This is a genomic window from Streptomyces sp. NPDC092045, from assembly GCF_044756005.1.
Classification (GTDB): Bacteria; Actinomycetota; Actinomycetes; order Streptomycetales; family Streptomycetaceae; genus Streptomyces.
Genome location: NZ_JBIVSC010000029.1, coordinates 1 through 55,920, shown reverse-complemented (window position 1 = coordinate 55,920; position 55,920 = coordinate 1). Strand labels below are relative to the sequence as shown.

Below are 55,920 nucleotides of genomic sequence, written 5' to 3'. Positions count from 1 at the left end.
AGATATGCGCCGACCTCCACCTCGGCCTGCTCCAACTCGCCTGCAGCATCATCTGCTTGCGACGCCTTCGAACCTCATTCTGAAACGATCAGTAAGTACTGGGGGAAAGTACCAACCCCACCCCACCTGCTCTCGGGGATCACACCTGGGGGGGCGCCGATCGGCGCGTCACCCGTACGAGCTAACTTGCCCAACTTCGTTGGATATCGGGGAGGTTGTCTGGCATATGCTCGCGGCTACCGAACTGAAAAAGGTCGGCCCCTGCCAGGAACTCTCACCCTCCCGGCAGGGGCCTGGCCACGAGGAAGACTAGAGGACCTTCCCCGATGGATACCCAGCACCTTAACGCGGGCTGCCCCCGCGCGGGCGTGATCCACGCCAACACCCCCCAGACGAGGCACTACACCGTCGTCGGCAACCACCTCGCGCAGCACGAACACCTCTCGCTGACCGCGATCGGACTCGCCGTCCACATCCAGTCGCTGCCCGCCGGTTCCCCGGTCGGCATCAAGGAACTCGCCGCCTGCTTCCCGGAGGGCGAGATCCGCATCGCGGCGGCCCTCCGCGAGCTGGAGGCCCACGGCTACCTCGCCCGTACGCGCGTCCGTCGGTCCGACGGCCGGATCACGACCCGTACGGTCTCGTACAACCAGCCGCCGGGGGAGACGCCCCGGGACCCCGACCCCGACCCCGACCCGGACCCCGGCCCCGGCCCCGAGAAGGAGCCGGTGCCCGCACCGGAGCCCGGGCCGGTGCGCCGGGAGGCCCCGGACCTCCCCGAGGGCCCCGCCGCCGAACTGCTCCTCGACCTGCGGCGCCACGACCCGCGCATGCTGCTGTCGGTACGGGACGTACGGCACCTGGTGCCGGGCGTCGAGGCGTGGTTCGCGCGGGGCGCCGCCCCGGACGCCGTCCGCCGGACCCTGCTGGCCACGCTGCCGGACGACCTCGCCCATCCGGCGGGCCTGCTGTCCTACCGGTTGGCCCGCCTGCTCCCGCCGTCGCTGCCCACGGGGCCGGCCGTCCGGAGGGCGGACCCGATCCAGCTCTGCGACACGTGCGAGGAGGTCGCCTTCCGGGCCCCGGAACCGGGCCCGTGCCCGCACTGCCGCGCGGCGGCCGGGAGAACGGCGGCCTGAGCCCCGGGACCCGCGCGGGGGCGGAGGCGACGGCCCCGGTGCCGGACCCGTTCACTTCCGTACCGGGACCTCCGTGCGCGGCCGACGACGGCGTAGCCCTGGAGGGAGGGGTGGCCGTGCGTGGTGAGGGGCCGTCCGGGGACCGAGGTGATCTTCGGCTCGCCGATGCTCGCGAGCGGCTGGGTCCAGATGCCGAGGCGTGCCAGGTCGAGGTCGTGCACCTGGAATTTCATCACGCCGTCCGTGTCGCGGTAGCGGACGGCGAGCCGCCCGTGGACCGGGTCGACGCCGGCGGTGTTGATCGTGGAGCCGGGGACCGGCGTGTACTCGGCGAGCGTGGGCGAGGTGGTGTCGAGCACCTGGCCGTTGACGAAGGGGAAACGGGCCAGGCGGGTGCCGCGGCTGGACGCCTTGCCCGCGACGTCGACCACCTCGACGCCGTCGGCACGCAGCCGATGACCGACCCGGAGGGCGCGGGCGCGGGCTTCCCGGCGGGACACCGCCCGGGCGTCGGCCAGCGCGCCCAACCCGCCGGGTACACAGGGGTCTTCCTCTGCGAGAGGGGTCCGTACCAGCAGCCCAGCGTCCTCGTCCCCACCGCCGCCGCGGACGCCACCCTGTACGGGGGCTTCGCCTACGTACCGGCCGGCGTCGACCTCGCCGCGGCGGTGAAGGCGGCCCGCAGCGCGGGCTCCGGCCCGGCCGACGGGCGGCACGGCAACGCCACCGCCCCCTTCGCCGGCCGCGTCCGCATCGGCGGAGGATGGAACACCTCCAACCAGCTCTTCCAGGCGCCTTCCCGGAGGCGGGGGCCGCCTTCGTGCCGGAGTGCGGAACCGGCCCGGGGGCGGGGCCCCGGCTCCGCCCCCGGGCGGCGGGGCCGGGGAAGAACCGGCGCGTCGTCGGTCACGGCCGTCTTCGGCGCGTTCGCCGGGGGCGTGCGGGGCGTTCCGCACCCGCGTTGATCTTGGTGCGTCCCCCCGTGGGGCCTCAGGCGCGGGCGGCCCGGCGGGCCGTGCGGATCAGGCGGACCGCCGCCGTGACGGGGAGGGCGACCCCGGCCACGAGGAGGGCGAGCAGCTCGAACACGCCGATGCGTCCCGCCCCGCCGAGCACGAAGGTGAGGAGGAGCGCGAGGGGGGTGAGGGAGACGAGGGCGGTCGCGAGGACCTTGGTGCCCCGCTCCCACACGTCCGACGTCCACAGCATGACGAGGCCCGCGATCAGGACGGCCAGGCCGAGGAGGGGGTGGGCGTACCCGGCGACGCCGGTGGCGCCGAGCACGACGGCCGTGTGGGTCGTACGGCTCTTGGGCGCGTCCCCGGACCGGGGCGCGGCGGGAGCCTCGGGCTCCTCCGCGCGGGCGGCGGCGACGATCGCGGCGGGGCTGCCGAGGCGGTCGAGGGCGGAGCGGACGGTCTCCGGGTCCGGCTCGTCGCCGACGGCGACGTCCAGGTGTTCGCGCAGGTCCGCGAGGAGCTCCTCGCGGCGCCCGGCCGGCAGGAAGGAGGCCTCCCGCGCGACCGTGTCCAGGTAGTCGGTCACGAGGGGGTGCGCGGTGCGGGTCATGCGGAACCTCCGGGAGGTGCGGTCAGGAAGTGGTCGACGCCGTCGCGGAAGCGCGGCCAGTCCTCGGTGAACTCGGCGAGCGCGGCCCGGCCGGACGCGGTGAGCGTGTAGTAGCGGCGGGCGGGCCCGGTGGCCGACTCGCGCAGTTCGGTGTCGACGAGACCGTCGCGGCGGAGCCGGGACAGCAGGGGGTAGATCGTGCCCTGGCTGGTGGTCATGACGCTGACGGCGGCGAGCTCGTCGAGGATCTCGACGCCGTAGCGGGGGCCGCCCCGGAGGAGCGCCAGGACGCAGTACTCCAGGACGCCCTTGCGCAGCTGCACGGCCACCTTGCCGGCCGCATCCGATCTTGCTTCGCCAGGAACCATGTAATGCAAGATACTCGGTGGAGGGAGGGAGATCAACGGTCCGCGGGCGGAACGGACGCCCCGCCCCGCCCCGCCCCCTCCCGCCCCGCTCCGCCCCCGTCCCCGTCCCCTCCCGCCCCCTCCCGCCCCGCCCCCTCGCGGGCTTGGGCGCCGGGCCGCCGGGTAGCCGCCGGGGGAGATCTTCCGGGAGGCTGTGTTGGGAACGCACGGAGACGACGTCCTTTTCTCCGGCTGTCTGACGGTGCTCGCCGTCGCGATCGGCGCCCGGCAGGCGCGCAGGGAGGCGAAGGGCCCTCCGTCCGCCGGTCCGGGAGGCGGGCGGGCGGTCTTCGGTCTCGTGGCCCTCCTCGCCCTCGTGCCGTTCCTGCTCGTCACGCTCTCGCACGGATACGGGACGGAGAACCGGATCTCGGCGGTCCCGTTCCGGGAGATCCTCGACGCCTCGGCCCACGCCGACGTGGACCTCTCGGACGTCGCGGCCGTCAACCTGATCGGCAACGTCCTCCTGCTCGTCCCGTTCGGCGCGGCCGCCGCGTTCGTCTGGCCGGACCGCCGGCGCGTGCTCAAGACCGCCCTGACCGCGGCGGCGCTCTCCCTCACCGTCGAGGTGGCGCAGTACGCCCTCTCCCTGGGCCGGGTCACCTCCGTCGACGACGTCCTCCTCAACACCGCCGGCGCCGCCCTGGGCGCCTTCCTGGTCCGGCGCTGGACCCGGACGCGGCGGACGCGGCGGCTCACCCCGCCGGCGCCCTCCGCGTCCGGGGCCGGCGGAAGGGCCGGGCGGGGGAAGGGGACGGAGCGGGAGGAACGGATCGGCGCCGGGAGGCGTTCCGGAGCCTGAACCCGGCCCGCACCAGCAGCGCGACCGCCGCCATCGCCGCCGCCGCGAGCCCCGCCCGCAGGCCCGGCGGCCGGAAGGAGCAGGCCAGTTCGGTGCGGCCGTCCCCGAGGGGGACCGCCAGGAGACCGCCGTACGCGGTCGGCGCCGCGCCCTCGCAGTGCCAGCCCGCGATGCGGGGGGCCGCCACGACCGCCGTGCCGCCGCCCGGCGGGAGGACGGCCCGTATGCCGGACGGGGTGACCTCCACCGAGGTCGCCGCGCGGGCGCGCAGGGCCGTGACCGCCGCGCGGAGGCGGTCGTGGTCCAGGCAGCCGAGCTTGCCGGGGCCCGGCAGGGACGGCCGCAGGCCGGGGGTCCGCTGGAGGCCGAGGGACACCATCGCCGCCTGCCGCTTCGGGCGTCCGCCCAGCAGCCGGACCTCGCGGTCGCCCAGGCGGGCCGGGCCCGTGGCGTCCGGGGCCCAGAGGAAGACCTCCGTGCCGACCCGGCACGCGCCCGCGTGCGGAGCCTCGTACACCCGGGAGCCGAGCAGGAGTTCCTGGTTCCGGAAGGGCGAGCGGCCGTAGACCGGGGGCGGGCCCGGCGGCCGGACCGTCACCAGGGGCAGGCGCGTGTCCGTGCGGACCACCGCGCCGTCCCGCCAGCGCGCGCCCACCGCGAACAGCGCGTCCGTCACCGGGTTGTCCGGGCCGAGCAGGTTCCGGCCCCGCGAGGTCCAGCCGCCGCCGAGCGCGCCGAGGGTGGAGGTGAGGACCGCCGGGGTGTGGCTGCTGTAGTACGCGGCGCCCTGGCCGCCCAGGAGCAGCGGGTCGTTGCCCGCGATCCGGGGCAGGCCCGGGTCCGTGCGGTGGGCGGGCCAGCCGTCCGCCGCCGCCAGGGCCGCCGCCCGCCGCTCCTGCTCCGGGCCCAGCGGCGGGTAGTCGTCGAGCCGCACGAGCCGCTCCCGGTCCGCGTACGCCGTCGTCGCCGCCGACTGGCCGAGCAGGGTGCCCGTCACGAGGAGCGCGGCCAGCACGCCGCACCGGCCCCGGCGGGGGAGGAGCAGGGCGCCCGCCACGGCCGCGAGGCCCGCGCCCGCGAGGACGAGCGCCCAGGAGGTGAGGACCGGGCTCGGCAGCGCCGCGAGGGCCAGGGTCAGGACGACCGCCGAGCCGCCGGCCACCGCCCGGCGGTCCGGCCGCCCGTGCGCCAGGGTCGTCCAGGCGGTCAGGACCAGGACCCCGGAGAGGACGAACGTCTGCCGGTACGGGCTGCCGTTCGGCGTCGCGAAGGCGTGCCAGAGCAGGTGCGTCGGGCCCCACTGCATCGACACCACCACCACCGCGCACAGGCCCGGCCACAGCCACCGCTCCCGCCCCGGCGCGCCCCGCAGGAACGGCAGCGCCCCCGCGAGCAGCAGGACCGCCGTGCAGACGAAGGCCGCCGGGGTCGCGAAGCCGTACGTCACCGGGAGCAGCCGGGCGAGGAAGTCCGTCCCGGCCACCGGGGCGAACTCCCGCACCAGGCCCGGGTGGGCCTGCCGGGAGCCGAGGAGCACGGGCAGGAGGACGGGGGCCGCGAGACCCACCCCGGTCCCGGTCGTCACCGCCGCCCGCGCCAGGACCCGCACCGGCGTCCGCACCGCCGTCGACTCCGGCGTCCGCCCCCGGGAGGAGTCCGTCGCCGCGAGCCGGACCAGCAGGACCAGGGCGGCGCCGAGCGTCGCCATGTACGCCGTGTAGAAGTTCGCGACCCAGCAGACCGCCACCACCAGCGGGCCCAGGAGCGGCCGGCGCCCCTCCCGCACCCACTCGCCCACCAGGCAGAGCAGCGGGAAGGCGACCAGGCCGTCCAGCCACATCGGGTTGTACGTGGCCTCCGCGAGCGACCAGCCGCACAGCGCGTACGAGGCGCCGAGCACCGCCGCCCACCACCACGCCCCCGGGCCCAGCCGTCGCAGCAGGAACACCATCGCCGCCGCCGCGACCGCCGTCTTCAGGACCGTGATCGCGTACACCGCGTACTCGACGTCCGCGCGCGGGAAGAGCGCCACCAGCGGGGCGAACGGGCTCGACAGGTACGTGCCGTAGTCGGGCAGGAAGGACGTCCCCCAGCCCGCCCGCCAGTCGAGCAGGAGCCCGCCGTCCGCCCGGCCCCGCAGCAGGTCCCACAGGTGCGCGTGGAACGGCACGAACTGGTTGGCGAGGTCGTTGACGGCCCGGTGGCGCGGCCCGAAGGGGAAGACCCGGGCGACGGCGTCCCCGCCGCAGACGGCGACGGCGGAGAGGAGGGCGGCCAGCAGGCAGGCACGTGTGGTCTTCGGCATGACGGGTCGAATATGCCAGCGAAACCGGGCGGAACCGCGGGACGGAGGGGCCGTTCACGCGATGGTCGCCCGGAGGTCATCCGGCGCCCCCGCGGGGGCCCGGGCGGCGGGAGCGACGGGTGGAACGGGCCGACACCCGGGTGACGGGTGAGTCGTTGGGGGAAACAGTCGCTCCGAAGTGGTGGCTCCGGCCCCGGCGACTCCCTACCATCGATCACCGCAAGGTCGTTCACCTGACGCACGACCAGCCCGGGAGGCTCCTTTGCACCGCCGCACGCAGCCCCGCACGCCCCGCACCCCCCGCACGCCCCGCCGCACCGCGCTCGCCGTCTCCGCCGCGCTCCTCGTCGCGGCCCCGCTGCTCACCGCCTGCGGCGGCGACGCCCACCCGGGAGCCGCTGCCGTCGTCGGCGGCGAACGCATCGACGTCGCCAGCCTCCAGGCACAGGTGAAGGACGTCCGGACCGCGCAGGCGGCCTCCCCGGAGTCCGCGCAGCTCGTCGCGGCCACCGGCGACCTGAGCCGCCGCAAGCTCAACAGCATGATCTTCGACCGGGTCGTCGAGAAGGTCGCCCGCGACAACGGCGTCACCGCCAGCCGCGCCGAGCTCCAGCAGACCCGCACCGCCTTCGTCCGCCAGAGCGGCGGCGAGGACCGGCTCGCCGCCGCCCTCCTCCAGGAGCAGGGCGTCGCCCCCGGCCAGATCGACGGGGTCGTCCGCCGCAACGTCCTCCTCAACAAGATCGCCGCGAAGGTGGGCGCCGACGACGGCCCCGAGGGCCAGAAGAAGCTGACGGACGTCTTCACCGCGGCCTCCAAGGGCATGGACATCGACGTGAACCCGCGCTTCGGCGCCTGGGACGACGCCCAGATCCGGCTGGCCTCCACCACCCCGGCCTGGCTGCGGCGGATCAGCCAGGATCCGAACGCCGCTCCGGCCGGTGCCTGAGGCCGGGTAGGTTCGGGGGGTGACTTCCGAAAGCCCCGGCCGCGTCGTCCTGCTCACCGCCAGCCACCGCGTGGCCCCCGGACTCCTGTCCTGGCCCGCGTGGCAGGCGCTGCGCTCCGCGGACCGGGTGCTCTGCCCCGACGAGCACCACCCCCAGCTGCCCTACCTGCGGGAGGCGGGCGTCGCCGTCGAGCACGCCCTGCCCAGCGCCGAGGAGCTGGTCGGGGCCTGCGCCGGGGGCCGCACGGTCCTGCTCCTCGCCTCCGGCGAGGGCGACCGGCGCCTCACCGACGGCCTCGCCCGGCTCGCCGGCTCCGGCCGCGTCGCCATGCCGGAGCTCGAACTGCTGCCGGGCTCGTACGACCTGCCCGGCGCCCGCCTCCTCGACCTCGTCCAGGTCATGGACCGGGTCCGGCGCGAGTGCCCCTGGACCTCGGCGCAGACCCACGAGGGGCTCGTGAAGTACGCCATCGAGGAGGCGTACGAGCTGGTGGAGGCGATCGAGGACGAGGACCGGACCGCGCTCCGGGAGGAGCTGGGCGACGTCCTGCTCCAGGTCGTCTTCCACGCCCGGATCGCCGAGGAGGACCCGGAGGAGCCGTTCTCCGTGGACGACGTGGCCGGGACCCTGGTCGAGAAGCTGATCCACCGTCACCCGCACGTCTTCGGGGACGCGACCGCCGAGACGCCCGAGGACGTCCACGCGCACTGGCAGCGGACCAAGGCGGTCGAGAAGCGGCGGGAGTCCGTCACCGACGGCGTGCCGCTCGGACAGCCCGGCCTCGCGCTCGCCGCGAAGCTGGCGGGCCGGGCGCGCTCGGCCGGCCTCGACGTGCCCGTCCCGGCGGACGGGGGCGTCGGCCACGAGCTGCTCGCCCTCGCGGCCCGCGCGGAGGCGGAGGGCGTCGACCCGGAGACGGCGCTGCGGGCCGCGGCCCGGACGTACCGGGACGCGATCCGGGCGGCGGAGGGGCTGTGAGGCCGTAGCGCCGTACGAGGGGAGGGCCGGCCCGGCCGGGGCGCGCGGGCCGTCCCGTACGGGCCGCCGGGGCGCACGGGGGCGCGCTGTACGGTCGGGGGGTGAGTGACAGCACCGCCCCGGACCCCGAGCCGCACCCCGCACCGACCTCCTGCCCGGCCTCCGGGGCGGCCCCGGCCCCAGGCACGGCCCCCGCCCCCGACACGGCCCCCGGCCCCGACGCGGCCCCGGATCCAGGCGCGGCCCCGGATCCAGGCGCGGCGCCCACTCCCGGCGCGGCCCCGGCTCCCGATACGGCCCCGGCTCCCGACACGGCCCCCGAACTCGACGCGGGCCTGGCCCCGGGCACGGTCCCGGATCCCGGCACGGCCCCCGCTCCAGGCACGGTCCCGGCCCCGGGCACGGCCCCGGTCTCCGATACGGCCGCCGACCTCGACGCGGCCCCCGGCAAGGGCTCCGCCCCCGGCACGGTCCCGGATCCCGGCACGGCCCCCGCTCCAGGCACGGTCCCGGCCCCGGGCACGGCCCCGGTCTCCGACACGGCCGCCGACCTCGACGCGGCCCCCGGCAAGGGCTCCGCCCCCGCGCCCGAGCTCTTCACCTGGGAGTTCGCCACCGATCCGTACCCCGCCTACGCCTGGCTGCGGGAGCACGCGCCCGTGCACCGGACGACGCTGCCCAGCGGGGTCGAGGCCTGGCTCGTGACGCGGTACGCGGACGCCCGGCAGGCCCTCGCGGACCAGCGGCTGTCCAAGAACCCGGCGCACCACGACGAGTCCCCGCACGCCAAGGGCAAGACGGGCATTCCGGGCGAGCGCAAGGCCGAGCTGATGACCCACCTGCTCAACATCGACCCGCCCGACCACACCCGGCTGCGGCGGCTCGTGTCGAAGGCCTTCACGCCGCGCCGGGTCGCCGAGTTCGCCCCGCGCATCCAGGAGTTGACCGACCGCCTCATCGACGGCTTCGTGGAGGAGGGGAGCGCGGACCTCATCCACGAGTTCGCCTTCCCGCTCCCCATCTACGCCATCTGCGACCTGCTCGGCGTGCCCGAGGAGGACCAGGACGACTTCCGCGACTGGGCCGGGATGATGATCCGGCACGGCGGAGGCCCGCGCGGCGGCGTCGCCCGGTCGGTGAAGAAGATGCGCGGCTACCTCGCCGAGCTGATCCGCCGCAAGCGCGAGGAGCCGGGGGACGACCTGATCTCGGGGCTCATCAAGGCCTCCGACCACGGCGAGCACCTCACCGAGAACGAGGCCGCCGCCATGGCCTTCATCCTCCTGTTCGCGGGCTTCGAGACCACGGTCAACCTGATCGGGAACGGCCTGTACGCGCTGCTCCGCGATCCCGGACAGAGGGGACTCCTCCAGTCCTCCCTCGCCGCCGGCGAGACCGGCCTCCTGGAGACCGGGATCGAGGAGCTGCTGCGGTACGACGGGCCCGTGGAGATGGCCACCTGGCGGTACGCCACGCGGGCGCTGACCATCGACGGACAGGAGATCCCGGCGGGCGACCCGGTCCTCGTGGTGCTGGCCGCCGCCGACCGGGACCCGGAGCGGTTCGACGGGCCCGACACCCTCGACCTCGCCCGGCGCGACAACCAGCACCTCGGGTACGGCCACGGCATCCACTACTGCCTCGGCGCGCCCCTCGCCCGCCTCGAAGGACAGGCGGCGCTCGCCACCCTGCTGACCCGTCTGCCGGACCTGCGGCTCGCCGCCGATCCGGCCGAACTGCGGTGGCGCGGAGGGCTCATCATGCGCGGTTTGCGCACGCTTCCGGTGGAGTTCTCCCCGTCCGTACCCCTCTCGCACACTGACGGAGCGTCAGAAATGTGATCTTCATGTGATCGGGAGGCCATCGACTTGTGACGGGCGTTCGAATGCCGCTACGTTTCGCCGCAGTCTCAGCCGTCACGCGAAAGGCGTACCTATGCGTTCCGGGAACGGACGACACCGTCGCCCCCGTCAGGCCCCCGCCATCGTCGTCGCCGCGGGCGTGACCGGATCCGCCATGGCGCTGCCCCTGCTCGCCACCGGATCCGCGTCCGCCGCCGACGCCGCCACGTGGGACCGCGTCGCCGAGTGCGAGTCCGGCGGCCAGTGGACCGCCAACTTCGGGAACGGGATGTACGGCGGCCTCCAGTTCACCCAGGGGGACTGGGAGCGCCACGGCGGTCTGGCGTACGCGCCCAGTGCCGACCTGGCCAGCCGCGCCCAGCAGATCGCCGTGGCCGAGAAGGCCCTCGCCAAGGGCAGCGACGCCTGGGGGACCTGCGCGCCGATCGCCGGCCTCACCAACGACGGGAGGCCCACCGGGGTCGACCCGGGTCCGGCCACCGCCCCGGCGCCCTCCGTGGCTCCCGTCCCCGAGTCGAACTGGAACTCGGGCTCGCCGGACGTCTCCGGGACCGCGCCGTCCACCGCGACGCCGAAGCCCCCGGCCGCGCCGTCCGCCCCCGCCACGTCCACGGCGCCGGCCGCGCCGACGGCTCCCGCCGCCCCGGCGGACCCGGCCGCGCCGTCCGCCCCCGCCACGCCGTCCGCGCCGACCGGGTCGACGGATCCGGCGGACCCGACGCTCCCGGCCGGCCCGACGCTCCCGGTGGACCCGACGGCCCCCGTCGCCCCCGACGGGTCCGCGACGCCCGGTACGCCCGTGACGCCCGGCGTTCCGGGGGACGAGGGCACGTCGGCCGCGCCCGGCACGGGCAAGCACCGGGGCGAGGCCGCTCCGGAGGAAACCGGCAAGCCGGACAGCTCCACCGAATCCGGTAGACACGCCTCGGGCAAGGACAAGTCCCTCGAAGAGTCCGAATCGCTCCCCGCTGCTGACGAAGCGAAGAATGCGGACACAACGGACAGTCAGGGCTCTTCGGGTGAATACGTCGTGCGTCCGGGTGACAGCCTTTCGGGTATCGCCCAGGCGAACGAACTGCCCGGAGGCTGGACCGCCCTCTACGACGCCAACAAGCGGACCGTGGGCATCGATCCGGACCTCATCCTCCCTGGTCAGAACCTCGATCTGACGGCGCGTCCGGACTCGGCGGAGGGGTAGTTCGCGGGCTTATGTCCGGTTCTGGACGAGTGAGACATGGGTCTCTTTGTCCCAACTGGCGTGCCGCGCCCGCAAACTCCGCTTCCGTCACCTCCTACCTGCGCAAACAGTCCCCTCCGAAGGGCAAGAAGAGGCGAAATTCGTCATATGAGCCTCTTTGAACTTCGGAGGGTTCTGTGTCTACGGTCATCACCGCTCGCCACCGCGGGCCCCGTCGACCGAAACGCCGAATCCTGCCGTCGGCCGACGGGAAAGTCGTCGCGCAAGCGCCGTAGGCAGGAGCGGGGGACCCAAGGTAAGTGCCGGCCCCGGCCGTCGAGAGACGGCCGACGACCGGCTTGGGGTGAAGCCGCGTGCTAGGACACGCGGCCGGGCAACTCTTCGGCCCGAACCCGACAGCTCACCTCGTAGGCGTCGGTGAGGAGAATTCCCATGCTGTTTTCCGTCAAGGGCAAACACCGCCGTCCCTCCAGGGCCACCCAGCTCGCCGCGCTCGTCGGCGTCACCGGCGTCGCCGTCGCCGCCCCGCTGATGACCGCGGGCACCGCCTCGGCCGCCACCTCCTCCGAGTGGGACCGCGTCGCCCAGTGCGAGTCCGGCGGCAACTGGTCCATCAACACCGGCAACGGCTACTACGGCGGCCTCCAGTTCTCGGCCTCCACCTGGGCCGCGTACGGCGGCACCGCCTACGCCTCGACCGCCGACCGGGCGTCGAAGTCCCAGCAGATCGCCATCGCCGAGAAGGTCCTCGCGGGCCAGGGCAAGGGTGCCTGGCCGAGCTGCGGCGTGGGCCTCTCCGGCGCCTCCTACGACGGCGGCTCCGCCGAGAGCGCGCAGGAGCAGCCGAAGCCGCAGAAGAAGCAGAAGAAGCAGCGCGCGGCCGAGCAGCCGACCACCCGCAGCGAGCAGCGCCAGGCCCCGAAGAAGGAGCGCCAGGCCGCTCCGAAGGCCGGGTCCGGGAAGACCGTCACCACCCCGACCGGCGAGACGGTCAAGAAGGGCGACGGCGAGTACAAGGTCGTGACCGGCGACACCCTCAGCAAGATCGCCGAGGCGCAGGGCGTCGAGGGCGGCTGGGCCGAGCTCTTCGAGCTCAACAAGGACGTCGTCGAGAACGCCGACCTGATCTACCCGGGCCAGCAGCTCCACCTGAAGTGAGCCCGGCGGGTCGCGTGAGTCCGGCGGCTCACGCGCCCCCGACGGCCCTCCCGCGGTGACTCACCCCGGTCCGGCGCGCCCGTCCCCCGTGCGCGCCGGACCGGGGTTCCGTCTTCCACCGGGGCCTCCCGGGACCCACCTGATGGTTACCGTCCAGTAGATACGGGGCCTTTCGCCCCGCTGTGCGTGCCCTTGGGTCCTTTTTCGTCCCAGGGGGCGGGCGCCCGGCCGGTCGGAGCCTCCGGGACGGTTAGGCTCTTGTCGCAAGGCCGAGCGACCCCGCACCGACCTTGCGTCACATCCAGCGTCACATCCCAGAAGGAGATGCTCGTGCCGTCCATCGACGTCGTCGTAGCCCGGGAAATCCTGGACTCCCGAGGCAACCCCACGGTCGAGGTCGAGGTCGGCCTCGACGACGGCAGCACCGGCCGTGCTGCCGTTCCGTCCGGCGCCTCCACCGGCGCGTTCGAGGCCCTCGAACTCCGCGACGGCGACCCCAACCGCTACCAGGGCAAGGGCGTCGAGAAGGCGGTCCTCGCCGTCATCGAGCAGATCGGCCCGGAGCTCGTCGGCTACGACGCCACCGAGCAGCGCCTGATCGACCAGGCCATGTTCGACCTGGACGCCACCCCGGACAAGTCCTCGCTCGGCGCCAACGCCATCCTCGGCGTCTCCCTCGCCGTCGCGCACGCCGCCTCCGAGGCCAGCGACCTCCCGCTCTTCCGCTACCTGGGCGGCCCGAACGCGCACCTGCTGCCCGTTCCGATGATGAACATCGTGAACGGCGGGTCGCACGCCGACTCCAACGTGGACATCCAGGAGTTCATGATCGCCCCGATCGGCGCGGAGTCCTTCTCCGAGGCGCTGCGCTGGGGCACCGAGGTCTACCACACCCTCAAGTCCGTCCTGAAGTCCAAGGGCCTCTCCACCGGGCTCGGCGACGAGGGCGGCTTCGCCCCGAACCTCGGCTCCAACCGCGAGGCGCTCGACCTCATCGTGGAGGCCATCAAGCAGGCCGGGTACGTGCCCGGCAAAGACATCGCGCTCGCGCTCGACGCCGCCGCCTCCGAGTTCTACAAGGACGGCACGTACGAGTTCGAGGGCAAGTCCCGCTCGGCCGCCGAGATGACCGAGTACTACGAGGAGCTCGTCGCCGCGTACCCGCTGGTCTCCCTGGAGGACCCGCTGTTCGAGGACGACTGGGCCGGCTGGAACATCATCACCGAGAAGCTCGGCGACAAGGTCCAGCTCGTCGGCGACGACCTGTTCGTCACCAACCCGGAGCGCCTGGTCCGCGGCATCGAGGAGAAGTCCGCGAACGCCCTGCTGGTCAAGGTCAACCAGATCGGCTCGCTGACCGAGGCCCTCGACGCCGTCGAGCTCGCCCAGCGCAGCGGCTTCAAGTGCATGATGTCCCACCGCTCCGGCGAGACCGAGGACGTCACCATCGCCGACCTGGCCGTCGCCACCAACTGCGGCCAGATCAAGACCGGCGCCCCGGCCCGCTCCGAGCGCGTCGCCAAGTACAACCAGCTGCTGCGCATCGAGGAGATCCTCGACGACGCCGCGGTGTACGCCGGCCGCAGCGCCTTCCCGCGCTTCAAGGGCTGACACCCGCTGCGCCCTTCCACAGGGCGGCTTCCGTACGTCCCCGTACCCGGTCCCGTACCGTGTGCGGGGACGTCCGCGTGAACAGGGGAGGCGACACGACATGGCCGTGAAGGACCGGGACCGGTTCTCGACCGCGACCCGGCTCAGGCTGCTCGGCGAGCAGACCGCCGCCCGTGTCTACCGCTCCCAGACCCGCCGCCAGGCCCGCCGCTCCCGGCTCACCGGCCGCGCGGCCTTCCTGGCGCTCGTCGTCTGCTCCCTGGTGGTGGCCCTCGCCTATCCCATGCGGAGCTACGTCTCCCAGCAGGGCGAGATCGCCGAGCAGGAGCGCCGGGCCGCCGAGGCCGCCCGGCGGGTGCAGGAGCTGAGGGACGAGAAGGCCCGCCTCCAGGACCCGGCCTACGTCCGCCGCCTCGCCCGCGAGCACCTGCACTACGTGCTTCCCGGCGAGACCGGCTTCACCGTGAACGACCCCGGCGCGGAGCAGCGGCCCCGCGCCGACCAGGGAGCGGCGGACCGCCCCTGGTACGACAACCTCTGGGACGGCGTGGACAACGCCGACCGCCGCTGACCCCCGTACGACCGACGACCTAGGCAACCAAGGCAGACATGCAAACGCCCCCTCCGCAGACCGAACGCACCGAGCCCACCGAGGCGGACGTCGCCGCCTTCGAGCTCCAGCTCGGCCGGCCGCCCCGCGGCCTGCGCGCCATCGCGCACCGCTGCCCCTGCGGGCAGCCGGACGTCGTCGAGACCGCGCCCCGGCTCCCCGACGGCACCCCCTTCCCCACCACGTACTACCTGACCTGCCCCCGGGCGGCCTCGGCCATCGGCACCCTGGAGGCCAACGGGGTCATGAAGGAGATGCAGGCCCGGCTCGCCACCGACCCGGAGCTCGCCGACGCCTACCGGGCCGCGCACGAGGACTACCTCGCCCGCCGCGACGCCATCGAGGTCCTGGAGGGCTTCCCGAGCGCCGGCGGCATGCCGGACCGGGTCAAGTGCCTGCACGTCCTCGTCGGCCACTCGCTGGTCGCGGGCCCGGGCGTGAACCCGTTCGGCGACGAGGCGCTCGCGATGCTGCCGGAGTGGTGGGCCAAGGGCCCGTGCGTCACGCCGTGCGGCGACGAGGAGAAGGAGACCGCCGAATGACCAGGGTCGCCGGAATCGACTGCGGCACGAACTCCATCCGCCTGCTCGTCGCCGACGTGCACCCGGAGACGGGCGAGCTGGTCGAGCTGGACCGGCGGATGACGATCGTCCGGCTCGGCCAGGGCGTCGACCGGACCGGCCGGCTCGCCCCGGAGGCCCTGGAGCGCACCTTCGCCGCCTGCCGCGCGTACGCCGCAGTGATCGAGGAACTGGGCGCCGAGCGGATCCGCTTCGTCGCCACCTCCGCCTCCCGCGACGCCGAGAACCGCGACGACTTCGTGAACGGGGTCGTGGAGATCCTCGGCGTCGAGCCCGAGGTCATCACCGGCGACCAGGAGGCCGCGTTCTCCTTCGCCGGCGCCACCGGCGAGCTGCCCGGCACCGAGACGTACCTCGTCGTGGACATCGGCGGCGGCTCCACCGAGTTCGTCACCGGCAGCGACCACGTCCGGGCCGCCCGCTCGGTCGACATCGGCTGCGTCCGGCTCACCGAGCGGCACGTCCGCCACGACCCGCCGACCGCCGAGGAGGCCGAGGCGATCCGCGCCGACGTCCGCGCCGCGCTCGACCTGGCCGCCGAGGCCGTGCCGATCGACACGGCCGACGTCCTCGTCGGACTCGCCGGCTCGGTGACCACCGTCGCCGCCATCGCCCTCGGCCTGCCGGAGTACGACTCCGAGAAGGTCCACCACTCCCGGATCTCCGCCGAGCAGGTCGCCGAGGTCACCGACCGGCTCCTCGCCTCCACCCACGACGAGCGGGCCGCGATCCCCGTGATCCACCCCGGGCGGGTCGACGTGATCGTCGCCGGGGCGCTCGTCCTGCGCGAGATCGTCGAGCGCGTCGGCGCCCGCGAGGTGGTCGTCAGCGAGCACGACATCCTCGACGGGATCGCCCTGTCCGTCGCGTAGACCTCGATGGGAAGGCTCTATCCGTCGCATAGAGGGGTGCTATCGAGCCTTCCCACGGGGTTCCGCCGGGAAAGTTCGTGAAGTTCTTCACAAGGAAAAGGGCCCTGAGGGAGTCCGAAGGGGGTCGTTGGGCCCTCCGAGGGGTGCCTCGGGGCCCTTTCGCAGGTGCGGAGGCCGATCCGCCCGGTGTTTCCATCGCGTGAACGGGGCCTCCGGTTCAGGGTTAACGGAGGCTCTCCGGACCAGTTCACGAGGGGTGAACAACGTTCGCCACTGCACCCCGGTTCCTTTGCAGGAACATGACGTGGATCACGTGGGCGGCGGAGTGTAGCAGAGGTGTCCGCCAACCTTGTGAAGGGGCGCACGAACACACCCCCCGGACGGGGTGGATACTCGATGGCATGAGCACCACGGAGCGTCCCAGGATCCTCGTAGTAGGCGGCGGGTACGTAGGCCTGTACGCAGCTCGGCGCATCCTCAAGAAGATGCGCTACGCGGAGGCGACCGTCACGGTCGTCGACCCGCGGTCGTACATGACCTACCAGCCCTTCCTCCCCGAAGCCGCCGCCGGCAGCATCTCCCCGCGCCACGTCGTCGTCCCGCTGCGACGCGTCGTCCGCGGAGCCGAGGTGCTCACCGGCCGGGTCACCACCATCGACCAGGACCGCAAGGTCGCCACGATCGCCCCGCTCGTCGGCGAGGCGTACGAGCTGCCCTTCGACTACCTGGTCATCGCGATGGGCGCCGTCTCCCGCACCTTCCCGATCCCCGGCCTCGCCGAGCAGGGCATCGGCATGAAGGGCATCGAGGAGGCCATCGGCCTGCGCAACCACGTCCTCGAGCAGCTCGACAAGGCCGACTCGACCACCGACGAGGAGGTCCGCCGCAAGGCGCTGACCTTCGTCTTCGTGGGCGGCGGCTTCGCCGGCGCGGAGACCATCGGCGAGGTCGAGGACCTGGCCCGCGACGCCGCGAAGTACTACCAGAACGTGTCGCGCGAGGACATGCGCTTCGTCCTGGTCGACGCGGCCGACAAGATCCTTCCCGAGGTCGGCCCCAAGCTCGGCCAGTACGGCAAGGAGCACCTGGAGAGCCGCGGGATCGAGATCTACCTCGAAACCTCCATGGACTCCTGCGTCGACGGCCACGTCGTGCTGAAGAACGGCCTGGAGGTCGACTCCAACACGATCGTGTGGACCGCCGGCGTCAAGCCGAACCCGGCGCTCTCCCGCTTCGGTCTGCCGCTCGGCCCCCGCGGCCACGTGGACTGCAACGAGAAGCTCCAGATCAACGGTCTCGACTACGCGTGGGCCGCGGGCGACAACGCCCAGGTCCCGGACATGGTCGGCCGTCGCGCGGGCAACCCGAACGCCTGGTGCCCGCCGAACGCCCAGCACGCCCTGCGCCAGGCCAAGGTCCTCGGCGACAACGTGGTGGCCGGCATGCGCGGCTTCCCGCAGAAGGAGTACAGCCACGCCAACAAGGGCGCGGTGGCCGGACTCGGTCTGCACAAGGGCGTCGCCATGATCGTCATGGGCAAGGTGAAGATCAAGCTCAAGGGCCGTCTCGCCTGGTACATGCACCGCGGCTACCACGGCATGGCGATGCCGACCTGGAACCGCAAGATCCGCGTCTTCGCCGACTGGACCCTGGCGATGTTCCTCAAGCGCGAGGTCGTCTCCCTCGGCGCCATCGAGTCGCCGCGCGAGGAGTTCTACGAGGCCGCCAAGCCCGCCCCCGCCCCGGCCGCCCCGGTGCAGGAGAAGGCCAAGGCCTCCTGACCCTCCGGCAGGAGAGCAGTACCGCAGCAGACCCGAAAGGGCCGTCCGCCATCCGTGGTGCGGACGGCCCTTCGCGTGTTTTGCCGACTCGTTGCGCCGCGGGGGGAGTGCGGCGCCCACCGACGGTGTTCCCTTGGTGACGGACATTTCTGGGGCACTGATCACGGAGGTGGGCACCATGGCCGACGCCGCGTCGCGGCTGACGACTCTCGCGGAAGAACTCCTCGGAGGACCGCTCCCGGTCCGGCTGCGGGCCTGGGACGGCAGTGAGGCCGGTCCCGCCGGCGCCCCCGTGCTGGTCCTCCGCGACCGCCGCGCCCTGCGCCGGATGATCTGGAAGCCCGGCGAACTGGGCGTGGTCCGCGCGTGGGTGGCCGGGGAGCTCGACGTCGAGGGGGACCTGTACGAGGTCCTGGACCGGGTCTCCGGACTCCTCTGGGAGCGCGACGGCGACTCCCCGGGCCTGCTCGCCGCCGCCCGCGACCCCCGGCTGCGCGCCGCCGCCCGCGCCCTGCTCCGGCTCGCCGGACCCCTGCCGCCGCCCGCGCCGCCGGCCGAGGAGATCCGGGGCCGCAGCGGCAGCCGGCACACCAGACGCCGCGACCGGCAGGCGATCGGCCACCACTACGACGTCGGCAACGACTTCTACGAACTGGTCCTCGGACCCTCGATGGTCTACTCGTGCGCGTACTGGCCCGCCGGGAGCCCGGCCGCCACCCTGGAGGAGGCCCAGCGCGCCAAGCTCGACCTCGTCGCCCGCAAGCTGGCCCTGAAGGAGGGCGACCGGCTCCTCGACGTGGGCTGCGGCTGGGGCTCCATGGCCCTGCACGCCGCCCGCGAGTACGGCGCCCGGGTCGTCGGCATCACCCTCTCCCGCGAACAGGCGACCTACGCCCGCAAGCGGGTCGCCGAGGAGGGCCTGGCGGACCGGATCGAGATCCGCGTCCAGGACTACCGGGACGTCACCGACGGCCCGTACGACGCGATCTCCTCGATCGGCATGGCCGAGCACGTCGGCGCCGTGAAGTACCGGGAGTACGCCGACATCCTGTACGGGCTCCTCGGGCCCGGCGGGCGGCTCCTCAACCACCAGATCTCCCGGCGCCCCGAGCCCGACGAGGCCGCCTACGCGATCGACCCCTTCATCGACGCGTACGTCTTCCCCGACGGCGAACTCGCCCCGGTGGGACGCACCCTGACGATCCTGGAGGACGCCGGGTTCGAGGTCCGGGACGTGGAGGCCCTCCGCGAGCACTACGCCCTGACCCTGCGCCGCTGGGTGGCCAACCTGGAGGCCGACCGGGACCGGGCCGCCCGGCTCGTCTCCCCGGGCCGGGCCCGCGTCTGGCGGCTCTACATGGCCGCCTCCGCCGTCTCCTTCGAACGCAACCGGATCGGCGTGAACCAGTTCCTCGCGGTGAAGACCTCCGCGTCGGGGGCGAGCGGGCTGCCGCTGCGGACGCGGGCGTGGACCGAGGGGACGCGGGGCTGACGTCCGCACGGGAGAGGGCCGGCCTCCCGGACGGGGAGGCCGGCCCTTCGCCGGTGGTGCGGGCGGCTACTCGGCCTTGATGGCGGCGAGCATGTTCAGGCGGGCCGCGCTGCGGGCCGGCCACAGCGAGGCGAGGACGCCGACCAGGCCGGCCAGGAGCAGGAAGACGCCGATCCGCTCCCAGGGCAGGACCAGGGCGTAGCCCGGCAGGCTGCTCTTGAAGGTCTCGCCGATCGCCCAGCCGAGGAACGCGCCGAGGCCGATGCCGACGATCGCGCCGAACACCGAGATGACCACGGCCTCCAGACGGACCATCCGCTTCACCCGGCGCCGGTCGAGACCGATCGCGCGGAGCATGCCGATCTCCTGCTGGCGCTCGAAGACGGACATCGCGAGGGTGTTGACGACGCCGAGGACGGCGATGACCAGGGCCATGCCGAGCAGGCCGTAGACGATGTTCAGGAGCATGTTGATCGGACCGCCGAAGGCGTCGCGGATGTCCTTGTGGTTCATCACGGTGATGCCGGGGTTGTCGCCCATGGCCTTCGACAGCGCCCCGGCGTTGGCGTCGGAGGCGCCACCGTCCATCGTGACGAAGATCTGCGGGGTGTAGGCCTGCGGGTCGTGGGCCTCGATCACCTCGTGGTCGATCAGGACGGGGGAGACGAACTCGCTCTCCTCGTAGATCGCGCCGACGGTCAGCTTGCCCTTGACCTTGTCCGTGTACTCGACCGGGACCGTGTCGCCGACCTTCAGGCCGCGCTTCTCGGCGGTCTTGTCGGCGACCGCGATCCGTCCCTGCTTCAGGGAGGACAGCGAGCCGTTCACGACGTGGAGGTTGAGGACCTTCTCGATGTCGCCGGGCGTGACGCCGGAGGCGGAGACGAACTTCCCCTCGATCTCCAGGGCGCCGGCCTGCTGCGGGGAGACGGCCGTGACGCCGGGGGCCTTGGCGAGGGCGGCGAGCGCCTCCTGGCTCAGGCTGTCGCCGCTGGCCATGGTGACCATGTAGTCGGCCTTGATCTGGTCGACGGTCATCCTGTCGATGGCGGTGCCGACGGTCGCGCCGAGCACCGAGAGGCCGGTGACCAGGGTCAGGCCGATGGCGAGCGCGGAGGCGGTGGCGCCGGTGCGGCGCGGATTGCGGACCGCGTTCAGCCCGGCGAGCTTGCCGGAGATCCCGAACAGGCCGACGAAGAGCGGGCGAATCAGGGCGATCACGGGCCGCGACAGCATCGGGATCAGCACGATCACGCCGATGAGGGTGACGAACGCGCCGCCCGCGATGAGCATGCGGCCGTCGTCCCCGCCCTTGCCCGCGCCGAGCACGATCAGGACGGCGCCGAGCGCGGTGAACGCGGCACCGATGGAGTTCCGCACGACGAGCGACTTGGTGCTCGCGGTGGCGTGCACGCTGTTCATGGCGGCGACCGGCGGGATCCTCGCGGCGCGGCGGCCGGGCAGCCAGGCGGCGAGCATGGTGATCAGGACGCCGACGGCGAACGCGGAGACGACGGGGGCGGCGCCGATGACGAGGCCGCCGGCCGGGATCTTCAGGTCGAAGGCGTTCATGGCCGACCGGAGCGCGACCGCGAGGCCGACGCCCAGGACGAGGCCGACGGCCGAGGCGACCAGGCCGACCAGTCCGGCCTCGGCGAGGACGGAGCGGGTGATCTGCTTGCGCGAGGCGCCGACCGCGCGCATCAGGGCCAGTTCCTTGGTGCGCTGGGCGACCAGCATGGTGAAGGTGTTGGCGATGAGGAAGACGCCGACGAAGAGCGCGATGCCCGCGAAGCCCAGGAGCACCTGGTTGAGCGCGCCGAGCCCGGCCTCGATGTCCTCGGCCTGCCGGTCGGCGAGGGCCTGGCCGGTCTGGGCGGTGGCGGCCTTCGGGACCACCTTCAGGACCTCGTCGAGCAGCTTGTCCGCCTGCGCGCCGGGGGCGGCCGTGACGGTCAGCTCCTGGAAGAACCCGGGCTTCAGGTAGAGCTTCTGGGCCACGGAGGTGTCGAAGAGGACCAGGCTGCCGCCGGCGTTGACGGCGCCGTCCTCGGTGGTGAAGACGCCGGAGAGGACGTACTCCTTCACCGGGCCGTTGGTGGCCACGCGGACGGTGTCGCCGACCTCGTAGCCGCCCTTGTCGGCGGAGGCCCGGTCGAGCGCGATCTCGTTGTCGCGGGTCGGCCCGTCGCCGGCGGCGAAGGCGTACGCGCGGTCCTTGCCGTCCTTGCCGGGGGCGAAGTTGGTGCCCTTGTTGGACCAGCCGACGCCGATCAGCTTGCCGTTCCTGTCGGGCACGCCCGCGAAGCCGCCGACGCGCGGGGCGACGGAGGCGACCCCGTCGAGCCCGGCGACCTCGTCGACGTCCTTCTGGGAGAGGCCGGGGGCCTGCCGGGCCTCCTCGGGGTCCGGGCGCATCTCGACGGCGACGGCGACGTCGTCGTAGCTCTTCGCCGACTGGTTGCGGAAGGCCTGGGAGAGGGTGTCGGTGAAGACGAGGGTGCCGGAGACGAAGGCCACGCCGAGCATCACGGCGAGGACGGTCATCAGCAGTCTCGCCTTGTGCGCGAGGACGTTGCGCAGGGCGGTACGGAACATGGGGTGTCCTGAACGGAGGGTGGGGCGGACGGAGGTCGGGGGGCGCGGGGCGCGCCGCGGGGCCGTACCGGTTCGAGTCCGGTTCCGGCGTCCGCGCGTCAGCTCGTACGGCCCTTGGCGTCGAAGGCCTTCATGCGGTCGAGCACGCCGTCCGCCGTCGGGCTCAGCATCTCGTCGACGATCCGGCCGTCCGCGAGGAAGATCACGCGGTCCGCGTAGGAGGCGGCGACGGGGTCGTGGGTGACCATGACGACGGTCTGGCCCAGCTCCCGGACCGAGTTGCGCAGGAAGCCGAGGACCTCGGCGCCCGAGCGGGAGTCCAGGTTTCCGGTGGGCTCGTCGCCGAAGATGATCTCGGGGCGGGAGGCGAGCGCGCGGGCCACGGCCACGCGCTGCTGCTGGCCGCCGGAGAGCTCGGTGGGGCGGTGGGTGAGCCGGCCGGAGAGGCCGAGCATGTCGATGACCTGCTGGACCCACTGCTTGTCGGCCTTGCGGCCCGCGATGTCCATCGGGAGCGTGATGTTCTCCATGGCCGTCAGCGTCGGCAGGAGGTTGAAGGCCTGGAAGATGAAGCCGATCTTGTCCCGGCGGAGCTGGGTGAGGTGCTTGTCCTTCAGGGTGGACAGCTCGGTCTCGCCGATCCGCACCGAGCCGGAGGAGAAGGAGTCCAGGCCGGCGACGCAGTGCATGAGCGTCGACTTGCCGGAGCCGGAGGGGCCCATGATGGCGGTGAACTCGCCCTGCCGGAAGTCCACGGTGACGTGGTCGAGCGCGACCACCTGGGTCTCGCCCTGTCCGTAGACCTTCGTGAGATCCGTGGCGCGGGCGGCCACCGCGGTGGCGCGGGACACGGTGGGGGAGGTGGTCACGAGGAGGACTCCTGTCACTGCGGGGCTGTTTCGGGAACCCCTCCATCGTGTCGAGCGTTCCGCCCCCGGACGTCCGCCCACGTGCCCGTTCCCGGGGCAGTCTGGAGTCGGACCGGAGCCCCGTCTCCTCCTCCTGAGGTATGACCGGGCCCCTGAGAGGCGCCGGACCGGGGGCTCCGGACCGAGGTGACACAAATGCGACGACTTTTCGTCATTCCCAGGGGTGCCGGTTTGCGCCTGCGACCCCCGTCACAGTTCGGCGAAAAGGCCCCCACCTGCGCTGACGCACCCTCAGACCTCAATAAAATAAGACAACATCAGGGGCGATGTTCGGCTGAACGAGGGAAGCGCCCCGATAGGCTCATGTGCCAACGCGGAGCATCGCGACGCCCGGATGGTGGAATGCAGACACGGCGAGCTTAAACCTCGCTGGCCTTCGGGCCGTACCGGTTCGAGTCCGGTTCCGGGCACCACCGACGACAGCACCGCCGACCGGCGGGAGCGTCCGTTCTCCGCCGGCCCCTTCGGGCCCCCGCGGGAGGCCGGGAGGGTGCCCCCGGCACCTCGCCCGCACGGAGCGGACCCCTCCGCTCCGGCGCCCGTCCGCAGGTCCGTCCGGTGGCCCGCGGTGTCCGGGGAGGCCGTCGAGAGCCCCTGTTACCCTGAGGGACCCCTCCGCCTCCTGTTAGGTTCTCATGCCGTCATGAATATCCTGAACCTTTCGGCAGTGCCCTCTCAGCGGCGCGCACCGGAAGGGGGCGGATCGGCACCCGCGGGAAATGCGCGGAAACCGTCGGAGCGGTATTCGAAGAGGCCCGCACTTCTCCTTTCCGGTGTTTTCTTCCTGGTCTACCTGGCCCTGTCCGCCCGGCGTCACGCGATACATCTGACGACCGGATACGACCTGGGCATCTTCACCCAGATAGCGAAGTCCTACTCGGAGTTCACGGCTCCGTACGCCCCTCTCAAGGGGACCGGTTACAACGCGCTCGGGGACCATTTCCACCCGATCCTCGCGATTCTCGGGCCCCTCTACAAGGTGTTCCCGTCGAGCTATACGCTCCTGGTGTGCCAGGCGGCCCTGATCGCGGTCTCCGTCATTCCGATCACGCTGTGGGCCCTCGACGTCAGGGGCCCGAAGTTCGCCCACTGGATCGGAATCTCCTACGGGGCCTCCTGGGGCATCGCGGAACTCGTCCAGTTCGACTTCCACGAAGTGGCCTTCGCGGTGCCGCTCCTCGCGTTCTCCGTGTGCGCCGCCGGCCGCGAGAAGTGGCGCGCGGCCGTCCTCTGGGCGATCCCCCTGGTCCTGGTCAAGGAGGACCTCGGGCTCACGGTGGCGGCGATCGGCGCGTACGTCGCGTGGAAGGGACCCCGGCGCACGGGCATCCTGCTGGCCCTCTTCGGCGCGGTGGCGACGGCCCTCGCGATGTTCGTCGTCCTGCCGTCCGTCAATCCGCTCGGCGAGTTCGCCTACTGGCCGCCCGCGGAACCGCAGGAGAAGAGCCTCCTGGTGAAGACCGCGGCGACTTTCTGGCCGCCGGTCAAATGGCTCACGCTGCTCATGACCGTGGCCCCCACCGGATTCCTGGCGGTCCGCTCCCCCCTCCTGATCGTGATGCTCCCCACCCTCGGCTGGCGCTTCACCTCGGATTTCCCCAACTACTGGGGAATGGACTTCCACTACAGCGCGGTCCTGATGCCGGTCGCCTTCGCCGCGGCCGTCCACGCCGTCGCCTCGGGGCGGACGATCACCCGCAGGCTCCTGCACGCCGGGGTGATCGGCGCGGTGGCCACCGGCGTCACCTTCTTCACCTCCCCGTTCCACGAACTCGTGCTGCCGCGGACGTGGACCACGTCCGAGCACGTGCGCGTGACCGACGAAATCCTCGGGAAGATCCCCGACGGCGCCACGGTGGCCGCGTCCAATCGCCTCGCGGCCCAGCTGGCGTACCGGACCACCGTCAGCGAGGTGTGCCTCTTCCCGCGTTCCTTCGAGCCGAAGGAACGGCCCCGCTGGATGGTCTACGACAACGCCGATCCGTCCGATCCGGAATGCGCCACCGGGAAGTCCCTGGAATCCGGCGCCCCGCACGTCCCCGGCTACCGGCTCGTCGAGCGCCGGAGCGGGATCTCCCTGCTCGAACGGGTCGACGAGCCGGCCGGCGCCCCCGGCGGGCGGCCCTGAGGACGGGCCCCGGCGGAGGGGGCGTACACCCCGCGACTCCGGAGAGGAAGAGCGGGAAGATGAGGGAAAGATCCTCCCCGAGCACTAGGGAGTTTCTTTTGCCTACGCATTACCCTTGACGCAAGGCCGCGCCGTGCGGTCTGCCATGGAGGAGTGAGATGAGGAGCAGCAACCCGGTCTTCTCGCGACGGGGGTTCAGCCGCGACAACGGCTACGCGGGCTTCAACGCGCAGCAGCCGCAGGCCGGGGGCCCCGCCGTCGGAACCAACCCGTACGCCACCGGCACCCCGCACGCCGGGGACGCGACGAACCCGTACGCGACCAACCCGTACGCCCCTCAGGACACGCAGCTCGGCGCCCCGCAGCAGGCCCGCGGCAACGTGATGACGATCGACGACGTCGTGAGCCGCACGGCCATGACGCTCGGCACGGTCGTGCTCACCGCCGTCCTGTCCTGGCTGCTGCTGCCGGTCGACCCGGCGAACCTGGGCAAGTCCTACGGCATCGCCATCGGCGCCGCCCTGGTCGCCCTCGTCCTGTCGCTCGTGCAGTCCTTCAAGCGCAAGCCTTCGCCCGCGCTGATCCTGGGCTACGCCGCCTTCGAGGGCGTCTTCCTCGGAGTGATCTCGGCCGCCGTCTCGACGTACATCGCCGACGGCGTCGTCATCCAGGCGGTCCTGGGCACCATGGCGGTCTTCGCCGGCGTGCTCATCGCCTACAAGATGGGCTGGATCCGGGTCAACCGGCGCTTCTACGGCTTCGTGATGGCCGCCGCGATGGGCTTCATGCTCCTCATGGTGACCAACCTGCTGTTCGCGGTCTTCGCCGGCGGCGACGGCCTCGGCTTCCGCAGCGGTGGCCTCGGCATCCTGTTCGGCGTCATCGGCATCATCCTGGGCGCCTGCTTCCTCGCCCTCGACTTCAAGCAGGTCGAGGACGGCGTGACCTACGGCGCGCCGCGCGAGGAGGCCTGGCTGGCCGCCTTCGGCCTCACCATGACCCTGGTGTGGATCTACCTGGAGATGCTGCGTCTGCTGTCGATCCTCCAGGGCGACGACTGACGCACGACCCCGTGACTCGGGGGAAGGGCCCGTCCGGCTTCGCGCCGGGCGGGCCCTTCCGCGTTCCCGGGTGCCGCTGGCACGGGGTCCCGGGCGGCGCGTAGGGTCGCGGGGTGCTTGATACGAGTGACCTGACCGCCGCCGTTGAGCGGTTCGCCGACCGGCTGCGCGCCGCCCCGCAGAGCCGCCTCCAGCGGGGCGCGGCGGCCGAGGGGCTCGCCCTCGCCCGCGAGCTCGCGGTGCGCGCGCAGCGCGCCGAGGAACCGGACCGGGAGCCCCGGACCATGCCGGACGCCGGGGTCTTCGCGGTGGCCGACCAGCTCGCGGTGGCCGGGAGCGACCTGGCCGAGGCACTGCGAACGGCCCCGGCCGACTCCCGCGAGGGGGAGCTGGACGAGGCCGTGGGGCTCGTACGGGAGGCGGCGGCGCGCTCGGGGCTGTAGGGGTCCGCCCGGGGCCGCGTGCGGCCCTACAGGGAGGCGATCACGCGGTCCGCGAGGATGTAGACGTTCTCCTCGTCCGATTCGCCGTACGAGAAGGTCAGGGCGAAGGCGCCGGAGACGCCCGAGCCGCCGAGCAGCACCGGGGTCCGGCCCGCGCGCAGGGCCTCCGCGAGGCGCTCCGCGGTCTCGCGGTGCCCGGGGGTCATACAGAGCGTGGTGCCGTCCGCGAAGACGTAGACGTCCAGGGTGCCCAGCGGGCCCGGGCGGACGTCGGTCAGGGCCGTGCGCGTGTCGGCCAGCTCCTCCAGGCGCGCCACCGTCCGCTCGTGGTCGGTGACGACCGGGGTCTGCACCGGCACGAAGTCCGGGTGCGAGGGGTGCCGGCGCCGGGCCGCGGCCAGCTCCGGGGAGTCCTCGGGGAACTCGTCCAGCGGCTCCGCCGCGCCGTCGAGCGCCGCCGCCTCGGCCTCCATGGCCTCCAGGGCCATCGCCTCCAGGCCCGCGAAGTCGCTCTGGCGCGGCACGAAGAAGGAGCCGTCCTCGGCCGGGCCGCCGAGGCCGCCGAGCAGGGACGGGGCGTCGGCCGCGTCCCGGGCCTCCTGCGCCGCCCAGAAGGCCCGCGCCTCGGCGAGCTCGCGCTCGCGCTCCTCGGCCAGGGCCTCCGCGACCGCGGCCCGTATCTCGGCGGCGGGCGTGGCACGGGCGGCGGGAACCGTCACGCCGTGCCCGGCGGCCAGCTCGCTCCGCAGGGCGGTGACCTGCTTGCGGAGACCGTGGACGGCGTGCAGGGCGGCAGCGCCCACGGCCGTGGCGGCGGCCGTGGTCAGCAGCAGGGCAAGAGGCATGGCGCTCACTGACGTACTCCCGATTCCGAGTCGATCCCCCGACTTCCTACCTCAGCTTGTCGTGAGGTGGGGGCCGCTGTCAGTGCATTACGTCACGAATTGGACAGGTATTTCTGCCAGGCGTTTGGTCCCGAAACCGCTCTGACCTGGGAAAACGAACTCCCCCGGGAGGTAGGTCACATCCTGGGGGAGATTCGGTCACGGCTGGGACGCGACGCGGTTGACCGCCGTCCGCGAGGGGAGCGGGCTCAGCTGAGGCGCTCGATGACCATCGCCATGCCCTGGCCGCCGCCGACGCACATCGTCTCCAGGCCGAACTGCTTGTCGTGGAACTGGAGGCCGTTGATCAGGGTGCCGGTGATGCGGGCGCCGGTCATGCCGAAGGGGTGGCCGACGGCGATGGCGCCGCCGTTGACGTTCACCTTGTCCAGGTCCAGGCCCAGGTCCTGGTAGGAGGGGATGACCTGGGCGGCGAAGGCCTCGTTGATCTCCGCCAGGTCGATGTCGCCGATGGTGAGGCCGGCGCGCTCGAGGGCCTGCTTCGACGCCTCGACCGGGCCGAGGCCCATGATCTCGGGGGAGAGGCCGGAGACGCCGGTGGAGACGATCCGGGCCAGCGGGGTCAGGCCCAGGTCGCGGGCCTTGGTGTCGGACATGATCACCAGGGCGGCGGCGCCGTCGTTGAGCGGGCAGCAGTTGGCGGCGGTGACCAGGCCGTCGGGGCGGAAGACCGGCTTGAGGCCCTGCACGCCCTCCAGGGTGACGCCGGCGCGCGGGCCGTCGTCCGCCGAGACGACGGTGCCGTCCGGCAGCGTCACCGGGGTGATCTCGCGCTCCCAGAAGCCGTTCTTGATGGCCTGCTCGGCGAGGTTCTGCGACCGCACGCCGAACTCGTCCATCTCCCGGCGGCTGACGCCCTTGAGCCGGGCCAGGTTCTCCGCGGTCTGGCCCATGGCGATGTACGCGTCGGGGACGACGCCGTCCTCGCGCGGGTCGTGCCAGGTGGAGCCCTCGGAGGCGGCGACCTCGGCGGTGCGGGCCTCGGCCTCGGCGAAGAACGGGTTGTGCGTGTCGGGCAGGGAGTCCGAGTTGCCCTTGGTGAAGCGGGAGACCATCTCGACGCCGGCGGAGATGAAGACGTCGCCCTCGCCCGCCTTGATCGCGTGCAGCGCCATCCGGGAGGTCTGGAGCGAGGAGGAGCAGTAGCGGGTGACCGTGCAGCCCGGCAGGTGGTCCATGCCCATCTGCACGGCCACGATCCGGCCCAGGTTGTTGCCCTGCTCGCCGCCGGGCAGGCCGCAGCCCAGCATCAGGTCGTCGATGTCGCGCGGGTCCAGCTCGGGCACCTTCGCCAGGGCGGCCTGGACGATGGTCGCGGTGAGGTCGTCCGGGCGCAGGTCCTTCAGGGAGCCCTTGAAGGCCCGGCCGATGGGGGAACGGGCGGTCGAGACGATCACGGCTTCGGGCATCACGGCTCCATGAGGGTGCGGAGTGGGCGGACTGAAAGGGAAGTTACCCGTACGTACCGCACGGGGTCACCGGGACGGACGTGTGATGCGGGCCTCTTTTCTAAGCGGTCGCTCAGGAAGGGGGTCCTCCGTCGGGAACGGCGCCCGCCGGGGCTTTGTTCCCGGGGTCGGGGGCTCCGGGGCGCAGGAACCCGGATCCCGGGCTCCGGGGCGCAGGGCCCCCGGGCTCCGGGTCGCAGGGGCCCTGGCCCCCGGGCTCCCGGCGGGTGATCAGTTGGCGGGAGCCTCCGACGCGGGAGCCTCCGGGGAAGGGGCGGGTTCCGCCGGGGCCTCCGCCGCCTCCGTCGCGACCGGCAGCCGCCGCCTGCGGCGGTGCTTGAGCAGGGCCCAGGGCGCCCGGGCGCCCGTGACCTCGGTGCCCGCCTCCCGCGCCGCCTCGGCCGCCGCCTTCGCCACCGGCAGCATGTTCTCCCGGCGCGCCGGCTCCAGCCGGTCGGCCTCCGGCCACGCGCCGAGCACCGCGCAGACCGTCGGCAGCACGGCCATCGCCGCCGTCGCGTACCCCTCGGCCGACGGGTGGAAGCTGTCCACCCCGAACATCTCGCGCGGGTTCGCCGCGAACTCCGGGCCGAGCAGGTCGCCGAGCGACACCGTCCGCCCGCCCTGCTCCACCACCACGATCGTCTGCGCCGCCGCGAGCTGCCGCGACGCCCGCCGGGCCAGCCAGCGCAGCGGCTGGTAGACCGGCTCGATCGTGCCCAGATCCGGGCAGGTGCCGACGACCACCTCCGAGCCCGCCGTCCGCAGCCGCCGCACCGCCGCCGCCAGGAGCCGCACCGACTCCGTCGGCGGCATCCGGTGCGTCACGTCGTTCGCCCCGATCATGATCACGCACACGTCCGGCGGCCCCAGGGGCTGCGCGAGCAGCAGCGACACCTGCCGCTCCAGGTCGTCCGAGCGCGCCCCCGACAGGGCCACGTTCCGCAGCAGCACCGGCCGCTCCGCCACCGCCGCGAGCCCCGAGGCGAGCAGCGCGCCCGGCGTCTGGCCGGTGCGCCGCACGCCCTGGCCCGCCGCCGTGGAATCACCCAGAAGGGCCAGTCGCAGCGGGTCCTCCGTCCCGAACGCCCGCCCGTAGAGCCCGTCCGCCGCGGGCGGCAGCGGGGCCGCCCCGCCCCCCACGGTCCGCTTCGCGAGGTGCGCCTCGGCGAGGAGGACCCCCACCGTCGCGACCCCGAGGAGTCCGATGCTCCCGCCGCCGTACGCCGCACCCGCCGCGATCCGCCGCGCCGCCCTCGCCCTCGACATGGGGCCGTCACCTCCTTCAAGCCGTTCACGGTGTAACTGCCCCGTAACCCGCTCCGACTACGCATACGCTGGCCACACCATTACGGAGACCCCGGAGATTACGGTGCAATTCCACGACTCGATGATCAGCCTCGTCGGCAACACCCCGCTGGTGAAGCTCAACCACGTCACAGCGGGCATCCAGGCGACCGTCCTGGCCAAGGTCGAGTACTTCAACCCCGGCGGCTCGGTCAAGGACCGGATCGCCCTGCGGATGATCGAGGCGGCCGAGCGCAGCGGCGAGCTGAAGCCCGGCGGCACCATCGTCGAGCCCACGTCGGGCAACACCGGCGTCGGCCTGGCGATCGTGGCCCAGCAGAAGGGCTACAAGTGCATCTTCGTCTGCCCCGACAAGGTGTCGCTCGACAAGATCAACGTGCTGCGGGCGTACGGCGCCGAGGTCGTCGTCTGCCCCACGGCCGTGGACCCGGAGCACCCGGACTCGTACTACAACGTCTCCGACCGGCTCGTCCGCGAGACGCCGAACGCCTGGAAGCCGGACCAGTACTCCAACCCGAACAACCCGCGCTCGCACTACGAGACCACCGGTCCCGAGCTGTGGGAGCAGACGGACGGGAGGATCACCCACTTCGTCGCGGGCGTCGGCACCGGCGGCACCATCTCCGGCACCGGCAACTACCTCAAGGAGGCCAGCGGCGGCGCCGTCAAGGTCATCGGCGCCGACCCGGAGGGCTCCGTCTACTCGGGCGGCTCGGGCCGGCCGTACCTGGTCGAGGGCGTCGGCGAGGACTTCTGGCCCAGCGCGTACGACCGCAAGGTCGCCGACGGGATCGTGGCCGTGTCCGACAAGGACTCCTTCCAGATGACCCGCCGCCTCGCCAAGGAGGAGGGCCTCCTCGTCGGCGGCTCCTGCGGCATGGCCGTGGTCGCGGCCCTGGAGGTCGCCCGCGACCTCGGCCCCGACGACGTCGTGGTCGTGCTGCTGCCGGACTCCGGCCGCGGCTACATGTCCAAGATCTTCAGCGACGAGTGGATGGCCGACTACGGCTTCCTGGAGGACACCTCCTCCGCCACCGTCGCGGACGTCCTGCGCCACAAGGAGGGCGGCCTGCCCTCCCTCGTCCACATGCACCCGGACGAGACCGTCGGCCAGGCCATCGAGGTGCTGCGCGAGTACGGCGTCTCTCAGATGCCCATCGTGAAGCCGGGCGCCGGCCACCCCGACGTCATGGCCGCCGAGGTCGTCGGCTCGGTCGTCGAGCGCGAGCTGCTCGACGCCCTCTTCACCAAGAAGGCGTCCCTGGAGGACCCGCTGGAGCGCCACATGAGCGCGCCGCTGCCGCAGGTCGGCTCCGGCGAGCCCGTGGCCGACCTGATGGCCGTCCTGGGCGAGGCCGCCGACGCGGCGACCGTCCTGGTCGAGGGCAAGCCGACCGGCGTCGTCAGCCGCCAGGACCTGCTCGCCTTCCTGGCGGGCGGCGGCGCGAAGTAGTGCCGGAGGCGGGCGGGCGGCCCTGCGGGACCGGCCCGGGCGCGGGCGGCCGACGCCGCCGGGCGGGTCCGGAAACGGGTCGCGCGGACGCGTTCGCGCAATCGGTACGAGCGCGACACGTCCGCGCAGCACCCGCTTAACACGCGTCCGGCAGATTGTTCTTCGTCGGCGTCACGGACTTCCGGAGCGGCTCCCGGGCCTCCAGAGACGCCACGGACGCGGACCGGCCCTGACCCGGGCCCGTGTCCCTCGCGGGGACCGCCGTCGTCCCGCCCCCCGGCAACGGGGGTGCGGCGGTCCCCGCGCCGAGCTTCGCCGAAGGGCCCCCCGCGGTGGCGGGGGGCCCTTCGGCCATCCTCTTCCCAGGACCGCCCGCACCGGATCGTGCATATCCTTATGCAGAGCGACGTGCGAGTGAATGGGCGAAAGGGGAGGGCGACGTGAGCGACAGCCCGGCCGGCCGGCTCCAGGCCCTCTTCGAGGGGCACCGGCTGACGCCGACCCAGCGGCGGATCGCGCACTGCATGGTGCGGCGCGCCGGAGACGTGCCGTTCCTGTCCAGCGTGGAACTGGCCGAGCTCGCCGGGGTGAGCCAGCCCTCCGTCACCCGCTTCGCCGTCGCCCTCGGCTTCGACGGGTACCCGGCGCTCCGCCGCCACCTGCGGGAGGTCGCGCCCCCCGGGGCCGGTGCGGGCGGGGGCGGGGGCGAGGCGTTCAACGAGTACCAGCAGGCCGTGCTCGCCGAGGTCGAGAACCTCCGGCACCTCGCCGGACTGCTCGCGGACCCCGGGCCCGTCGAGCGGGCCGGCCGCCTCCTCGCCGCCTCCCGCCCGCTGCCCGTGCTCGGGCTGCGGGCCGCCTCCTCGCAGGCGCGCGGCTTCGCCTACTTCGCCGCCAAGGTGCACCCGGACGTGCGGCTCCTCGACGAGGGCGGCTCGATGCTCACGGACCGCGTCGACGCGGCCGTACGGGCCGGGGCCACGGCCCTGCTCTGCTTCGCGCTGCCCCGGCACCCGCGCGAGGTCGTCGAGGCCCTGGAGTACGCGCGGGCGGCCGGGCTCGCGGTCGTGACCGTCGCCGACTCGGCGTTCGCGCCCGTCGCCGCCCACAGCGACCTGCTGATCCCGGCCGCCGTCGGCACCGGGCTCGCCTTCGACACCGCCTGCGCCCCCATGATGCTCGGCCGGGTCCTCCTGGAGGCGATGGCCGACGAACTCCCCGACGCGCAGGCGCGCCTGGAGGAGTTCGACGCGAAGGCGGCGGCGCGGGGCCTCTTCGTCGAGTAGGACCCGCCCGGTGGGCGGCCCTCCGGCCGTCAGACCTCCAGCTCGTTCTCGATCTTCTTCAGCTGGTGGCGGGCCATCGCCAGGTTCGCCCGGTCCTTGTGCAGGGCCAGGTAGAGGAAGAGGCCGTTGGTGTTGCGGCCCTTGAGCAGCCGGATCAGGTGGTAGTGGGTGCCGAGGGTGATGAGGATGTCCTCGATCTCGTCGTTGAGCCCCAGCATCTCCATCGCCCGGACCTTGGCCCGGACGACGTCGGTGTTGCCGGCGGCGGCCACGTTCAGGTCGAGCTCCTTGCCGCCGCCGATGGTGCCGAGCGCCATGCCGCTGGTGTAGTCGACGAGGGCAGCGCCGATCGCGCCGTCGATGGAGGCCGCTTCCTTGAGGGAGGTCTCGGTGTTCGCCATGGTGTCGTACTTCTTCCTTCTGGGGGGACGTGCTTCTCGGGTGACGGCCTCTCGGGCCGTGGGTCTCCGGTACTGCCGGGGCTACGGGCTCCTCGGGTGACGGACCTCGCGGACCGGGGGCCTCCCCGGCAGCGGGGGACTCCCGGGGTGCGGGGGCTTGCCGGGATACGGGGGCGGGAGCTGCCCGAGCCGGGTCGCCGGCTCCCTGCGCTCAAGGGCCCCGTCGACCAGCTCGCCGATCCGGGTGCTGGACCTGCGGGCCTCCAGGTGGAGCCGCCCCACGTTGATCCGGGGCTCCGCGAGCAGCGTCAGGACGGCCGAGCCGCCCGCCGCGTACGTCGCCACGTAGCCGCTCTCGCCGCGTACGAGCAGTTCGCGGAAGCGGCCCTGGCCGGTGGAGTCGGTGAGGCGCTGGCCGACGCCCAGCGCCGCCGCGGTCAGCGCGGCCACGCTCTCGGCCTCGCCGTCCACGGTGTCGTGGGCCAGGACGAGTCCGTCGGCGCTGGCCGCCAGGGCTCCGGTGAGCTGGGGCAGCCGCGCCCGCAGCCGTCTCAGCTCGCCGAGGACCTCGGCTTCTGCCGTCATGAGCTGTCTCCTCTCGGCGCGCATGCGCAGGGCACGCCTCATCACAGGTGTGCCTCCAGGGCGTCACGGAGCCGGCGCAGCAGGGCGATGTCGGGATCGGGCACCGGCGGGACGGGTAAGAGGGCCGGTGGCACGGGGTCGGGTTCGGGGGTGAGCGGGGTCTCGACGAGTCCGGCGGCGGCCAGCCGCCGGACGTCGAGGAGCGTGTGGAAGGCGGGGCGTCCGAGCAGCCGGGCCAGCTCGGCCGGGTTCCGCTCGCCGTCGGCCGCCGCGAGCAGGGCGCGCTGCCGGGCCCCCACGGTCTGGCCGGGGGCGGCGGGGCGGGGGACGACCGGGGCGGTGTCCACGGCGGGGTACGGCCAGACGGCGTCGAGGAGTTCGCGGCGGCGCACGGTCTCGCGCTCGACGGCCTCGGCCGAGACCGGCCGCACCGTGCCGAACCAGTGCCCCACCCCGTACCGGAAGCGGGTCGGGCCGCTGGTGGGGGAGAGGGCGAAGAAGGCGGCGTCGAAGACCGCGCCGAGGTGGCAGATCTCCAGCTCCCCGTCCTGGAGCCGCCCGCTGTCGACGAGGAAGCGGCCGACCGCGCGGTGGGCGCCGGCCCGGTCGACGGCCTCGTCCCAGTTCTCCCGGGGCAGCCGGCCGCCGGTGGTGAGGAGGACGTCGACGCCGGGGGCGGCGGGGCTCTCGGCGTGCACGACCCGGCCGTCCACGAGGTAGAGCGTGCCGTGGTCGCGCAGCAGGGCCCCGGTGGCCTTCTCGGCGGCGAGCCGGACCAGCATCGGGGAGACGGGGGTGGCGACCGCGCTCATCCGAGGACCAGCTTCTCGGCTATGTCGCGGAGTCTCATGCGGGCGAGGGCGAGGTTGCCGGTCGCGCGGTCGAGCCAGAGGTGGAGGAAGACGCTGCTGTCGAAGGAGGTCTCGACGAAGCGGAGGACGTGGTAGCCGGCCCGGGTGGTGACGATCAGGTCCTCGACGGGAGGCCCTCCGTCGTCCCCGGCCCCTCCGGTCCCGTCCGCTCCTCCGGTGTCGTCGTCCGTCGCCAGGAAGGTGTCGAATTCGGCCGCCGAGCGGGCCAGTTCGGCGGTCTCGGCGGCCGTGGTCTCGTGGTCCCCGACGGGTGAGTCGCCCGCCGTCCCCAGCGCGAGCCCGCTGGTCCAGTCGACCAGGGAGGCGCCCCGAGCACCCGGTAGGGTCATGGCCTCCGTCAGGCACTCGTCGATTCCGGGCACGCGGATTCCCCTCCCGATGCGGCGTGCGAACGTGCGGCAGTAACGGCGACGCTACTGAACGTTCCGGTCCGGGGGAGGTGTTCTGGCATTTTCCATCGGAACATGCCCGGGTCTGACGGAAATTGATCCCTTGCCCCCGGCGGGCGGATGTGGTGGGCCCGTCAGGTCCGGGTCTCCACCGCGTGCGCGACGTCCGCCAGGTCCTTCGCGAGCGCCCTGGCGACGGCCCTCGCCCCGAGGCGGGCGAACGCGCGGCCGAGGAGGCCGGGGGCGCGCCCGTGCGCGGGCCGGGCGGAGAAGGTCATGCGGAGGACGGTGGACCCGGTTCCGCCGGGGCCGGTTCCGGTCCCACCTGGCGTGGTTCCGGTTCCGCCCGGGGCGGCCCCGGTCCCGTCGGGGGTGAGGGTGAGCTCGGAGACGTGGTGCACGCCGTGGGAGTCGGCGACCGTGACGTACCGGTCGGGCGGCTCGCACGCGGTCACGGTCATCTCCTCCGTGGCCTCCCGGCCCAGCATCCGCCGGGTCTCGCGCCGGCGCGTGCCCACGGCGAAGCCGCCCGGGGTGAGCACCTACACCTTCCGGACGCCGGTCAGGACCCGGGGCAGGCCGGGGAGGTCGGTGATCGCCTCCCAGACCCGCCCGGGGGAGGCGGCGACCCGGCGCTCGACGACGACGGAGGTGCCGCCCGCACCCGTTCCGGTCATGCCTTCACCACTCATGTCCTCATGGAAGCCGGGGCGCGGGGGCGGCGCTACCGGACCGTCGGCCCTCTTTCTGTTCGATCCTTCCGCCCGGCCGGTTCGACCGGCGGGCGCACCAGCGCGTCCGCCAGGTCGCCGCCCGCCTCGGCGACGATCTCCTCGGAGGTCTGGGCCCTGCGCACGGCCGTGAACGCCACCGTCCCGTCGCCGGCCACGGCGAAGCCGTGGATCCCCGGCCGGGGCAGGCTGTTGTACGCGTAGTGGTGGGCGAAGCAGTACGCGCCGGTGTCCGGCACCGCCACCACGTCACCCGGCCGCAGCAGCGGCAGTTCGCGGCCCGTGGCAATCAGGTCCCCGGCGAAGCAGGCGGGGCCGGCCACGTCCTGGACGGCGGTCTCCCCGGTGCGGGGCCGGCCCTCGGAGTCGTACGCGAGGACGCGCAGCGGCCAGGAGTCGGGCGCGTAGACCGTACGGGTGGCGAGCTGCACGCCCGCGTGGGTGACGGCGATCGGGCGGCCCCCGGAGCTCTTGGTGTACTCCACCCGGGTGAGGACCGTGCCGTGTTTGGCCAGAAGTGAGCGCCCGAACTCGGTGACGAGGCGGTAGCGGCCGTCGAAGAGGCCGGGGACGGTGTCGGCGAGCAGGCGGGCGTACTCCGCGTACGTCGGCGTCTCCTCGTCGGAGGCGAAGTTCACCGGGAGGCCGCCGCCGATGTCGAGGGTGTCGACCTGCCGCCGGCCGGCGGCCCGGTTGATCTCCTCGGCGAGCGCGTACGCCTCTCCGACGCCCCGCGCCATCAGGGCGAGCGGGACGCCCTGGGAGCCGGTGTGGGTGTGCAGCCGGGTGAGCCAGGGGCGGTCCAGGTAGGCCTGGACGACGGCCTTGCGGGCGCCCTCGTCGCGGAGCGCCACGCCGAACTTGGAGGTGGCGGTCGCGGTGGAGAGCGCGCCGATGGAACCGGCTCCGACCTGCGGGTTCACCCGGAGTCCGAGGGGCGAGGCGGTGGGACCGGAGGCGACGAGGGCGTCGAGCCGGTCCAGTTCCTGGAGGTTGTCGGCGTTGACCGCGACCCCGAGCGCGAGGGCCCGGCGCAGCTCGTCCGGGGTCTTGGCGGGGGAGTCGAGCACGGTGCGCTCCGGCGGGACCCCGGCGGCGCGGGCGAGGGCCAGCTCGCCGGGGCTCGCCACCTCGGCCCCGATCCCGGCCTCGTGCAGCAGGCGCAGGACGGGGACGAGAGGGGCGGCCTTCACGGCGAAGGCGTGCAGCACGGGCGCGTCGGTGACGGCGGCGAAGGCGCCGGTCAGGGCGGCGGCGGAGGCGCGGATGCCGGCGGTGTCGAGGAGGGCGACGACCGGTTCGGCGGGGGAGAGGAGTCCTTGGTCGACGGAGGCGCGGACGGCGAGATCGCGACGGGAGGAGGCCATGGGATCCATCGTCGTCGATCCGGCTCGGGAGCGGGAGGGCGTCGTGCGGGCCGGGCGGGCGGACCGCGCGGTCGCCGTCCGCCCGCGAGGCCCTGTTGACTACAACTATTCATCACGCCAGGATGTGAATATCTGAACGACATTCGAGGAGGCACCGCCATGTCAGGACCCCGCCCCGTACGGGCCCCGCGCGGTACGGAACTGAGCGCCCTGGGATGGCAGCAGGAGGCCGCCCTCCGGATGCTCCAGAACAACCTGGACCCCGAGGTCGCCGAGCACCCCGACAAGCTCGTCGTCTACGGCGGCACCGGCAAGGCCGCCCGCGACTGGCGCTCCTTCGACGCGATGGTCCGCACCCTGCGCACCCTCAAGCAGGACGAGACGATGCTCGTCCAGTCCGGCCGTCCGGTCGGCGTCATGCAGACCCACGAGTGGGCCCCGCGCGTCCTCATCGCCAACTCCAACCTCGTCGGCGACTGGGCGAACTGGGAGGAGTTCCGGCGCCTGGAGCAGCTCGGCCTCACCATGTACGGCCAGATGACGGCCGGCTCCTGGATCTACATCGGCACCCAGGGCATCCTCCAGGGCACGTACGAGACCTTCGCCGCCGTCGCCGCCAAGAAGTTCGGCGGCACCCTGGCCGGGACCATCACCCTGACCGCCGGCCTCGGCGGCATGGGCGGCGCCCAGCCGCTCGCCGTGACGATGAACGACGGCGTCGCGATCTGTATCGATGTCGACCCGCGCGCCATCGAGCGCCGCATCGAGCACCGGTACCTGGACGTGAGGGCCGACTCCCCGGAGCACGCCCTCGCGCTCGCGGTCGAGGCCCGCGACGCCCGCCGCCCGCTCTCCGTCGGCCTCCTCGGCAACGCCGCCGAGCTGCTCCCGCGGATGCTGGCCGAGGGCGCGCCGATCGACATCGTGACGGACCAGACCTCCGCCCACGACCCGCTCTCCTACCTCCCCGTCGGCGTCGCCTTCGAGGACATGGCCGACGCCGCGGCGAAGGATCCGGCCGGGTTCACCACCCGGGCCCGCGAGTCGATGGCCCGGCACGTCGAGGCCATGGTCGGCTTCATGGACGCGGGCGCCGAGGTCTTCGACTACGGCAACTCGATCCGGGGCGAGGCCCGGCTCGCCGGCTACGACCGCGCCTTCGCCTTCCCGGGCTTCGTCCCGGCGTACATCCGCCCGCTGTTCTGCGAGGGCAAGGGCCCGTTCCGCTGGGCCGCGCTCTCCGGCGAGGCCTCGGACATCCACAAGACCGACAAGGCGATCCTCGACCTCTTCCCGGAGAACGAGTCCCTGCACCGCTGGATCAAGATGGCCGGCGAGCGCGTCCACTTCCAGGGCCTGCCCGCCCGCATCTGCTGGCTCGGCCAGGGCGAGCGCGACAAGGCCGGCGCCATGTTCAACGACATGGTCGCCGACGGCACCCTCGCCGCCCCCCTCGCCATCGGCCGCGACCACCTGGACTGCGGCTCGGTCGCCTCCCCGTACCGCGAGACCGAGGCCATGCTCGACGGCTCCGACGCCATCGCGGACTGGCCGCTCCTCAACGCCATGGTCAACGTCGCCTCCGGCGCCTCCTGGGTCTCCCTCCACCACGGCGGCGGCGTCGGCATGGGCCGCTCCCTCCACGCGGGCCAGGTCTCGGTGGCCGACGGCACGGCCCTCGCGGGCGAGAAGATCCGCCGCGTGCTGACGAACGACCCGGGCATGGGCGTCATCCGGCACGTCGACGCGGGCTACGACATCGCCGAGCGGGTCGCGGACGAGAAGGGCGTCCGCGTCCCGATGCGCGAGGGCTCCGACGCGTCCCGTTCCGACGCGTTCCGCTCCGAGGCGTCCGGTTCCGCCGCGTCCGGCTCCGGGGAAGGCTCCGCGTGAGCGACAGCTTCCACGCCATGTGGCGCTCGCTGCGGCCCATCGGCCGCAGCGACGCCTCCGGCGGCTACCGGCGCTACGCCTGGACCGGCGCCGACGCCGACTGCCGCCTCTGGTTCCGGATGCAGGCCGAGGCCCGCCGCCTGGACGTCGAGACCGACCGCAACGGCAACCAGTGGGCCTGGCTCGGCGACCCGACGGCCGGCGACGCCGTCGTCACCGGCTCCCACCTGGACTCCGTCCCCGACGGCGGCGCCTTCGACGGCCCCCTCGGCGTCGTCTCCTCCTTCGCCGCGCTCGACGAACTGCGCGCCCGGGGCGTCTCGTTCAGGCGCCCCCTCGCCATCGTCAACTTCGGCGACGAGGAGGGCGCCCGCTTCGGCCTCGCCTGCGTCGGCTCCCGGCTCACCGCCGGACGCCTGACGAAGGAGCAGGCGTACGAGCTGCGCGACGGCGACGGGATCAGCCTCCCGCAGGCCATGGAGGCCGCCGGGTACGACCCCGGGGCCATCGGCCCCGACCCGGAACGGCTCGCCCGCATCGGCGCCTTCGTCGAACTGCACGTCGAGCAGGGCCGGGCCCTGGACCTGTCCGGCGACGCCGTCGGCATCGCCTCCTCCATCTGGCCGCACGGCCGCTGGCGGTACGACTTCGCGGGCGAGGCCAACCACGCCGGCACCACCCGGCTCGTCGACCGCCGCGACCCGATGCTCACCTACGCCGAGACCGTCCTCGCCGCCCGCCGCGAGGCCGAACTCGCGGGTGCCGTCGCCACCTTCGGCAAGATCGCGGTCGAGCCGAACGGCGTCAACGCCATCCCCTCCCTCGTCCGGGGCTGGCTCGACGCGCGCGCCGCCGACCAAGGCGCCCTGGACGCGGTCGTCACGGGCGTCGAGACGGCGGCCCGCGACTACGCCGACCGGCACGGCATCGACCTCACGGTCGTCCGCGAGTCCTTCACCCCGGTCGTGGACTTCTCGCACGCCCTGCGCGACGAGCTGTCCCGGATCCTGGGCGACCCGGCCGCGAGGACCGCCGGCACCACGGGGCCCCCGGGCAAGGTCCCGGTCCTCGGCACGGGCGCGGGACACGACGCGGGCATCCTGTCCGAATCGATCCCGACCGCCATGCTGTTCGTGCGCAACCCCACGGGCGTCTCGCACTCCCCGGCCGAGTTCGCGGCCGAGGACGACTGCCTGGCCGGGGTCCGCGCACTCGCCGACGTACTGGAGGAGCTGGCGTGCCGCTGACGACCGCGTACTGGCTGGAGCACGCCTGGATCGACCCCGCCGTCGAGCCGGGCGTCGCCCTGGAGGTCACGGACGGCCGGATCACCTCGGTCCGCACGGGGGTGGAGGCCCCGCCCCCGGGCGCGGAGGTCCTGCGGGGCCTGACGATCCCGGGCCTGGCCAACGCCCACTCGCACGCCTTCCACCGCGCCCTGCGCGGCACGGTCCAGGTCGGCTCCGGCACGTTCTGGACCTGGCGCGACACCATGTACAAGATCGCCCAGCGCCTCACCCCCGACGGCTACTTCGCCCTCGCCCGCGCGGTGTACGCGGAGATGGCGCTCGCCGGGATCACCTCCGTCGGCGAGTTCCACTACCTCCACCACGCCCCCGGCGGCGCCCCCTACGCCGACCCCAACGCCATGGGCGAGGCCCTGATCGCCGCCGCCGCCGAGGCGGGCGTCCGCATCACCCTCCTCGACACCGCCTACCTCTCCTCCGGCTTCGGCGCCGCCCCCGAGCACCACCAGCTCCGCTTCACCGACGGCACGGCGGACGCCTGGGCCGAGCGGGCGTCGGCGCTCAAGGAGCGGGACGGCGTACGGATCGGGGCGGCGATCCACTCCGTACGGGCGGTCCCGGCGGACCAGCTGGCCACGGTGGCCGACTGGGCCCGCCGCCGGAAGGCCCCCCTCCACGTCCACCTCTCGGAGCAGACGGCCGAGAACGACGCCTGCCTGGCGGCCCACGGTCTCACCCCCGCGCAACTCCTGGCGGAACACGGCGTGCTCGGCCCCCGTACGACGGGCGTCCACAACACCCACCTCACCCCCGGCGACATCACCCTCCTCGGCTCGTCCTCCACCGGCACCTGCATGTGCCCGACGACCGAGCGCGACCTCGCGGACGGCATCGGCCCGGCGGTGGGCCTCCAGCGCGCCGGCTCCCCCCTCTCCCTGGGCAGCGACAGCCACGCGGTCGTCGACCTCCTCGAAGAGGCGCGGGCCATGGAGCTGAACGAGCGCCTGCGCACCCACATCCGGGGCCACTGGACCGCCGCGTCCCTGCTCCGCGCGGCCACGGTGGACGGCCACGCGGCCCTCGGCTGGCAGGAGGCGGGCGAGCTGACGCCGGGCGCCCTCGCCGACTTCACGACGATCGCCCTGGACTCCGTCAGGACAGCGGGACCGGCACCGCGTCTGGCAGCCGAGACGGCGGTATTCGCAGCGTCGGCAGCGGACGTGCGTCACACGGTCGTGGGCGGCCGCCACGTCGTACGGGACGGGGTCCACTCGTCCGTGCCGGACGTGCCCCGGGCCCTCGCCGACTCGATCGCCGCCCTGCGCGGCTGAAGGAGACACCCCTCACCATGAACACCGGCCCCGAGGCGAGGAACAGCGCGGCGGAGACCTCCGCCCCCACGAGCGCGAACAGCGCCGTGGCGACGCCCGCCACCGCCATCGTCAACATCGCGAGCCTGGTCACCAACGATCCCTCCCTCGGTGATCGAAGTCCTCTGGGTCTGATCCGGGACGCGGCCGTCGTCGTCGAAGGCGACCGCGTCGTCTGGGTCGGTGGATCCAGCAAAGCACCGAGCACTGACAACCGGGTCGACGCGGGCGGCCGGGCCGTGATCCCCGGCTTCGTCGACTCCCACTCGCACCTGGTCTTCGCGGGCGACCGCACGGCCGAGTTCAACGCCCGCATGTCGGGGCAGCCGTACGGGGCGGGCGGTATCCGCACGACGGTGGCGGCGACCCGCGCGGCGAGCGACGAGGCCCTGTCGGCGAACGTCGCCCACCACCTGCGCGAGGCCCTCGCCCAGGGCACGACCACCTTCGAGACCAAGTCCGGCTACGGCCTGACGGTCGAGGACGAGGCCCGCGCGCTGCGCATCGCCGCCGCGCACACGGACGAGGTCACCTACCTCGGCGCGCACATCGTCCCCCCGGACCACGCCGACGACCCGGCGGCCTACGTCGACCTGGTCACCGGCCCGATGCTGGACGCCTGCGCCCCGCACGCCCGCTGGGTGGACGTCTTCTGCGAGAAGGGCGCCTTCGACGGCGACCAGGCCCGCGCGATCCTCACCGCCGGCAGGGCGAAGGGCCTCCACCCCCGCATCCACGCCAACCAGCTCTCGTACGGCCCCGGCGTCCAGCTGGCGGTGGAACTGGACGCGGCGAGCGCGGACCACTGCACGCACCTGACGGACGCGGACGTGGACGCCCTGGCGTCGGGAAACACGGTCGCCACGCTCCTCCCCGGTGCGGAGTTCTCCACCCGCGCCGAGTGGCCGAACGCCCGCCGCCTCCTGGACGCGGGCGTCACGGTGGCCCTCTCCACCGACTGCAACCCGGGCTCCTCCTTCACCTCCTCCGTCCCCTTCTGCATCGCCCTGGCGGTCCGGGACATGCGCATGACCCCCGACGAGGCCCTCTGGTCCGCCACGGCCGGCGGCGCGGCGGCCCTCCGCCGCACGGACGTGGGCCGCCTCGCCCCCGGAGCCCGAGCCGACCTCGTCCTCCTGAACGCCCCGTCCCACGTCCACCTGGCCTACCGGCCGGGGGTGCCGCTGGTGTCGGAGGTGTGGCGGAGGGGGGCGCGGGTGGCCTGACCGGTCCGACCCGTCGGGTGCGGCCGGCGGGCCCTCGTGTGCGGCGCCCTCCCTCAGGCCCGGTGGCCGAGCACGTTGACGACCCGGCCGTCCGGGTCCCGTACGAAGAAGCGCCGCACGCCCCACTCCTCGTCCGTCAGCGGGTGCACGACCTCCGCGCCCGCCGCCCGCACCGCCGCGTACGCCGCGTCCACGTCCTCCACCTCCACGCTCAGGTCGGGGGCGACCGGGGCGGTCAGGTCCGCGCCCATGAGGCTGACCTGGGCGGCGGGCACGGCCGGCGAGGCCAGGGTCGCGATCCAGCCGTGGTCCATGACCTGCTCGAAGCCGAGGAGTCCGTAGAAGTCCCTGTTCTGCTCCGGGGATTCCGTACGGAGGTTGGGGACCACACGGCGCACGCTCATCGGGTACTCCTCGGCACGGGAAACGGCGTTCGGCGGCGTTCGACGTCGTTCGGCGGTGTTCGGCGGAACTCATGGACCACCTGGATCTCCCCCACGATATGCGCGTTGAACTCCTCCAGCTCCTCCGCCGGCACCCACAGCTCCAGGATCGACCGCCCGCCCGCCTGTCGCACCGGATACCTGCGCAGGAACTCCGCGTCGACCTCGAAGCGCGTGACGAAGCCCGCGCCGTCGTGCCCGACGTTCCAGTCGCGGGCGATCCGGACCGCGTAGTCCTCGTTCATCACCGGATAGAAGATCGGCTGCTCCGGAAGCCGCGGCGGCCAGGCGCGCCATCCCGACGCGCGGACGAGGTCCAGCTCCACGGGGCCCGTGGGGCGCCAGAGGGTCGTCGTCGGGCGGGGGGCGGTCATGGCGTCGCCTTCTTCCGGGAAGGGGGAGAGGCCGACGGTAGCGACGGACCCGTCGCCGTGACCACGGGGTTTTCGTGGTGACGGGGGAGAAGCGACCCTTCCCGCACGGGACTTCGCCGTGGTCCCGCCTTCACGGGCGGACACGGAAGGACCCGGCGTCCCGCCCCCGAGCCGGTCGCGAGGAAGGGCCCGTCCACGGTCGGCCGACCGTGCACGGGCCCCTCCTCACGGCCGGGTTCACGGCTGCGGCCCTCGTGGCGGTTCGGGGCGGGGGCCGGAGGTCACTCCTCCAGGGTGAGGCCCTGGCGCAGCCGGGTGAGGGTGCGGGCGAGGAGCCGGGAGACGTGCATCTGGGAGATGCCGAGCTCCTCGCCGATCTCCGACTGGGTCATGCCGGAGACGAAGCGCAGGGAGAGGATCTGCCGCTCGCGGGAGGGCAGCGAGGCGATCATCGGCTTGAGGGAGGCGATGTACTCGATGCCGGCGATGGCGTGGTCCTCGTAGCCGAGCCGGTCGGCGAGCGCGGCCTCGCCGCCTCCGCCGTCCTCCTCGGTGGGCTGGGCGTCGAGCGAGCTGGCGGTGTACGCGTTGCTCGCGGTCATGCCCTCGACGACCTCCTCCGGCGCGATGCCGAGTTCCTCGGCGAGCTCGGCGACGGTGGGGGAGCGGTCCAGGCGCTGGGAGAGGTCGTCCGTGGCCCGGGCGAGGTCGAGGCGGAGCTCCTGGAGGCGCCGGGGCACGTGCACGGACCAGGAGGTGTCGCGGAAGAAGCGCTTGATCTCGCCGATGATGGTCGGCATCGCGAAGGTGGGGAACTCGACCCCGCGGGAGAGCTCGAAGCGGTCGATGGCCTTGATGAGGCCGATGGTGCCGACCTGGACGATGTCCTCCATCGGTTCGCTGCGGGTGCCGAACCGGGCGGCGGCGAAGCGGACGAGGGCGAGGTTGAGTTCGACGAGGGTGTTGCGGACGTACGCGTGGTCGTGGGTGCCCTCCTCCAGCTCCGCGAGGCGGGCGAAGAGGTCCTTCGACAGGGCGCGCGCGTCGACCGGGCCGATCCGGTCGAGGGGCTGGTCGAGCAGCCGGTCGGCGAGCTCGCCGGGCAGGGGGGCGGTGGGGTCGACGGAAAGGATTGCCGACGGCGCGTCGGGGGTACGCGTGGCGTCGAGCCGGGGTGACATGGGTCTCCTTCGGGTTCTTCTCGCAGCGGTTTGCGGCGCCTCCAAGCCGGCCGTTTCGGGTGTTCTCTCTAGCCCTACCTGCTCGACCGTGAAGGTTGCAAGTGCCATTGATCCCGTTCGTTCCGTTATGAGACGGACCTCGTGTGCATCGAGGGGCGCTCCGCTTGTAATGTTCGAGGACGTCAGTCGGCATCCGCGAGAGCGAGAAGAGGCACGGCCATGGACCGCGAACACATCGGCAGCGCACTGCCCGCGCGGCTGCGGGTCGAGACGCGGGCCGTGGGGGAGAGCGAACTCCTCACACCGGTGGGCGAACTCGACCACCACACCGCCGAACTCCTGCGCGAACCCCTCGACGGGGCACTGGACGCGGGCCGCTCCCGGCTCGTCGTCGACTGCTCCGGTCTGGAGTTCTGCGACTCGACCGGGCTCAACGTGCTGCTCGGCGCCCGGCTGCGGGCGGACGCCGCCGGCGGCGCGGTGCACCTGGTGGGCATGCGGCCCGCGGTGGCCCGGGTGTTCCACATCACGGGGGCGGACACCGTCTTCACCGTCCACGACACGCTCGCGACGGCGCTCCCCGAATGAGCCCGGCCGGACCGGGCAGCCGGTCCTCCGTCCCCGGTTCCGGCCCCGGGCCCGCACGACCCGCACGTCCCGCCCCAGTCCCGTCGATCGGTGAGGTGAAGCGCTGATGGACCAAGCTTCCGACGTCCGTACGCTCGCCCTCGGCGAGACCAGCGGCACGGTGCCGCTCGCCCGCGACTTCACGCGGACGGCGCTCCACGAGTGGGGCTGGCTGCCCGCCGACACCGCCGACCGCAGGGCCGCCGCCGAGGACGTCCTCCTGGTCGTCTCCGAGCTGGTCACCAACGCCTGCCTGCACGCCGACGGGCCCGAGAGCCTGCGCGTCCTGCGGCTGCCCAAGGTGCTGCGCCTCGAAGTCACCGACCGCGGCGCCGGCCAGCCCGCCCCGCGCACCCCGCACCGCGCCGGGCGCCCCGGCGGCCACGGCATGTTCATCGTCCAGCGCCTCTGCCGCGACTGGGGCATCGACCGCACGCCCGGGGCCCCCGGCAAGACGGTCTGGGCGGAGCTCTCCGCGCCCGTCGACTGAGACCGGGCCCCGCCGGGCCCGCCCGGAGTCCGCGAGGACGGCGGGAGCCCCTCCAGGGAACAGCGGGACCCCCCGGGAGCAGCGGGACCTCCCCGAGGACGGTAGGACCCCGAGAACGGCGGGACCCCCGAGAACGGCGAAGGCCGCCGCACCCGATCGGTGCGGCGGCCTTCGTGCGCGTACGGGCCGGGAGCCGCGTCAGTGGACGTCGCCCATGAGGGTCTGGACCTTCTTGCGGTACATCCAGATCGCGAAACCGGCCAGGACCGCCAGGGCCGCCTCCATCGCGATGATCCCCGTCCCGTTCAGGTCGGCGCCCGCGATCGACAGCAGACCGGTGGTGCAGTCGCCGGCTGTGACGGCGAGGAACCAGACGCCCATCATCTGGGAGGCGTACTTCTGCGGCGCCATCTTCGTGGTCACGGAGAGGCCGACCGGGGAGAGGCACAGCTCGCCGATGGTCTGGATCATGTAGATCGTGACCAGCCACATCGGGGAGACCTTGGTGCCGTCGCCCGCCATGTTCATCGGGACGATGAAGACGAAGAAGGACGCGCCGACCAGGACCAGGCCCATCGCGAACTTCACGATGGTGTTCGGCTCCTGGTTCTTGCGGGCCAGCCACAGCCACAGCCAGGCGAAGACCGGCGCGAGCGCCATCACGAACATCGGGTTCAGAGACTGGTACCAGGTGGCCGGGAAGCCGAAGCCGAAGATGGTGCTCGCGGTCTTGTCGTCCGCGAACAGCGACAGCGTCGAGCCGCCCTGGTCGTAGATCATCCAGAAGATGGCCGCGGCCACGAAGAACCAGATGTAGCCGGTCACCCGGGACTGCTCGCCGGAGCTCAGGTCCTTGTCGCGCTTGATGCGCGCCAGGACGGCGACCGGGATGATCAGGCCCGCGAGGGTGATCGGGACCATCGCCCAGTTCAGGGTGTACATGCCGAGGGCGACCACGGCGCCGTAGAACACGGCCACCACGACGGCGGCGAGCGCGACCTTGGTGATGACGGCCTTGCGCTCCTCGGACGACAGCGGGTTCGGGACCTCGCTGCTCTTCGGGTTCAGCGTCTTGCCGAAGGCCAGGAAGACGGCCAGGCCGATGCCCATGCCGACGGCGGCGAGGGCGAAGCCCAGGTGCCAGTTGACCTTCTCGCCGACGGTGCCGATCACCAGCGGGGCGAAGAACGCGCCCAGGTTGATGCCGACGTAGAAGAGCGTGAAGCCGCCGTCGCGGCGCGGGTCGTCCGCGCCCTTGTACAGGTGGCCGACCATCGTCGAGATGTTGGCCTTCAGCAGGCCGGAGCCGACCGCGACGAGCGCGAGGCCGACGAAGAACATCGCCTGGCCCGGGACGGCCAGCGCGACGTGACCGAGCATGATCACGGAGGCCGCTATCGCGACCGTCTTGCGGGCGCCCCAGACGCGGTCGCCGAACCAGCCGCCGGGCATGGCCATGAGGTAGACCATCGAGACGTAGACGGAGTAGATCGCCGTCGCCGTCGCCGCGGTCATCGCGAGGCCGCCGCCCTGGCTGCCCGTGGCGGCGTCCACGCCGCCGGAGACCAGGTACAGGACCAGGAGGGCCCTCATGCCGTAGTAGGAGAAGCGCTCCCACATCTCGGTCAGGAAGAGGGTGGCCAGGCCCCGGGGGTGGCCGAGGAACGTCTTCTCGTACTCGGGAATCCCGGTCGAGGACGCCGTCAGGCTGGACGCCATGTCGATCCTTGCTCTGTCGGGACGCTCGCCTTGTGAGCGGGGTGCGCCCGGTGGGGGAGGCCGGCACCGGCGGAATCGTGGAACTCCGCCGGGATCCACGCCCCGGGAGCGCGTCTTCGCGTCCCGGAACCCGGCCCACAGGTCATTCGCCGTCGTCGAGGCCGGCTGGGCCCACCTCACGCAGAAAAGAGGACCCCGACCCATCAAGCCGGTCAAAGGTCCCCGAATGCCGCTACAGACGTCTCGCCACCATACGACACGACAGTGCCGGATATGGAAGGACTTGAGACATGGATCACAGGCTGAAGTGCAACCGTACAGCGTCATTCGAAGGTCACACATAAGATGCCCACAAGATCCGCAGGGCCCACCCGGGCCCGGCGGATCACGCCCCGGGCCGGGGGCCGTGCGGACTACCATCACTCCATGACCCGTGTACTGCTCGCCGAGGACGACGCGTCCATCTCGGAACCGCTGGCCCGCGCCCTGCGGAGGGAGGGGTACGAGGTCGAGGTCCGCGAGGACGGCCCCGCCGCCCTCGACACCGGCCTCCAGGGCGGCGTCGACCTGGTCGTGCTCGACCTGGGGCTCCCCGGCATGGACGGCCTGGAGGTCGCCCGGCGGCTGCGCGCCGAGGGGCACGCGGTCCCCATCCTGGTCCTCACCGCGCGCGCCGACGAGGTCGACACCGTCGTCGGGCTCGACGCGGGCGCCGACGACTACGTCACCAAGCCCTTCCGGCTCGCCGAACTCCTCGCCCGGGTCCGGGCCCTGCTCCGGCGCGGCGCCACCGAGCCCGCCGCCGCCCCCTCCACCCACGGCGTGCGGATCGACGTCGAGTCGCACCGCGCCTGGATGGGCGACGAGGAACTCCAGCTCACCGCCAAGGAGTTCGACCTGCTCCGGGTCCTCGTCCGGGACGCCGGCCGGGTCGTCACCCGCGACCAGCTCATGCGCGAGGTCTGGGACACCACCTGGTGGTCCTCCACCAAGACCCTCGACATGCACATCTCGTGGCTGCGCAAGAAGCTCGGCGACGACGCGGCGAACCCGCGCTACATCGCCACCGTGCGCGGCGTCGGCTTCCGCTTCGAGAAGAGCTAGGGCCCGTCCGGCTCGCAGACCCCGGGAAGAGAAGAAGCGTGCGCCGCCGTCTGATCAACTCCACGCTCGCCGTGGTGCTCGTCGTCATCGCCGTCTTCGGCGTCTCCCTCGTCATCGTCGAGACCCGCACGATCGCCGGCAGCGCCCAGGAGAGCGTGGACTCGGAGGCGCTGCGGATCGTCTCCATCGTCGACAGCCGGCTCATCGGCGGCGAGCCGGTCAACCCGGACATCCTCGCCGAGCAGAGCGGCGCCAAGCGGTACGCGCAGATCCTCATCCCCGGCCGCGACCCGATCTCGATCGGGGAGCGCCCCGAGGGCGACGTCATCCGCGGCACCGCCGAGGGCGAGCGCGGCGAGACCGTGATCGTCGAGGAGTCCCGCTCGACCGTCACCGCCGAGGTCGGCCGCACCCTGCTGATCATCGGCGCGGTGGCCCTGCTCGCCGTCGTCGCCGCCGTCCTCCTCGCCGTACGGCAGGCCAACCGGCTCGCCTCCCCGCTCACCGACCTCGCCGAGACCGCCGAGCGCCTGGGCTCCGGCGACCCGCGCCCCCGGCACAAGCGGTACGGGGTGCCCGAGCTGGACCGGGTCGCGGACGTCCTCGACGCCTCCGCCGAGCGGATCGCCCGGATGCTCACCGCCGAGCGCCGGCTCGCCGCCGACGCCTCCCACCAGCTCCGCACGCCCCTCACCGCGCTCTCCATGCGCCTGGAGGAGGTCGCCCTCGCCGACGACCTGGACACGGTCAAGGAGGAGGCGACGATCGCGCTCACCCAGGTCGAGCGGCTCACCGACGTCGTGGAACGGCTCCTCACCAACTCCCGCGACCCCCGCACCGGCTCCGCCGTCGCCTTCGACCTGGACGAGGTCGTCAAGCAGCAGATCGAGGAGTGGCGGCCCGCCTACCGCAGCGCGGGGCGGGCCGTCGTGCACTCCGGCAAGCAGGGGATGCGGGCCGTGGGCACCCCGGGCGCGGTCGCCCAGGTCCTCGCCGCCCTGATCGAGAACTCGCTCATGCACGGCGGCGGCACGGTCGCCCTGCGGACCCGGGTCACCGGCAACCAGTCCGTGATCGAGGTCACCGACGAGGGGCCGGGCGTCCCGGCCGACCTCGGCGCGCGGATCTTCGAGCGGGCCGTCAGCGGCCGCAGCTCCACCGGCATCGGCCTGGCGGTCGCCCGCGACCTCGCGGAGGCGGACGGCGGACGGCTGGAACTCCTCCAGCAGCAGCCGCCGGTCTTCGCGCTCTTCCTGGGCCGCGAGGCCCGGAGCGTCTCGGACCGGCCCGCGGACCGCCCCGTACGGTGATCCGCGCGGGGGCGGGCGTCAGACCCGGTCGGGCTGGCGGCGGGTCGCCTGCCGCGGCGCCTGCTCCAGGAACGATTCGGCGGTCTGCACGGCCTCCTTCGCCGGCAGGGCGCGGAAGACCCAGGTGCGGTACGACCAGAAGCGGAACAGGGTCGCGACCCCGATCCCGAAGAACTTGAAGAAGTTGCTCGCCAGCGGACCGTCCCAGCCGAAGCCGTACGTCGCCGTGTAGAGCAGCCCGTTCTGGATCACCAGGCCGATCAGGCTGAAGACCAGGAAGAGGGACATCTCCTTGGTGCGCCGGCCCTTGTCCCGGTCCCGGTAGGTGAAGTACCGGAAGCCGACGTAGTTGAACGCGATGGCCACCACGGTGGCGACGACGCTCGCCCGTACGACGGGGAGGTCCGTGAAGTGGCGCAGGAGGTTGAACACCCCGAGGTCGACGAGGACGCCCACGGCACCCACGGCCCCGAACTTCGCGACCTCGCGGAAGAGCCGGTCGAGTCGCGTGCGCAGCGCGCCGGGTTCACTCATGGTGATGGCTCTGTCCCGTCCGTCCGGGTGACGCCCGGGTGACGTCAACCAGTCCATGCTAACCAGGGCCCCTGGCACATGCCGGTGTACCGCGCGAACCGTGGCCGAACCTCGCCCCCGCCGCCGGACCCTCGGAGGCCGTCTTCCCCCGGTTCCGGCGCCGGTGCTTGTGCCAAAGCACAGCCGGACGCGTGTTCCCCGATGGTGCGGATACCCTAAGGGGGTGACGTTTCCGGTAGTCGGCATGGTCGGTGGCGGTCAGCTCGCCCGTATGACCCACGAGGCGGGCATCCCCCTCGGCATCAAGTTCAAGCTCCTCAGTGACACTCCGCAGGACTCCGCGGCCCAGGTGGTGGGCGAGGTCGTCATCGGCGACTATCGCGACCTGGACACGCTGCGTGACTTCGCGCGCGGATGCGACGTGATCACCTTCGATCACGAGCACGTCCCCACCGAGCACCTGCGGGCCCTGGAGGCGGACGGCATCCCCGTCCGCCCGGGACCCGACGCGCTGGTGCACGCGCAGGACAAGGGGGTGATGCGCGCCCGGCTCGAAGAGATCGGCGCGCCGAGCCCGCGCCACCGCATCGTCGCGGACCCGGCGGACGCGGAGGCCTTCGCGGCGGAGGTCGGGGGCTTCCCGATCATCCTCAAGACCGTGCGCGGCGGCTACGACGGCAAGGGCGTCTGGTTCGTGCGTTCGCCCGAGGACGCCCGCGACCCCTTCCTGGCCGGCGTCCCGGTCCTCGCCGAGGAGAAGGTCGACTTCGCGCGCGAGCTGGCGGCGAACATCGTCCGCTCCCCGCACGGCCAGGCCGTCGCCTACCCGGTCGTGGAGTCCCGCCAGGTCGACGGCGTCTGCGACACCGTGATCGCGCCCGCCCCCGACCTGTCCGAGGAGCTGTCCGGGCAGGCCCAGGAGCTGGCGCTGCGGATCGCCCGGGAGCTGGGCGTCGTCGGCCACCTCGCCGTGGAGCTCTTCGAGACCGCGGACGGCCGCATCCTCGTCAACGAGCTGGCGATGCGCCCGCACAACTCCGGCCACTGGACCCAGGACGGCGCGATCACCTCGCAGTTCGCCAACCACGTCCGGGCGGTCCTCGACCTCCCCCTCGGCGATCCGCGCCCCCGCGCGCGGTGGACCGTGATGTGCAACGTCCTGGGCGGCGACTACCCGGACATGTACTCCGCGTACCTGCACTGCATGGCCAGGGACCCGCAGCTCAAGATCCACATGTACGGCAAGGACGTGAAGCCCGGACGCAAGGTGGGCCACGTCAACACCTACGGCGACGACCTGGACGACGTGCTGGAGCGCGCCCGCCACGCCGCCGGCTACCTGCGAGGGACGATCACCGAATGAGCACCAGCCCCGTCGTCGGCATCGTCATGGGTTCGGACTCCGACTGGCCCGTCATGGAGGCCGCCGCCCAGGCCCTGGACGAGTTCGAGATCCCGTACGAGGTCGGCGTCGTCTCCGCGCACCGCATGCCGCGCGAGATGGTCGCGTACGGCGAGGAGGCCGCCGGCCGCGGGCTCAAGGCGATCGTCGCGGGCGCGGGCGGCGCCGCCCACCTGCCCGGCATGCTCGCCTCCGTCACCCCGCTGCCGGTCATCGGCGTGCCCGTGCCGCTGAAGTACCTCGACGGCATGGACTCGCTGCTCTCCATCGTGCAGATGCCGGCCGGCGTCCCGGTCGCCACGGTCTCCGTCGGCGGCGCCCGCAACGCGGGCCTGCTCGCGGCCCGGATCCTCGCCGCGCACGACCCGGCGCTGCTCGACCGGATGCGCGCCTTCCAGCGGGAGCTGAACGCCCAGGCGACGGAGAAGGGCAAGCGGCTGCGGGCCAAGGTCGAGGGCGCCGAGTCCTTCGGCTTCGCCCGGTGACCGCCGCCGACCGCCTCGCCGAGGCGCGCGAGCTGCTCGCCGGCCACCCGGTGGTGGACGGCCACAACGACCTGCCGTGGGCGCTGCGGGAGCACGTCCGGTACGACCTGGACCGGATGGACATCGCGGCCGACCAGACCGGCGCGCTCCACACCGACCTGGCCCGGCTGCGGGCCGGCGGCGTCGGCGCCCAGTTCTGGTCGGTGTACGTGCCCTGCCGGCTCGCCGGGGACGACGCGGTCAGCGCCACCCTGGAGCAGATCGACGTCGTCGACCAGCTCCTGGAGCGGTACGCGGCCGACCTGGCGCCCGCGCTGACGGCGGACGACATGGAGGCGGCCCGGAAGCAGGGCCGCATCGCGTCCCTCAAGGGGGCCGAGGGCGGCCACTCGATCAACAACTCCCTCGCCACCCTGCGCGCGCTGCACGCCCTGGGCGTGCGCTACATGACGCTCACCCACAACGACAACAACGACTGGGCGGACTCGGCGACCGACGACCCCGGCGTCGGCGGGCTCTCCGCCTTCGGCCGTCAGGTCGTCCGCGAGATGAACCGCTCCGGCATGCTGGTCGACCTCTCGCACGTGGCCGCGACGACCATGCGGGACGCCCTGGACGCCACCGCCGCGCCGGTGATCTTCTCCCACTCCTCGGCCCGGGCGGTCTGCGACCACCCGCGCAACGTGCCGGACGACGTCCTGGAGCGGCTGCCCGCCAACGGCGGCGTCGCGATGGCCACCTTCGTGCCCAAGTTCATCCTCCCGGCGGCCGTCGAGTGGACCGCGCGGGCGGACGAGAACCTGCGGGAGCACGGCTTCGACCACCTCGACACCACGGCCGGGGCGATGGCGCTGCACCGCGCCTTCGAGGAGGCGAACCCGCGCCCGGTGGCCACCGCCGCCACGGTCGCCGACCACCTCGACCACATGCGCGAGGTCGCCGGCGTCGACCACATCGGCATCGGCGGCGACTACGACGGCACGGCCTTCACGCCCTCGGGCCTGGACGACGTCGCCGGCTACCCGAACCTGGTCGCGGAGCTGCTGCACCGCGGCTGGTCGCACCCGGACCTGGCCAAGCTGACCTGGTCCAACGCGGTCCGCGTGCTGCGCGACGCGGAGGACGTCTCCCGCGACCTGAGGGACCGCACGGCCCCGTCGAACGCGACGATCGAGTCCCTGGACGGCGCGGAGGCCTGACGCACGGCCGTACGGGCGCCCGGGCCACGGGCGCCCGGACCGCCTACCGGTCGACGCAGAGGCAGAACGGGTGCCCGACGGGGTCGGCGTACACGCGGAAGTCGCGGTCGGGGGAGCCCGCGTCGAGCAGCTCGGCGCCGAGCGCGAGCACCTGCTCCTCGCCCCGGTCGAGGTCGTCCACGGTCAGGTCCAGGTGGAACTGCTGCTGACCCGTCTCCCCGGGCCAGTCCGGCGCCACGTACCCGGCGACCTCCTGGAAGGCGAGCTGCGTGCCGTCGTGCCCGGAGAGCACGACCCAGGAGTCCCCCTCCTCGGAGTCCTCGGAGACCCGCGGGGAGCCGCCGAGGATTCCGGCGTAGAAGCCGGCGAGGGACAGCGGGTCGGGACAGTCCAGGACGACGGACCGCAGGGTGGCGACGGGCATGGCTCTACCTCTTCGCGTGACGGGGCGCGTGCGGCGGGACGCACGCACGCGTGGGGCGTTCCCACGCCCCACCCCTACCCGGTCCGCGCCCCGGCAAAGGGGCCCGTCGGGGGCCGGCTACGCGCGCGGGCGTCCCATCGCCCGGTACGTCCAGCCCGCCCCGCGCCACCGCGCCGCGTCGAGCGCGTTGCGGCCGTCGAGGAGGATCCGGGCGGACACCGCCCCGCCCAGCTCCGCCGGGTCCAGCTCGCGGAACTCGCGCCACTCCGTCAGGTGCAGCACCACGTCCGCCCCGCGCACGGCCTCCAGGGCCGAGTCCGCGTATCCCAGGGTCGGGAAGAGGCGGCGGGCGTTCTCCATGCCCTTCGGGTCGTAGACGGTGACCTGGCCGCCCTGGAGGTGTATCTGCCCGGCCACGTTCAGGGCGGGGGAGTCGCGGACGTCGTCCGAGTCCGGCTTGAAGGTGGCGCCGAGGACGGCGACCCGGCGGCCCAGGAAGGAGTTCCCGCCCAGGGCCTCGCGGGCCATCTCGACCATCTGGCCGCGCCGCCGCATGTTGATGGAGTCGATCTCGCGGAGGAAGGTCAGGGCCTGGTCGGCGCCCAGCTCGCCCGCCCGGGCCATGAACGCCCGGATGTCCTTCGGCAGGCAGCCGCCGCCGAAGCCGATGCCGGCCCGCAGGAACTTGGCGCCGATCCGGTCGTCGTGGCCGATGGCCTCCGCCAGCTTGGCGACGTCGCCGTCCGCGGCCTCGCAGACCTCCGCCATCGCGTTGATGAAGGAGATCTTGGTGGCGAGGAAGGAGTTCGCGGCGGTCTTCACCAGCTCGGCCGTCGGGAAGTCGGTCACGACGAACGGCGAGCCCTCGCCGACCGGCACCGCGTACACCTCGCGCAGCAGCTTCTCGGCCCGCTCGCCGCGCACGCCGACCACGATCCGGTCCGGGTGCAGGGTGTCGTCCACGGCGAAGCCCTCCCGCAGGAACTCGGGGTTCCAGGCCAGCTCGACGCCGGCCGGGAGCAGGGCCGCGAGCCGCTCGGCCGAGCCGACCGGCACGGTCGACTTGCCGACGACCAGGGCCCCTTCCCGCACGACCCCGGCGAGGGAGGCGAAGGCGGCGTCCACGTAACTCATGTCACAGGCGTACTCGCCGTGCTTCTGCGGGGTGTTCACGCAGACGAAGTGCACGTCGCCGAAGGCGCCGACCTCCTCCCAGGAGGTGGTGAACCGCAGTCGGCCGCTCGACCCCTCGATGCCCGCCACGTGCTTCGCGAGCAGCTCTTCGAGCCCCGGCTCGTACATGGGGACCCGGCCGGAGGACAGCAGCTCGATCTTCTCGGGCACGACGTCGAGCCCGAGCACCTCGAAGCCCAGCTCCGCCATGGCCGCGGCGTGGGTGGCGCCGAGGTAGCCGGTGCCGATCACGGTGATCTTGAGGGCCATGCGGTACTCCAGTGGGTCGGGCGGAATGCCTGCCCGAGCATAGCCGTGCCCTGGCCGGGGGCTCGGGCACGCCCTACCCTTTGAGTTACTTAACGGTAGTTAGCCGACCTGGGAGTGAGTGAGCGTGGCGGGTTCCAAGGACTTCGATCTGTATCGGCCTTCGGAGGAGCACGACATGCTCCGGGAGTCGGTGCGTGCGCTGGCGGAGGCGAAGATCGCGCCGTTCGCGG

Annotated in this window: 51 protein-coding genes, 1 tRNA gene, 2 pseudogenes and 1 riboswitch; of the genes and pseudogenes, 32 read left to right on the top strand and 22 right to left on the bottom strand. The window is 73.1% G+C overall.

What is annotated here, in order from left to right; genetic code table 11:
- Window positions 1-326: 326 nt before the first annotated feature.
- Both ACIQKA_RS33195 and ACIQKA_RS33190 read left to right on the top strand, forming a co-directional pair.
- Window positions 327-1,139 (top strand): helix-turn-helix domain-containing protein, encoded by an 813-nt coding sequence (locus ACIQKA_RS33195; RefSeq protein WP_402543198.1) that lies wholly within the window; start codon window positions 327-329, stop codon window positions 1,137-1,139.
- A gap of 455 nt (window positions 1,140-1,594) precedes the next feature.
- Entirely contained in the window at window positions 1,595-2,104 is a 510-nt protein-coding gene (locus ACIQKA_RS33190) for a hypothetical protein (RefSeq protein ID WP_391096716.1), read from the top strand.
- A gap of 25 nt (window positions 2,105-2,129) precedes the next feature.
- Here ACIQKA_RS33190 and ACIQKA_RS33185 read toward each other — a convergent pair whose 3' ends face one another.
- Together ACIQKA_RS33185 and ACIQKA_RS33180 are read right to left on the bottom strand one after the other, a co-directional pair.
- Window positions 2,130-2,708 (bottom strand): HAAS signaling domain-containing protein, encoded by a 579-nt coding sequence (locus ACIQKA_RS33185; RefSeq protein ID WP_391096717.1) that lies wholly within the window; start codon window positions 2,706-2,708, stop codon window positions 2,130-2,132.
- Window positions 2,705-3,076 (bottom strand): PadR family transcriptional regulator, encoded by a 372-nt coding sequence (locus ACIQKA_RS33180; RefSeq protein ID WP_383152365.1) that lies wholly within the window; start codon window positions 3,074-3,076, stop codon window positions 2,705-2,707. The genes ACIQKA_RS33185 and ACIQKA_RS33180 overlap by 4 nt, the downstream gene beginning before the upstream one ends.
- A 196-nt stretch (window positions 3,077-3,272) precedes the next feature.
- Between ACIQKA_RS33180 and ACIQKA_RS33175 the strand changes: the two genes are divergently transcribed.
- Entirely contained in the window at window positions 3,273-3,917 is a 645-nt protein-coding gene (locus ACIQKA_RS33175) for a VanZ family protein (protein WP_391096718.1), read from the top strand.
- Here ACIQKA_RS33175 and ACIQKA_RS33170 read toward each other — a convergent pair.
- Complete coding sequence (locus ACIQKA_RS33170; protein ID WP_402543197.1) at window positions 3,811-6,222, bottom strand: YfhO family protein; 2,412 nt, start codon at window positions 6,220-6,222, stop codon at window positions 3,811-3,813. The genes ACIQKA_RS33175 and ACIQKA_RS33170 overlap by 107 nt on opposite strands.
- 262 nt (window positions 6,223-6,484) lie before the next feature.
- On the opposite strand from ACIQKA_RS33170, the gene ACIQKA_RS33165 reads away from it, so the two are divergent.
- From ACIQKA_RS33165 to ACIQKA_RS33115, 11 genes and pseudogenes are all read left to right on the top strand, one after another.
- Window positions 6,485-7,171: a SurA N-terminal domain-containing protein gene (locus ACIQKA_RS33165; protein WP_383152362.1), complete on the top strand. Its 687-nt coding sequence runs from the start codon at window positions 6,485-6,487 to the stop codon at window positions 7,169-7,171.
- Between the two features lie 19 nt (window positions 7,172-7,190).
- Complete coding sequence (locus ACIQKA_RS33160; protein WP_402543196.1) at window positions 7,191-8,150, top strand: nucleoside triphosphate pyrophosphohydrolase; 960 nt, start codon at window positions 7,191-7,193, stop codon at window positions 8,148-8,150.
- A gap of 581 nt (window positions 8,151-8,731) precedes the next feature.
- A pseudogene (locus ACIQKA_RS33155) lies at window positions 8,732-9,991 on the top strand (cytochrome P450); the annotation flags it as partial.
- A 160-nt stretch (window positions 9,992-10,151) separates the two neighbouring features.
- Complete coding sequence (locus tag ACIQKA_RS33150; protein WP_391096720.1) at window positions 10,152-11,210, top strand: transglycosylase family protein; 1,059 nt, start codon at window positions 10,152-10,154, stop codon at window positions 11,208-11,210.
- Between the two features lie 214 nt (window positions 11,211-11,424).
- Window positions 11,425-11,639: riboswitch (cyclic di-AMP (ydaO/yuaA leader) on the top strand.
- A 3-nt stretch (window positions 11,640-11,642) separates the two neighbouring features.
- Complete coding sequence (locus ACIQKA_RS33145) at window positions 11,643-12,368, top strand: transglycosylase family protein (protein WP_383152359.1); 726 nt, start codon at window positions 11,643-11,645, stop codon at window positions 12,366-12,368.
- A gap of 324 nt (window positions 12,369-12,692) precedes the next feature.
- Entirely contained in the window at window positions 12,693-13,979 is a 1,287-nt protein-coding gene (gene eno / locus ACIQKA_RS33140; RefSeq protein WP_383152358.1) for a phosphopyruvate hydratase, read from the top strand.
- Between the two features lie 100 nt (window positions 13,980-14,079).
- Entirely contained in the window at window positions 14,080-14,550 is a 471-nt protein-coding gene (locus ACIQKA_RS33135) for a septum formation initiator family protein (RefSeq protein ID WP_030215997.1), read from the top strand.
- A gap of 38 nt (window positions 14,551-14,588) precedes the next feature.
- Complete coding sequence (locus tag ACIQKA_RS33130) at window positions 14,589-15,131, top strand: DUF501 domain-containing protein (RefSeq protein ID WP_383152357.1); 543 nt, start codon at window positions 14,589-14,591, stop codon at window positions 15,129-15,131.
- The gene (locus ACIQKA_RS33125) at window positions 15,128-16,042 is read left to right on the top strand and encodes an exopolyphosphatase (RefSeq protein ID WP_383152356.1); all 915 of its coding nucleotides are present in this window, start codon (window positions 15,128-15,130) and stop codon (window positions 16,040-16,042) included. Before ACIQKA_RS33130 ends, ACIQKA_RS33125 begins: the two co-directional genes overlap by 4 nt.
- Before the next feature lie 401 nt (window positions 16,043-16,443).
- Window positions 16,444-17,823 (top strand): NAD(P)/FAD-dependent oxidoreductase, encoded by a 1,380-nt coding sequence (locus ACIQKA_RS33120; RefSeq protein ID WP_125664989.1) that lies wholly within the window; start codon window positions 16,444-16,446, stop codon window positions 17,821-17,823.
- A 178-nt stretch (window positions 17,824-18,001) separates the two neighbouring features.
- Window positions 18,002-19,315 (top strand): class I SAM-dependent methyltransferase, encoded by a 1,314-nt coding sequence (locus ACIQKA_RS33115; protein WP_383152355.1) that lies wholly within the window; start codon window positions 18,002-18,004, stop codon window positions 19,313-19,315.
- A 66-nt stretch (window positions 19,316-19,381) separates the two neighbouring features.
- Here ACIQKA_RS33115 and ACIQKA_RS33110 read toward each other — a convergent pair whose 3' ends face one another.
- Together ACIQKA_RS33110 and ACIQKA_RS33105 are read right to left on the bottom strand one after the other, a co-directional pair.
- The gene (locus ACIQKA_RS33110) at window positions 19,382-21,913 is read right to left on the bottom strand and encodes an FtsX-like permease family protein (RefSeq protein ID WP_391096721.1); all 2,532 of its coding nucleotides are present in this window, start codon (window positions 21,911-21,913) and stop codon (window positions 19,382-19,384) included.
- A gap of 98 nt (window positions 21,914-22,011) precedes the next feature.
- Window positions 22,012-22,782, bottom strand: a complete 771-nt coding sequence (locus ACIQKA_RS33105) for an ABC transporter ATP-binding protein (RefSeq protein WP_062754977.1) — start codon at window positions 22,780-22,782, stop codon at window positions 22,012-22,014.
- A gap of 388 nt (window positions 22,783-23,170) precedes the next feature.
- Between ACIQKA_RS33105 and ACIQKA_RS33100 the strand changes: the two genes are divergently transcribed.
- From ACIQKA_RS33100 to ACIQKA_RS33085, 4 genes are all read left to right on the top strand, one after another.
- A tRNA-Leu gene (locus ACIQKA_RS33100) sits at window positions 23,171-23,255 on the top strand.
- 230 nt (window positions 23,256-23,485) lie between these two features.
- Complete coding sequence (locus ACIQKA_RS33095; protein ID WP_402543195.1) at window positions 23,486-24,970, top strand: DUF2079 domain-containing protein; 1,485 nt, start codon at window positions 23,486-23,488, stop codon at window positions 24,968-24,970.
- Between the two features lie 158 nt (window positions 24,971-25,128).
- Window positions 25,129-26,031, top strand: a complete 903-nt coding sequence (locus ACIQKA_RS33090) for a Bax inhibitor-1/YccA family protein (RefSeq protein WP_383152352.1) — start codon at window positions 25,129-25,131, stop codon at window positions 26,029-26,031.
- 113 nt (window positions 26,032-26,144) lie between these two features.
- Window positions 26,145-26,474: a hypothetical protein gene (locus ACIQKA_RS33085; protein ID WP_383152351.1), complete on the top strand. Its 330-nt coding sequence runs from the start codon at window positions 26,145-26,147 to the stop codon at window positions 26,472-26,474.
- A gap of 26 nt (window positions 26,475-26,500) precedes the next feature.
- On the opposite strand, the gene ACIQKA_RS33080 is transcribed toward ACIQKA_RS33085, so the two are convergent.
- From ACIQKA_RS33080 to ACIQKA_RS33070, 3 genes are all read right to left on the bottom strand, one after another.
- Window positions 26,501-27,319 (bottom strand): hypothetical protein, encoded by an 819-nt coding sequence (locus ACIQKA_RS33080; RefSeq protein WP_383152403.1) that lies wholly within the window; start codon window positions 27,317-27,319, stop codon window positions 26,501-26,503.
- A gap of 248 nt (window positions 27,320-27,567) precedes the next feature.
- Window positions 27,568-28,788: an acetyl-CoA C-acetyltransferase gene (locus tag ACIQKA_RS33075; RefSeq protein WP_402543194.1), complete on the bottom strand. Its 1,221-nt coding sequence runs from the start codon at window positions 28,786-28,788 to the stop codon at window positions 27,568-27,570.
- Window positions 28,789-29,058: 270 nt separating this feature from the next.
- Window positions 29,059-30,096, bottom strand: a complete 1,038-nt coding sequence (locus tag ACIQKA_RS33070; RefSeq protein WP_383443474.1) for an SGNH/GDSL hydrolase family protein — start codon at window positions 30,094-30,096, stop codon at window positions 29,059-29,061.
- A 103-nt stretch (window positions 30,097-30,199) separates the two neighbouring features.
- Here ACIQKA_RS33070 and ACIQKA_RS33065 point away from each other — a divergent pair, with 103 nt between their 5' ends.
- Window positions 30,200-31,588, top strand: a complete 1,389-nt coding sequence (locus ACIQKA_RS33065) for a cystathionine beta-synthase (RefSeq protein ID WP_383152348.1) — start codon at window positions 30,200-30,202, stop codon at window positions 31,586-31,588.
- Window positions 31,589-32,028: 440 nt separating this feature from the next.
- Entirely contained in the window at window positions 32,029-32,874 is an 846-nt protein-coding gene (locus ACIQKA_RS33060; protein ID WP_383152347.1) for a MurR/RpiR family transcriptional regulator, read from the top strand.
- Between the two features lie 29 nt (window positions 32,875-32,903).
- On the opposite strand, the gene ACIQKA_RS33055 is transcribed toward ACIQKA_RS33060, so the two are convergent.
- The 7 genes from ACIQKA_RS33055 to ACIQKA_RS33025 form a co-directional block, all read right to left on the bottom strand.
- Window positions 32,904-33,275, bottom strand: a complete 372-nt coding sequence (locus ACIQKA_RS33055; protein WP_030215919.1) for a hypothetical protein — start codon at window positions 33,273-33,275, stop codon at window positions 32,904-32,906.
- Window positions 33,276-33,356: 81 nt separating this feature from the next.
- The gene (locus tag ACIQKA_RS33050; protein WP_383433011.1) at window positions 33,357-33,860 is read right to left on the bottom strand and encodes a roadblock/LC7 domain-containing protein; all 504 of its coding nucleotides are present in this window, start codon (window positions 33,858-33,860) and stop codon (window positions 33,357-33,359) included.
- 41 nt (window positions 33,861-33,901) lie between these two features.
- Window positions 33,902-34,672: a transcriptional regulator gene (locus tag ACIQKA_RS33045; protein WP_383152345.1), complete on the bottom strand. Its 771-nt coding sequence runs from the start codon at window positions 34,670-34,672 to the stop codon at window positions 33,902-33,904.
- Window positions 34,669-35,094: a hypothetical protein gene (locus ACIQKA_RS33040; RefSeq protein ID WP_383152344.1), complete on the bottom strand. Its 426-nt coding sequence runs from the start codon at window positions 35,092-35,094 to the stop codon at window positions 34,669-34,671. The genes ACIQKA_RS33045 and ACIQKA_RS33040 overlap by 4 nt, the downstream gene beginning before the upstream one ends.
- 161 nt (window positions 35,095-35,255) lie before the next feature.
- Window positions 35,256-35,663 (bottom strand): SRPBCC family protein, encoded by a 408-nt coding sequence (locus ACIQKA_RS33035; RefSeq protein ID WP_402543193.1) that lies wholly within the window; start codon window positions 35,661-35,663, stop codon window positions 35,256-35,258.
- Entirely contained in the window at window positions 35,664-35,813 is a 150-nt protein-coding gene (locus tag ACIQKA_RS33030) for a hypothetical protein (protein WP_402543192.1), read from the bottom strand.
- 32 nt (window positions 35,814-35,845) lie between these two features.
- Complete coding sequence (locus tag ACIQKA_RS33025; protein ID WP_383152342.1) at window positions 35,846-37,228, bottom strand: diaminopimelate decarboxylase; 1,383 nt, start codon at window positions 37,226-37,228, stop codon at window positions 35,846-35,848.
- On the opposite strand from ACIQKA_RS33025, the gene ACIQKA_RS33020 reads away from it, so the two are divergent.
- Genes ACIQKA_RS33020 through hutI form a run of 5 tightly spaced genes read left to right on the top strand, consistent with a single transcriptional unit; the run spans window position 37,218 to window position 42,955 of the window.
- Entirely contained in the window at window positions 37,218-37,355 is a 138-nt protein-coding gene (locus tag ACIQKA_RS33020) for a hypothetical protein (protein WP_402543191.1), read from the top strand. The genes ACIQKA_RS33025 and ACIQKA_RS33020 overlap by 11 nt on opposite strands.
- A 23-nt stretch (window positions 37,356-37,378) precedes the next feature.
- A complete protein-coding gene (gene hutU, locus ACIQKA_RS33015; RefSeq protein WP_383433003.1) occupies window positions 37,379-39,112 on the top strand; it encodes a urocanate hydratase in 1,734 nt (577 codons plus the stop codon).
- Between the two features lie 17 nt (window positions 39,113-39,129).
- Window positions 39,130-40,359: an allantoate amidohydrolase gene (locus tag ACIQKA_RS33010; protein WP_383433062.1), complete on the top strand. Its 1,230-nt coding sequence runs from the start codon at window positions 39,130-39,132 to the stop codon at window positions 40,357-40,359.
- Entirely contained in the window at window positions 40,350-41,690 is a 1,341-nt protein-coding gene (locus ACIQKA_RS33005) for a formimidoylglutamate deiminase (protein WP_402543190.1), read from the top strand. Before ACIQKA_RS33010 ends, ACIQKA_RS33005 begins: the two co-directional genes overlap by 10 nt.
- 17 nt (window positions 41,691-41,707) lie before the next feature.
- Complete coding sequence (gene hutI / locus ACIQKA_RS33000) at window positions 41,708-42,955, top strand: imidazolonepropionase (RefSeq protein WP_383152338.1); 1,248 nt, start codon at window positions 41,708-41,710, stop codon at window positions 42,953-42,955.
- A gap of 53 nt (window positions 42,956-43,008) precedes the next feature.
- Here the strand turns inward: hutI and ACIQKA_RS32995 are convergent, their stop codons facing one another.
- The 3 genes and pseudogenes from ACIQKA_RS32995 to ACIQKA_RS32985 form a co-directional block, all read right to left on the bottom strand.
- The gene (locus ACIQKA_RS32995) at window positions 43,009-43,359 is read right to left on the bottom strand and encodes a VOC family protein (RefSeq protein ID WP_383152337.1); all 351 of its coding nucleotides are present in this window, start codon (window positions 43,357-43,359) and stop codon (window positions 43,009-43,011) included.
- Window positions 43,360-43,421: 62 nt separating this feature from the next.
- Window positions 43,422-43,772: pseudogene (locus tag ACIQKA_RS32990) on the bottom strand (hypothetical protein); the annotation flags it as partial.
- A gap of 281 nt (window positions 43,773-44,053) precedes the next feature.
- The gene (locus tag ACIQKA_RS32985; protein ID WP_383159870.1) at window positions 44,054-44,953 is read right to left on the bottom strand and encodes an RNA polymerase sigma factor SigF; all 900 of its coding nucleotides are present in this window, start codon (window positions 44,951-44,953) and stop codon (window positions 44,054-44,056) included.
- A gap of 219 nt (window positions 44,954-45,172) precedes the next feature.
- Between ACIQKA_RS32985 and ACIQKA_RS32980 the strand changes: the two genes are divergently transcribed.
- Both ACIQKA_RS32980 and ACIQKA_RS32975 read left to right on the top strand, forming a co-directional pair.
- Complete coding sequence (locus tag ACIQKA_RS32980) at window positions 45,173-45,541, top strand: STAS domain-containing protein (protein ID WP_366376954.1); 369 nt, start codon at window positions 45,173-45,175, stop codon at window positions 45,539-45,541.
- 106 nt (window positions 45,542-45,647) lie between these two features.
- Window positions 45,648-46,070: an ATP-binding protein gene (locus ACIQKA_RS32975; RefSeq protein ID WP_383159867.1), complete on the top strand. Its 423-nt coding sequence runs from the start codon at window positions 45,648-45,650 to the stop codon at window positions 46,068-46,070.
- Window positions 46,071-46,268: 198 nt separating this feature from the next.
- On the opposite strand, the gene ACIQKA_RS32970 is transcribed toward ACIQKA_RS32975, so the two are convergent.
- Window positions 46,269-47,789, bottom strand: coding sequence for a peptide MFS transporter (locus ACIQKA_RS32970; protein ID WP_383438362.1), 1,521 nt, complete (start codon window positions 47,787-47,789; stop codon window positions 46,269-46,271).
- Between the two features lie 426 nt (window positions 47,790-48,215).
- On the opposite strand from ACIQKA_RS32970, the gene ACIQKA_RS32965 reads away from it, so the two are divergent.
- Window positions 48,216-48,893 carry a response regulator transcription factor gene (locus ACIQKA_RS32965; RefSeq protein ID WP_383159863.1) on the top strand — a complete coding sequence of 226 codons (678 nt, stop codon included), beginning with the start codon at window positions 48,216-48,218 and terminating at the stop codon, window positions 48,891-48,893.
- Between the two features lie 38 nt (window positions 48,894-48,931).
- Complete coding sequence (locus ACIQKA_RS32960; RefSeq protein ID WP_383159860.1) at window positions 48,932-50,203, top strand: ATP-binding protein; 1,272 nt, start codon at window positions 48,932-48,934, stop codon at window positions 50,201-50,203.
- A gap of 18 nt (window positions 50,204-50,221) precedes the next feature.
- Here the strand turns inward: ACIQKA_RS32960 and ACIQKA_RS32955 are convergent, their stop codons facing one another.
- Complete coding sequence (locus ACIQKA_RS32955) at window positions 50,222-50,737, bottom strand: GtrA family protein (RefSeq protein WP_383159858.1); 516 nt, start codon at window positions 50,735-50,737, stop codon at window positions 50,222-50,224.
- Window positions 50,738-50,960: 223 nt separating this feature from the next.
- Between ACIQKA_RS32955 and ACIQKA_RS32950 the strand changes: the two genes are divergently transcribed.
- Genes ACIQKA_RS32950 through ACIQKA_RS32940 form a run of 3 tightly spaced genes read left to right on the top strand, consistent with a single transcriptional unit; the run spans window position 50,961 to window position 53,823 of the window.
- Window positions 50,961-52,100: a 5-(carboxyamino)imidazole ribonucleotide synthase gene (locus ACIQKA_RS32950; protein ID WP_383159856.1), complete on the top strand. Its 1,140-nt coding sequence runs from the start codon at window positions 50,961-50,963 to the stop codon at window positions 52,098-52,100.
- On the top strand, window positions 52,097-52,624 hold the full coding sequence (gene purE / locus ACIQKA_RS32945; RefSeq protein ID WP_383159853.1) for a 5-(carboxyamino)imidazole ribonucleotide mutase: 528 nt from the start codon (window positions 52,097-52,099) through the stop codon (window positions 52,622-52,624). Before ACIQKA_RS32950 ends, purE begins: the two co-directional genes overlap by 4 nt.
- Entirely contained in the window at window positions 52,621-53,823 is a 1,203-nt protein-coding gene (locus ACIQKA_RS32940) for a dipeptidase (RefSeq protein ID WP_383159851.1), read from the top strand. The genes purE and ACIQKA_RS32940 overlap by 4 nt, the downstream gene beginning before the upstream one ends.
- A gap of 43 nt (window positions 53,824-53,866) precedes the next feature.
- On the opposite strand, the gene ACIQKA_RS32935 is transcribed toward ACIQKA_RS32940, so the two are convergent.
- On the bottom strand, window positions 53,867-54,247 hold the full coding sequence (locus ACIQKA_RS32935; RefSeq protein ID WP_383448968.1) for a VOC family protein: 381 nt from the start codon (window positions 54,245-54,247) through the stop codon (window positions 53,867-53,869).
- Between the two features lie 117 nt (window positions 54,248-54,364).
- Window positions 54,365-55,690, bottom strand: coding sequence for a UDP-glucose dehydrogenase family protein (locus ACIQKA_RS32930; protein ID WP_383159846.1), 1,326 nt, complete (start codon window positions 55,688-55,690; stop codon window positions 54,365-54,367).
- Between the last annotated feature and the right edge of the window lie 230 nt (window positions 55,691-55,920).

Coding starts and splice junctions, on each gene's coding strand:
- ACIQKA_RS33195 (WP_402543198.1), top strand. CDS start 327: ATGGATACCCAGCACCTTAACGCGGGCTGCCCCCGCGCGGGCGTGATC.
- ACIQKA_RS33190 (WP_391096716.1), top strand. CDS start 1,595: ATGACCGACCCGGAGGGCGCGGGCGCGGGCTTCCCGGCGGGACACCGC.
- ACIQKA_RS33185 (WP_391096717.1), bottom strand. CDS start 2,708: ATGACCCGCACCGCGCACCCCCTCGTGACCGACTACCTGGACACGGTC.
- ACIQKA_RS33180 (WP_383152365.1), bottom strand. CDS start 3,076: ATGGTTCCTGGCGAAGCAAGATCGGATGCGGCCGGCAAGGTGGCCGTG.
- ACIQKA_RS33170 (WP_402543197.1), bottom strand. CDS start 6,222: ATGCCGAAGACCACACGTGCCTGCCTGCTGGCCGCCCTCCTCTCCGCC.
- ACIQKA_RS33145 (WP_383152359.1), top strand. CDS start 11,643: ATGCTGTTTTCCGTCAAGGGCAAACACCGCCGTCCCTCCAGGGCCACC.
- eno (WP_383152358.1), top strand. CDS start 12,693: ATGCTCGTGCCGTCCATCGACGTCGTCGTAGCCCGGGAAATCCTGGAC.
- ACIQKA_RS33135 (WP_030215997.1), top strand. CDS start 14,080: ATGGCCGTGAAGGACCGGGACCGGTTCTCGACCGCGACCCGGCTCAGG.
- ACIQKA_RS33130 (WP_383152357.1), top strand. CDS start 14,589: ATGCAAACGCCCCCTCCGCAGACCGAACGCACCGAGCCCACCGAGGCG.
- ACIQKA_RS33125 (WP_383152356.1), top strand. CDS start 15,128: ATGACCAGGGTCGCCGGAATCGACTGCGGCACGAACTCCATCCGCCTG.
- ACIQKA_RS33120 (WP_125664989.1), top strand. CDS start 16,444: ATGAGCACCACGGAGCGTCCCAGGATCCTCGTAGTAGGCGGCGGGTAC.
- ACIQKA_RS33115 (WP_383152355.1), top strand. CDS start 18,002: ATGGCCGACGCCGCGTCGCGGCTGACGACTCTCGCGGAAGAACTCCTC.
- ACIQKA_RS33110 (WP_391096721.1), bottom strand. CDS start 21,913: ATGTTCCGTACCGCCCTGCGCAACGTCCTCGCGCACAAGGCGAGACTG.
- ACIQKA_RS33095 (WP_402543195.1), top strand. CDS start 23,486: ATGAATATCCTGAACCTTTCGGCAGTGCCCTCTCAGCGGCGCGCACCG.
- ACIQKA_RS33090 (WP_383152352.1), top strand. CDS start 25,129: ATGAGGAGCAGCAACCCGGTCTTCTCGCGACGGGGGTTCAGCCGCGAC.
- ACIQKA_RS33080 (WP_383152403.1), bottom strand. CDS start 27,319: ATGCCTCTTGCCCTGCTGCTGACCACGGCCGCCGCCACGGCCGTGGGC.
- ACIQKA_RS33075 (WP_402543194.1), bottom strand. CDS start 28,788: ATGCCCGAAGCCGTGATCGTCTCGACCGCCCGTTCCCCCATCGGCCGG.
- ACIQKA_RS33070 (WP_383443474.1), bottom strand. CDS start 30,096: ATGTCGAGGGCGAGGGCGGCGCGGCGGATCGCGGCGGGTGCGGCGTAC.
- ACIQKA_RS33055 (WP_030215919.1), bottom strand. CDS start 33,275: ATGGCGAACACCGAGACCTCCCTCAAGGAAGCGGCCTCCATCGACGGC.
- ACIQKA_RS33050 (WP_383433011.1), bottom strand. CDS start 33,860: ATGACGGCAGAAGCCGAGGTCCTCGGCGAGCTGAGACGGCTGCGGGCG.
- ACIQKA_RS33045 (WP_383152345.1), bottom strand. CDS start 34,672: ATGAGCGCGGTCGCCACCCCCGTCTCCCCGATGCTGGTCCGGCTCGCC.
- ACIQKA_RS33030 (WP_402543192.1), bottom strand. CDS start 35,813: ATGAGTGGTGAAGGCATGACCGGAACGGGTGCGGGCGGCACCTCCGTC.
- ACIQKA_RS33020 (WP_402543191.1), top strand. CDS start 37,218: ATGGGATCCATCGTCGTCGATCCGGCTCGGGAGCGGGAGGGCGTCGTG.
- ACIQKA_RS33025 (WP_383152342.1), bottom strand. CDS start 37,228: ATGGATCCCATGGCCTCCTCCCGTCGCGATCTCGCCGTCCGCGCCTCC.
- hutU (WP_383433003.1), top strand. CDS start 37,379: ATGTCAGGACCCCGCCCCGTACGGGCCCCGCGCGGTACGGAACTGAGC.
- ACIQKA_RS33010 (WP_383433062.1), top strand. CDS start 39,130: ATGTGGCGCTCGCTGCGGCCCATCGGCCGCAGCGACGCCTCCGGCGGC.
- hutI (WP_383152338.1), top strand. CDS start 41,708: ATGAACACCGGCCCCGAGGCGAGGAACAGCGCGGCGGAGACCTCCGCC.
- ACIQKA_RS32995 (WP_383152337.1), bottom strand. CDS start 43,359: ATGAGCGTGCGCCGTGTGGTCCCCAACCTCCGTACGGAATCCCCGGAG.
- ACIQKA_RS32985 (WP_383159870.1), bottom strand. CDS start 44,953: ATGTCACCCCGGCTCGACGCCACGCGTACCCCCGACGCGCCGTCGGCA.
- ACIQKA_RS32980 (WP_366376954.1), top strand. CDS start 45,173: ATGGACCGCGAACACATCGGCAGCGCACTGCCCGCGCGGCTGCGGGTC.
- ACIQKA_RS32975 (WP_383159867.1), top strand. CDS start 45,648: ATGGACCAAGCTTCCGACGTCCGTACGCTCGCCCTCGGCGAGACCAGC.
- ACIQKA_RS32970 (WP_383438362.1), bottom strand. CDS start 47,789: ATGGCGTCCAGCCTGACGGCGTCCTCGACCGGGATTCCCGAGTACGAG.
- ACIQKA_RS32965 (WP_383159863.1), top strand. CDS start 48,216: ATGACCCGTGTACTGCTCGCCGAGGACGACGCGTCCATCTCGGAACCG.
- ACIQKA_RS32955 (WP_383159858.1), bottom strand. CDS start 50,737: ATGAGTGAACCCGGCGCGCTGCGCACGCGACTCGACCGGCTCTTCCGC.
- purE (WP_383159853.1), top strand. CDS start 52,097: ATGAGCACCAGCCCCGTCGTCGGCATCGTCATGGGTTCGGACTCCGAC.
- ACIQKA_RS32935 (WP_383448968.1), bottom strand. CDS start 54,247: ATGCCCGTCGCCACCCTGCGGTCCGTCGTCCTGGACTGTCCCGACCCG.
- ACIQKA_RS32930 (WP_383159846.1), bottom strand. CDS start 55,690: ATGGCCCTCAAGATCACCGTGATCGGCACCGGCTACCTCGGCGCCACC.